Genomic DNA, 56,374 nt, shown 5'->3' with positions numbered 1-56,374 from the left:
GGCTCACGCCTGGCTGAGCGTACGCGGCTTGGTGGGCTTGGCGAAAGTGCCTGTGGCGTCATACAACGCTGGTGGCTCGCCCCCGGTGAGGATTTTCAGCTGATTGGCCGTGGTGGCCTGCTGAATCTGGATCGACTGACCGTTTTTGACATTGGCCGCCTGGCACTGGGCAATCAGGTCTGTCAGTACGTCGCTCTGGGACAGCAACTGATCGCCAATGCTCGACTGGCTGGCCAGGTGCTCCAGGCCCTGACGATCGAGCGGCAAATTGAGGCTGGCGAGGATTTCGCTGCGCTTGCGGCCATGCTGTTCAAGCAGAATGATCAATGCCTGTTTGCGCGCCAGAATATCTTCGAGCAAGGGCATGTCGCGACCGTGCAAGGCGAGGGACTCGGTTTGCAATAACTCCAGCAATTGTTGAGCTGGAGCAAAGTCGTCGGTGATCAGTTGCAATAAATTAGTGTCGTGCATGGCTGGCCTTGGGTTCTAAGCGTCCAAAAGCCTGGCGCCGGCAAAAGCCTAGCGCTGGGCTTCGAAGTTGAGCAGTTTGCTGGCTACACGGTTGCTGTCGACTTTATAGCTGCCATCGGCAATCGCTGCTTTCAACTCGGCCACTCGGGCTTTGTCGACGGCAGGCTGATCGCGCAGCTTGTCAGTGACCTTCTGCAACTGTTGAGCCTCATTGCTGAGGTGTACCGATTCCCCGCTTTTTACGGTACTGGCCGTTTCGGCCGGGGTATTCAGCGGCGCGGAGGTGCCGGTATCGGCGGTTTCCTTGGCGTTGCTGGTACGTGTACTGCCCGTAAGTGACGAGGAGCTGTTCAAACGGCTGAAATCGATGACCATGTTAAAAACCTCTGGGAATTTGGACGCTTGCCATGTTCTCGGCCATCCCCTGGAAAACTTTAGGCTCATTTGCAATGAGCTGCATGCGTCGAAGCGTGTCCTGCTTCGGCACAGTTTAGGGAAGCGTCGAGGCCGGCGCCAGTTTTCTGCGTGAGCGTTTTACATGGCCACTTCCACTTGGCCCGGCGCGATGACCTGCGCCTTGATCACCCGGTTGGAGTTCAGGTTTTTCACCCGGATCTGTTCCTTCAGACCGCCATTGGCCAAGGCTTCGCCGGGCATGCGTACGGCGAGCGTACCGCTGCGGGCGATGATGACCACCTGATCGCCCTTGCGCACCACTTCAGCCTGTTCCAGATGCACCAGAGTAATGACCTGATCGGCGACCGTTGGTCGGGTTAATTTTTGCCCGATGGCTTCATCCACCGACGTCAGGAAACCCTGATTGATCTGGCTGACGTCGCGTTCACGCAAGGTCACGTCCTGCGGCTCGATAATCCCGGCGCGTTTGAGCGGTCGGGTGGTGGTGACAATCTCGCGAAACAGGCGGACTTGAGCGGGCACGAACACCGTCCAGGGCGAGCTTCCCTCGCAACGGACCTTGACCGTGACCCGGCCCAGCGGACGTGCCGGACTCTCCAGCGACGCTGTCAATTCCTTGTCGCACATAGGCATGCGCATACGTGGATCGAGCTGGTTGACCTCGATTTCGTAGCGGCCTTCGGTTTGACTGGTAGCCAGATAGTCTTCTACGGTGAACTCAAGAAAGCCCTGAGTGACGCCGATAAGCATGTCAGGCAAGGTAACCGTATCAGCACCGGCAGGGCTGCCAGCGAAAAACAAGCAGACGGCAGACGTCGCGCACAACGCTTTGCGGGTGCGGGAGGTCAGGCGTCGGAAAAATGTCGTTTGAGCGTTCATACGAGTTAAAAAGCAAGCGCCGTGCCGTTTAGCAATGAATGTGCGTCGCAACAACACTTGGCGTTGGTGTAGGAGTCTGGGCATGGCTGGTGTAATGGATTCGGTGAACCAGCGCACGCAACTGGTAGGGCAGAATCGCCTGGAGCTGTTGTTGTTCCGTCTCGACGGTCAACAGCTCTACGGAATCAACGTGTTCAAGGTGCGGGAAGTGCTGCAATGCCCGTCGCTGACGTTGATGCCCAAGTCCAGTCCTGTCGTGTGCGGGGTGGCGAATATCCGGGGGGCGACCATTCCGATCCTTGATCTGGCAATGGCGACCGGTTCCGGGGCGTTGAAAGACAAGAAAAATCCGTTCGTGATCATCACGGAGTACAACACCAAGACCCAGGGTTTCCTGGTCCGCTCGGTGGAGCGCATCGTCAACATGAACTGGGAAGAGATCCATCCGCCGCCCAAGGGCACGGGGCGCGATCATTACCTGACCGCTGTGACTCGAGTCGACAACCAGTTAGTCGAAATCATCGACGTCGAGAAGGTGCTGGCGGAAGTCGCGCCGACGCCGGAAGCGATTTCGGTCGGTGTGGTCGATGTCGAGACCCAGAGCAAGGCGTTGTCGCTGCGGGTGTTGACGGTCGACGACTCGTCGGTGGCGCGCAAGCAGGTCACGCGTTGCCTGCAGACGGTCGGTGTCGAAGTGGTGGCGCTGAACGACGGCAAGCAGGCGCTGGATTACCTGCGCAAGCTGGTCGATGAGGGCAAGAAGCCGGAAGAAGAGTTCCTGATGATGATTTCCGACATCGAGATGCCGGAGATGGACGGGTACACCCTGACGGCGGAGATCCGCAGCGACCCGCGCATGCAAAAGCTTCATATCATCCTGCATACTTCGTTGTCGGGGGTTTTCAATCAGGCGATGGTCAAGAAAGTCGGTGCCGATGACTTCCTGGCCAAATTCCGTCCTGATGACCTGGCATCCCGGGTAGTCGACCGGATCAAAGCAGCAGATATCAGCTAGGGGCCTTCTGCCCCTGGCGGTCAACACGATTTAAGAGGCGGCATCATTGTCTACGGGTAATTTGGATTTCGAACAGTTCCGGGTCTTCCTGGAAAAAGCCTGTGGCATTTTGCTCGGTGAAAACAAGCAGTACCTGGTCTCGAGCCGTCTCAACAAACTGATGGAGCAGCAAGGCATCAAGTCCCTGGGTGAGCTGGTACAGCGCATCCAGACCCAGCCGCGCAGCGGTTTGCGCGAGCAGGTGGTCGATGCCATGACGACCAACGAAACCCTGTGGTTTCGTGACACCTATCCGTTTGAAGTCTTGAAGAACAAGGTGCTGCCCGAGGCGATCAAGGCCAGTCCCAACCAGCGTCTGCGGATCTGGTCGGCGGCGTGCTCGTCCGGTCAGGAGCCGTATTCGCTGTCGATGTCGATCGATGAGTTCGAGCGCAGCAACCTCGGTCAGTTGAAGATGGGTGTGCAGATCGTTGCCACCGACCTGTCCGGCAGCATGCTGAACAACTGCAAGACCGGCGAGTACGACAGTCTGGCGATCGGTCGCGGTTTGTCCGCCGATCGTCTGCAGCGCTACTTCGACCCGAAAGGGCCGGGACGCTGGGCAGTCAAGGCGCCGATCAAGAATCGCGTGGAGTTCCGCTCGTTCAACCTGCTCGACAGCTATGCGAGTCTGGGCAAGTTCGACATCGTGTTTTGCCGCAACGTGCTGATCTACTTCTCCGCCGAGGTGAAGAAAGACATCCTGTTGCGCATTCACAGCACGCTGAAGCCGGGCGGGTATCTGTTCCTCGGTGCTTCCGAAGCGCTGAACGGTTTGCCGGATCATTACCAGATGGTCCAGTGCAGCCCAGGGATCATTTACCAGGCGAAGTGATTGCATCGGCAATACAAAAAACGGGAGGCCTCAGGGACTCCCGTTTTTTTGTGCCTGAATTATCTCCCTCACACACCACAAATCCCCTGTGGGAGCGGGCTTGCTCGCGAATGCGGGGTGTCAGAAAAACAGATATCGACTGACTCGACGCTTTCGCGAGCAAGCCCGCTCCCACAGTGGGTCTGTGGTGTAGGTGCGAGGGGAGGGCAAGCGGCAGAAAAGCGGCAGCCAGCGGAAGCCGTTTGCCGCTTTTCTGGCATTGCCGCTTTGCCAACGCCCCGCAAAGCCCCGGTTTTCGGGGGGTTCTCGCATTGGCACGCGGCTTGCTAAAGCTCAGGTACGAAAAACCGGTCACCCGAAGGTTCCCGACATGAGCATCAGCTTCGATAAAGCGCTCGGCATTCACGAAAAGGCATTGGGCTTCCGCGCCCAGCGCGCCGAAGTGTTGGCCAACAACATCGCCAACGCCGATACCCCGAACTACAAGGCTCGGGATCTGGACTTCTCCAAAGTGCTCGAAGCACAGAGCCAGAAGAACGCCAACGGCACCATCGCCCTGAACATGACCAACAGCCGTCACATCGAAGCTGAAGGCGTGGGCAATGGCGACGAGTCGCTGATGTATCGCACGCCGATGCAGCCTTCGATCGACCAGAACACCGTGGACGCTCAACTCGAGCAGTCGAATTACGCGGAAAACGCGGTCGGCTTCCAGGCCAGCTTCACTCTGCTCAACAGCAAATTCAAAGGGCTGGTGTCAGCCCTGCGCGGAGAGTAATCCATGTCCCTGTCCAGCGTTTTCAACATTGCCGGCAGCGGCATGAGCGCACAAACCACGCGTCTGAACACCGTGGCTTCGAACATCGCCAACGCCGAAACCGTCTCGTCGAGCATCGACCAGACCTACCGCGCCCGTCACCCGGTGTTCGCCACCATGTTCCAGGGCGGCCAGAACAGCGGCAGCAACTCGCTGTTCCAGAGCCAGGACGCCGCAGGGCAGGGCGTACAGGTGCTTGGCGTGGTCGAAGACCAGAGCAACCTCGAAGCGCGCTACGAGCCGAACCATCCGGCCGCTGACGCCAAGGGCTACGTCTACTACCCGAACGTCAACGTGGTGGAAGAAATGGCTGACATGATTTCCGCGAGCCGGTCGTTCCAGACCAACGCCGAAATGATGAACACCGCCAAAACCATGATGCAGAAGGTGCTGACCCTCGGTCAGTAATAAGGGGCGACTGCCATGAGTGTTTCCGATACCACCAGCAGCTTGAGCATGAATGACATCCTGGCGAACTCGTCGAAGAAGACCAGTTCGACCGCCGATGGCATTGCTTCTGCGACTAACAGTTCCACCGGCGGCCAGGCGCTGGGCAAGGATGCGTTCCTGCAATTGCTGGTCACCCAGCTGAAAAACCAGAACCCGCTCGACCCGCAGGACAACAGCGCGTTCGTTGCGCAGTTGGCGCAGTTCAGCAGTCTGGAAGGCATCACCACGCTTAACAGCACCGTCAGCTCGCTGGCCGGCAACTACAACTCCTCGCAGGCCCTTCAGGCGTCGTCGCTGGTGGGCCGCAACGTGATCGTGCAGACCAACACCGTTCAATTGGACGACCCGAGCAAAGGCATGACCGGTTCGGTCACCGTTCCGTCGTCGATTGCCGGCGGCACCGTCAGCATTACCGACAGCAGCGGCACGGTCGTTCGCACCATCGATCTGGGCAGTCGCGCCGCAGGCAGCGCGAGCTTCACCTGGGACGGCAAGGACAAGGACGGCAATCTGGTCAAGACCGGTACCTACACCGTCAAGGCCAACGCATCGATCAATGGCACCTCGACCGATATGGCGACCTATCTGCCAGCCACGGTCAACAGTGTGACCATCAGCCAGACCGGTGGCGAGCTGATGCTCAACCTGTCCGGCAAGGGCACCGTCGCCCTGTCCAAAGTACAAACCATTGGTATATAGAGCCGACTAACCGGCACAAAGGAGTGGAATATGTCTTTCAATATCGGCCTTAGCGGTCTCTATGCAGCCAACAAACAACTGGACGTGACCGGCAACAACATCGCCAACGTCGCGACCGCCGGTTTCAAATCGTCCCGTGCAGAATTCGAAGACGTCTACTCGGCCACTCGTCTGGGTAGCGGCAGCAAGGTCATCGGCAACGGTGTGCGCCTGGCCAACGTGTCCCAGCAGTTCACCCAGGGTGACATCAACAACACCGGTAACGTGCTGGACATGGGTATCAACGGTTCCGGTTTCTTCACCATGAGCAACAACGGCGCGATCACCTACACCCGTGCCGGTACGTTCAAGGTCGATAATAACGGCTTCATCACCAACACCGACTACACCTCGCGCCTGCAAGGTTATGGTGTGGATGCCAACGGCAAGATCATCAACGGCGTGTTGACCGACCTGAAGATCGACACCTCGAACCTGGCGCCGAAATCGACTTCGCTGGTGACTTCGAGCATCAACCTGAACTCGTCGGCCCCAGTGATCGACGACACAGTGGCGGCAGGCAAGTTCGACCCGGCAAAACTCGAAACCTACACCAAGTCGTTCAGCACACCGATCTATGACTCTCAGGGCAACTCGCACGTCATGGATCAGTACATGGTGAAAACCGGCCAAAACACCTGGAAGGTCTACACCCTGGTGGACGGGCGCAATCCGGATGCAACCGGCAGCGATCCAACCAAGACCGCCCCGACTGCTTCGACACTGACGTTCGACAGTTCGGGCAATCTCACTCAGGTCAGCACGCCTAACCCGGCGGATGCGACCAAGCCGATCATCAGCAGCGACTTGAAGCTGACCGGCTGGGTACCGGGTACCGTGACCAACGGCACCTTCACGCCAAACGGCGCGTCTGCCAACACCAATGGCGTGACCATTTCCATGGCCAAGACCACTCAGTTCAACGCTGATACCGCGCGTTCGATCCCGACTCAGGACGGTTACGCCACTGGCCAGATCACCAACCTGACCATCGACGGTACCGGTACGCTGTTCGCCAACTTCAGCAACAACCAGAGCAAGGCCATCGGCCAGGTTGCGCTGGCCAGCTTCACCAACGAACAAGGCCTGCAGGCAGTCGGCGGTACCAGTTGGAAAGAGACGTTCGCCTCGGGTATCCCGGGCTACGATGCGCCGGAAACCGGTACGCTGGGTTCGATCGCGTCCAACTCGCTGGAAGAGTCCAACGTTAACCTGACCAACGAGCTGGTGGATCTGATCAAGGGCCAGAGCAACTATCAGGCGAACGCCAAGACCATTTCGACCCAGAGCACTATCATGCAGACCATCATTCAGATGACCTGATTGCGGTTTCTGGTTGTGCAAGAGCCCCTCTTTTTGAGGGGCTTTTTTGTGGGCGGCTATTGGGTGGCAGCTGTTTTGATTGAGTGAATATCCGTTGCTTCGGGTGCTGCGGCTGGCGGTTTCGCCCTTACGGCGAGTCACTTTTTCAGACGCCAAAAAGTAACCAAAAGGCTTGGCCCCAGCGTTCGGCCCTCGCTTAGGCTCGGGTTCCTTCGCTGCGGAATTCATCCGGGGGCATCGCCTACGGTTTGCTTCGCTGCACCTCCTCTCGATGTGTTTGGCTTCGCCAAACGGTCGCTTCGCTCCCACCCCCGGATAAACCCCTCCACTCAGCCTGCCGACGGGGCCGGTACGGCAAGATCAAAAGCTTTCGGCGAGCTGACACTCGGCCATTGAGTGGTGAAAAGCATGCGCTTGGCTTTTGCTCTTCTGTGGAAGCCAGCCTGCTGGCGATGGCGGCCCGCGAGCCAACTAATCTCCGTCAGATTCATGTAATCACTGTAGGAGCTGCCGAAGGCTGCGATCTTTTGATCTATGGCAGCAGCACTGAAGATCAAAAGATCGCAGCCTCGTTGCTCTCGACAGCTCCTACAGGTAAATGGCGGGCAAAAGAAAACCCCCGACAAACCAGAAGTCTGTCGGGGGTTTCTTTTGCCTGGAGAGATCAGGCGCCTCGCGACGCCTGACTCAGCTCAGCTTATTGGCAAGCTTCGCAATCCGGCTCGTCGATCGCGCAAGCCTTTGGCACTGGAGCCGGACCTGCCGGAGCGGCCAGAACCGAATCGTCGCCGTGGTTGCCGCCGCTGGAAACAGCGTTCAGCTTGCCGGTGTTGATGGTCGACTTCTCGGTGCTGGTCGCGGCCAGGGCACGGAGGTAGTAAGTGGTTTTCAGACCACGGTACCAGGCCATGCGGTAGGTCACGTCGAGCTTCTTGCCCGAGGCGCCGGCGATGTACAGGTTCAGCGACTGGGCCTGGTCGATCCACTTCTGACGACGGCTGGCGGCGTCAACGATCCACTTGGTGTCCACTTCGAACGCGGTCGCGTAGAGCTCTTTGAGTTCTTGCGGGATGCGCTCGATCTGCTGCACCGAACCGTCGTAGTACTTCAGGTCGTTGATCATGACCGAGTCCCACAGACCGCGAGCCTTGAGGTCGCGAACCAGGTACGGGTTGATCACGGTGAATTCGCCCGACAGGTTCGATTTCACATACAGGTTCTGGTAGGTCGGTTCGATCGACTGCGATACGCCGGTGATGTTGGCGATGGTCGCGGTCGGTGCGATGGCCATGATGTTGGAGTTACGAATGCCTTTCTGTACACGGGCGCGAACCGGTGCCCAGTCGAGGGTTTCGTTCAGGTCAACGTCGATGTACTTCTGGCCACGTTGCTCGATCAGGATCTGTTGCGAATCCAGTGGCAGGATGCCTTTGGACCACAGCGAACCGTTGAAGGTCTCGTAAGCACCACGCTCGTCTGCCAGGTCGCAGGACGCCTGGATCGCGTAGTAGCTGACCGCTTCCATCGACTTGTCGGCGAACTCGACGGCAGCGTCGGAACCGTAAGGGATGTGCTGCAGGTACAGCGCGTCCTGGAAGCCCATGATGCCCAGACCGACCGGACGGTGGCGGAAGTTGGAGTTCTTCGCTTGCGGCACCGAGTAGTAGTTGATGTCGATCACGTTGTCGAGCATGCGCACGGCAGTGTTCACGGTGCGTTGCAGCTTGGCGGTGTCCAGCTTGCCGTCGACGATGTGGTTCGGCAGGTTGATCGAGCCCAGGTTGCAAACGGCGATCTCGTCCTTGTTGGTGTTCAAGGTGATCTCGGTGCACAGGTTCGAGCTGTGAACCACGCCGACGTGCTGCTGCGGGCTACGCAGGTTGCACGGGTCTTTGAACGTCAGCCATGGGTGGCCGGTTTCGAACAGCATGGACAGCATCTTGCGCCACAGGTCTTTGGCCTGGATGGTCTTGAACAGCTTGACCTTGCCCGGGTACTCGGTCAGGGCTTCGTAGTACTCGTAGCGCTCTTCGAAGGCTTTACCGGTCAGGTCGTGCAGGTCCGGAACTTCGGATGGCGAGAACAGGGTCCACTTGCCGTCATCGAAGACGCGCTTCATGAACAGGTCAGGGATCCAGTTGGCGGTGTTCATGTCGTGGGTACGACGACGATCATCACCGGTGTTCTTGCGCAGCTCGATGAACTCTTCGATGTCCATGTGCCAGGTTTCCAGGTAGGCACACACAGCGCCTTTGCGCTTGCCACCCTGGTTGACGGCTACAGCGGTGTCGTTCACCACTTTCAGGAACGGCACCACGCCTTGCGACTTGCCGTTGGTGCCTTTGATGTACGAACCCAGTGCACGAACCGGGGTCCAGTCGTTGCCCAGGCCGCCAGCGAATTTCGACAGCATGGCGTTGTCGTGGATCGCGTGGTAGATGCCCGACAGGTCGTCCGGAACGGTGGTCAGGTAGCAGCTCGACAGCTGTGGACGCAGGGTACCGGCGTTGAACAGGGTCGGAGTCGACGCCATGTAGTCGAAGGACGACAACAGGTTGTAGAACTCGATCGCACGGTCTTCTTTCTGCTTCTCTTCGATTGCCAGGCCCATGGCCACGCGCATGAAGAAGATCTGCGGCAGTTCGAAACGCACGCCATCCTTGTGGATGAAGTAACGGTCGTACAGGGTCTGCAGGCCCAGGTAGGTGAATTGCTGATCACGCTCGTGGTTGATCGCCTTGCCCAGTTTTTCCAGGTCGAAGGTGGCCAGCACAGGGTTCAGCAGTTCGAACTCGATACCTTTGGCAACGTAGGCCGGCAGCGCCTTGGCGTACAGCTCGGCCATTTCGTGGTGAGTGGCGCTTTCGGCCACACCCAGGAAGCCCAGGCCTTCGGCACGCAGGGTGTCCATCAGCAGGCGCGCGGTCACGAACGAGTAGTTCGGCTCACGTTCAACCAGGGTACGCGCGGTCATTACCAGTGCGGTGTTGACGTCGTTCAGGGCCACGCCGTCGTAAAGGTTCTTCAGGGTTTCGCGCTGGATCAGGTCGCCATCGACTTCAGCCAGGCCTTCGCAAGCCTCGGTAACGATGGTGTTCAGGCGGCCCATGTCCAGCGGCGCAAGGCTGCCGTCGGCGCGGGTGATACGGATCGACGGGTGCGCGTCGACCGCAGCTTCGACCGGAGCGTGGGCAGCGCGTTCTTTCGAACGGCCGTCACGGTAGATCACGTAGTCACGAGCGACTTTCTGCTCGCCGGCACGCATCAGGGCCAGTTCGACCTGGTCCTGGATTTCTTCGATGTGGATGGTGCCGCCCGACGGCATGCGACGCTTGAAGGTCGCGGTGACTTGTTCGGTCAGACGGGCAACGGTGTCGTGGATTCGCGACGAAGCGGCAGCGGTGCCGCCCTCAACTGCGAGAAACGCTTTGGTGATAGCGACGGTGATCTTGTCATCGGTGTAAGGAACGACAGTGCCATTACGCTTGATCACGCGCAGTTGACCAGGCGCGGTGGCAGCCAGATCCGAATTCGAATCGGCGGCCTGCGGCAAGGTGCCCTGCGGGTTCTCGCGAGTTGTGTCGGTTTGCATGGGGGGTGATCTCCACATTCTCTATGTTTGTTTGGGCACCATCATGGTGCTCACCGTTCTGGTCCGAAGCACTACAACCGACGGGCGTCGGGCATAACAACTTCGGACCAGTAGGAAAAAGGCTAATGACGCCGCATCCTTGCCGAAGTTTTTGGCTGCGAGCCAGGGCTCGAGCCGGATTCCTTCCAGGGTGACAGTCATGACTGCAACACCCGTACCGTTCCGGTTGTTTCCAACCAAAAAAACGGTGCCATCCGCAAGTGCGGTTTGGGCTTTGAAAAACTTGCTTGGTTCAACCGGAAACCGGCAATAAAGCGCTTGAGTTTCAGGTCCGAAATGTGGTTGGGCGTTTGAGCGGAAAACCCTATATGTAGGGTCTCTCCTTGCGCCGTGCTACAAGATAATGCGTTTCGAGGGGGCTTGCAACGTACTAGCTGTGGATAAGCCTGTGCGTAAATTGTGTAAGAAACCAGGAATTCCCGTGTAGGCCGCGAACCTGCTGAGCTAGACCGTTTGTCACTGTTTTTCACTCGGGAAAAACGCTTCAGCGGATTTTTAAGGGCGCGAACCCTATCACAAAAAACCGGGTTGTCCGAACGCATTTGGCGACTTGTGTTCTGGTTGTACGCCGTTTATACAATCGGGCAGTGTTTACCCATTCTTATCCTCCCGAAAGATGACAAAAAGACGGGAGAAATGTGGGAGCGGGCTTGCTCGCGAAAGCGGTGGGTCAGGCAATATCCATGTTGACCGTGCCGCCGTCTTCGCGAGCAAGCCCGCTCCCACAGGGGAATTGAGTCAGGCCGAGCATTCTTCCTTATTAATAAAAACAGCAAGCAGAGGTCACCGGTGGAGCAAGAAGCCTGGCAGGTATTGATAGTCGAGGACGACCAGCGTCTGGCCGAACTCACCCGCGAATACCTGCAAGCCAATGGATTGCAGGTGGAGATTGAAGGTAACGGCGCGCTGGCGGCGGCGCGGATCATCAAGGAGCAGCCGGATCTGGTGATCCTCGACCTGATGCTGCCCGGTGAAGACGGTCTGAGCATCTGCCGCAAGGTGCGCGACCGTTATGACGGGCCGATCCTGATGCTCACCGCGCGCACCGACGATGCCGACCAGATCCAGGGCCTCGACCTCGGCGCCGACGATTACGTGTGCAAACCGGTGCGTCCACGGCTGTTGCTGGCGCGGATTCAGGCCTTGCTGCGACGCAGTGACACAGCCGAACCCGTCGCGGAGAAAAGCCGTCGCCTGCAATTCGGCCCGCTGGTGGTGGACAACGCCTTGCGCGAAGCCTGGCTCAGCGACAGCGGCATCGAACTGACCAGCGCTGAATTCGACCTGCTCTGGCTGCTGGTGTCGAATGCCGGGCGAATCCTCTCTCGCGAAGAGATCTTTACTGCGCTGCGGGGCATCGGTTACGACGGCCAGGACCGCTCGATCGATGTGCGTATCTCGCGCATTCGCCCGAAAATCGGCGACGACCCCGACCACCCGCGCCTGATCAAGACCATCCGCAGCAAAGGCTATCTGTTCGTCCCTGAAGCCTGTGTGGATCTGGTGCTGTGAACTCGATCTTCCTGCGCATCTACGGCGGCATGTGCGCGGCGCTGATTCTGGTGGCGGTGCTCGGCGTGCTGGCGTTGCATCTGCTCAATCAGGTGCGCAGCGAGCAGTACCGCGAGCGCCTCGCCCACGGCACGTTTTCGCTGATGGCCGACAACCTGCAACCGATGAACGAAACCGAGCGCCATCGGGCGCTGTTGGTGTGGGAGCGGCTGCTGGGGATTCCGCTGGCGCTGAAGAAGTTTTCCGAGACTGATCTGGACTTGTCACAGCGCACCCGGGTGCAACGCGGTCAAGCGTTGGTGGAGCAGACCGGCCCGCATGCGGCGCGGGTCTATCGACTGGTCAGCGACAAGGAGCAGTTGCTGCTCACCGGCGACGTGCAACAGATCAGCGAACAACTGGCCCGTGCGACCATTTATCTGCTGGCCGATGAGCTGGTGCGTTTTCCGGTGGGCGAACAACCCAAGCGGCTGGCGCAGTTAAAGGAAGAGAAGGGCTTCGGTTTTGATCTGCGACTGGTCACGGTCAACGAGGCCGACATGGACGAAGACCAGAGCCGTCGCGTGTCAGAGGGCGACACGGTGATGGCGCTGGGCAAGGGTGGTGACTCGATCCGGGTGTTTGCCGGCATGGTCGGCACGCCGTGGGTGCTGGAAATCGGCCCGCTGTATCAGATGAATCCGTACCCGCCGCAATGGCTGGTGCTGATCGCCGTGCTCGGCCTGAGTCTGATCGGCCTGATCGTTTACCTGTTGGTGCGCCAGCTCGAACGGCGTTTGCGCGGCCTCGAGGCCGCGGCCACGCGCATCGCCAAGGGCAGCCTGGAAACCCGCGTGCCGGCCCGCGGCGCTGACTCGGTAGGACGGCTGGCGGCGGCGTTCAACGGCATGGCCGAGCACTTGCAGCAGTTGCTGGCGATCCAGCGCGAACTGGTGCGCGCGGTGTCCCACGAATTGCGTACGCCGGTGGCGCGCCTGCGTTTCGGCCTGGAGATGATCGGCTCGGCCACCACCCCGCAGGCGCTGGAAAAGTACCGCGAGGGCATGGATCACGACATCGAGGATCTCGATAAGCTGGTGGACGAGATGCTCACCTACGCGCGACTGGAGCAGGGCTCGCCGGCGCTGACCTTTCAACGCATCGACCTCGATGCGTTGGTCAATCAGGTGATCGAAGAGCTGGCGCCGTTGCGCGCCGGGGTCACGGTACAGCGTGGTATGTGCCTGTCATCCACCGATAACGACGGCGCCTGGGTCGAGGCCGAACCGCGCTTCCTGCACCGGGCGTTGCAGAATCTGGTGAGCAACGCGATGCGCCATGCGCGCTCGAAAGTCACGGTGAGTTATCAGGTCGGGCAGTTGCGCTGCCGGGTCGATGTCGAGGATGACGGGCCGGGCGTGCCGGAGGTAGCGTGGGAGCGCATCTTCACGCCGTTTCTGCGTCTGGATGACAGCCGTACGCGGGCGTCGGGCGGGCATGGGCTGGGGCTGTCGATTGTGCGGCGGATCATCCATTGGCATGACGGCCGGGCGCTGATCAACAAGAGCAAGAGTCTGGGCGGGGCCTGCTTCAGTCTGAGTTGGCCGCGGAATCAGGAGCGCCGCTGAGTTTTGTGGGGGCAGGGATGATGCCTTCGCGAGCAAGCCCCCTCCCACAGGGGAATGCATTTCAAGGGTGGGAGCGGGCTTGCTCGCGAAGGCGGCGGAACAGGCTGAAAAATCTTCAGGCAGGAATGCTGACCAGGCTCAACAACTGCCCATCCTGCACCCCAAACTGCGCCTCCAGCTCGGTGCCATTACGCCATTCAGCAGACAGGTCAGTCAGCAAACGCAACCGAACCTGCCCTTGCTCTGTCCACTCCAGCACCTCGGCGTGCTCGAAATAAAAGCGCTTCTGCACAATCGGGTACAACGCCTTGAACAGGCTTTCTTTCACCGAAAACGTCAGCGTCACCAGCAACGCCAGTTGTTCCCTCGAACCGGCGGCCATGCGCTGCAGTTCCGCAGGCGTCAGGATCTCCCCGGCCAGGCGTTCGGCGCGGTCGGTGTCGAGCAGGTTTTCCAGGTCCATGCCCAAGCCACGCCAATGCTGCTTGTTGGCGACAATCGCCGCCGCACGCCCGGTGCTGTGGGTGATCGAGCCGCAGATGTGCGCCGGCCACACTGGTGCACGGTCTTCGCCAATCGCCGGAATCACGCTTGAGCCTTCCAGTTGCTGCAACGCCGCCCGGGCGCAAATCCGCCCGGCAAGAAACTCTGCCTGGCGCTTGGCAACCGAACGCTGAATGCTCGGCGGCGGCTCGATGGCGCTGCGCTGGAAGTCGTCGCCGAGCAATTGTTTCGGGTCGAAACGGGTGCTCAGCAGGACGGTCTCGGGCAGCAGCCGGGGCAACGGCCAGTGAGCGTCGAGCGCGGTGCAGCAGGTGGGGAGGATCGGGCTGGAATTCATGGCGGGCATTTTGCCGGTTGAAGCCGCGACTGGGTAGAGGCTGCACACTTTTGTGGCGAGGGAGCTTGCTCCCGCTGGGGGCAAAGCCCCCCAAAACTGTGGACGAGGTCTGTCAGGTAAACCGCATCGGCAGGTTTTTGCGACGGCTTTGCCGCCGAGCGGGAGCAAGCTCCCTCGCCACAGGGGCAATGTCAGCCAAAGATTTTCTGGAAGAACGCTTTCATGTCCGCCCAGGATTTTTCATCGGCCGCTTTGTTGTAGCCGATATCCGGGCCACCGTGTTCACCGTGGCTCAAACGATCGGCATCGGGATTGGTGAAGCCATGCTTGGCGCCGTCGAGGCTGACGAATGTGTAGTCGGCGCCGGCCTTGTCCATCTCGGATTTGAATGTGGTGACGTTGGCCGGGGTGACCATGCTGTCCAGCGCACCATGCTCGACCAGAACTTTCGCCTTCACACTGCCGGGCGTCGCCGGGGTGGTGGTCGCCAGTGCACCGTGGAAACTCACCACGCCCGCCAGCGGCTCGCCCTGACGCGCCGCGTTGAGCACCACGCCGCCGCCGAAGCAGTAACCGATGGCGGCGATTTTATTCACGTCGGTCTGTGGCTGCTTTTTCAGCAGGTTCAGCCCGGCCTCGAAGCGCTTGCTGGAGGCAGCGGCATCCTGGGTCGCGGCCTGCATGAATGCCATCGCATCCTTGGGGTGCTCGGTGTTCTTGCCTTCGCCGTACATATCGATCGCCAGAGCGCTGTAGCCCAACTCAGCGAGGTCGCGGGCGCGGCGTTTGGCGTAGTCGTTCAGCCCCCACCATTCATGCACCACGACGATCCCCGGGCGCTTGCCCTTGATCGCGTCGTCGTAGGCGTAGTAGCCGATCAGTCTGGTGCCGTCGGCACTCTGGTAGGGAATCTCCTGGGTCTTGATCGCGGCGTTGGCCAGGCTGCTGGCGGCGAGCAGGGCGAGGGCGAGGAACAGGCGCATGGTCGGTCTCCTTATCGAAAGTGGTCAGGACAGCCTAGTCGATTTGATTCAGTGCAGGTTCAACGAGCGTTCAGGGCAGGTACAGGGGCGGCTTGCTAACCTTGCATCCAGTCGAACAGCAATGAGAAAGTTGTCGCCCGTGCCGTCGCCTTCGCGAGCAGACTCGCTCTCACAGGTATGCTGTTGAAGTTGGAGCTTTTGATTTACCCGGGAGAGCGTTATGAAACTGTTGGTCGTCGAAGATGAAGCGCTGTTGCGCCATCACCTGCAAACCCGCCTGACGGAGAGCGGTCATGTGGTCGAGTCCGTGGCCAATGCCGAAGAGGCGCTGTACCAGACCGGGCAGTTCAACTTCGATCTGGCGGTCATCGACCTCGGTCTGCCGGGCATGGGCGGTCTGGACTTGATCCGACAGTTGCGCTCGACCGGCAAGACGTTTCCGGTGCTGATCCTCACTGCGCGCGGCAACTGGCAGGACAAGGTCGAAGGCCTGGCCGCCGGTGCCGACGATTACGTGGTCAAGCCGTTCCAGTTCGAAGAACTCGATGCACGACTCAACGCCTTGCTGCGTCGCTCCAGCGGATTCACCCAGTCGACCATCGTCGCCGGACCGCTGTTGCTGGACCTCAATCGCAAGCAGGCATCGCTGGATGAAGAGCCGCTGGCGCTGACTGCCTACGAATACCGCATCCTCGAATACCTGATGCGCCACCACCAGCAAGTGGTGCCCAAGGATCGCCTGATGGAGCAGCTCTATCCGGACGACGACGAGCGCGATCCGAACGTGATCGAAGTGCTGGTCGGCCGCCTGCGTCGCAAGCTCGAAGGCACGCGCGGGTTCAAGCCGATCGATACCGTGCGCGGTCTCGGCTATCTGTTCAATGAGCCTTGCACTTGATTCGTTCTCTTCGCGTTCGCTTGATGCTCGCCGCCACCACGTTGGCGGTGTTGTTCATGCTCGGCTTGCTCCCCGCCATGCAGGGCGCGTTCAGCCTGGCGTTGCAGGACTCGATCGAGCAGCGGCTGGCCTCGGACGCCACCACGCTGATCTCTGCCGCCCGCATCGAGAACGGCCGCCTGATGATGCCGTCGCAGTTGCCCGATGAGCGTTTCAACCTCACCGACAACCGCTTGCTCGGCTACATCTACGACCGCGAAGGCAAACTGGTCTGGCGCTCGAAAGGCACGCAGGAAGAGCAGATCAACTACAAGCCGCGTTACGACGGCATGGGTAACGAGTTCGCGCGGATCCGCGAGAGCGACGGTCAGGAGTTCTTCGTCTACGACGTCGAAGTCAAACTGCTTGGCGGTAAAAGTGCCGCATTCAGTATCGTTGCCCTGCAACCGGTGCGTGAATACGAAAATACCCTCGAAGGCCTGCGCGAAAATCTCTATCTGGGCTTCGGTGCCGCATTGCTGGTGTTGCTGGCGCTGTTGTGGATCGGCCTGACCTGGGGCCTCAAGGCGCTGCGCCAGCTCAGCCAGGAACTCGACGAAATCGAAAGCGGCACCCGCGAAAGCCTCACCGAGCAGCACCCGCGCGAACTGCTGCGCCTGACCGGCTCGCTCAACCGTTTGCTGCTCAGCGAACGCCAGCAGCGCAGCCGCTACCGCGACTCCCTCGATGATCTGGCGCACAGCCTGAAAACCCCTCTGGCGGTGTTACAAGGGGTCAGCGAAGACATGGCGAAACGTCCCGAAGATCGTGATCAAGCCTGGGTGCTGCAAACCCAGATCGAGCGCATGAGTCAGCAGATCAGCTACCAACTGCAACGTGCCAGCCTGCGCAAAAGCGGGCTGGTGCGCCACCAGGTCCGTCTGCAGCCGGTGCTCAAAAGCCTGTGCGACACACTGGACAAGGTCTACCGCGACAAACGTGTGCGGGTGGCCTTCGATCTGCCGGAGCACTGCTATGTGCCGATCGAGCAGGGCGCTTTGCTGGAGATGATGGGCAACCTGCTGGAGAACGCCTATCGCCTGTGTCTGGGCGAAGTGCGCATCAGCGTTCGCGAGAGTCTGGCCGGGACCGAGTTGTGCATCGAAGATGACGGCCCGGGCGTACCGCCGAATCAACGGGCGCGGATTCTGGAGCGTGGCGAGCGTCTGGATCGCCAGCACCCCGGGCAGGGCATCGGGCTGGCGGTGGTCAAGGACATTATCGAGAGCTACAACGCCAAACTGATGCTCGGGGATTCGCCGATGGGCGGGGCGGCGTTCAGGATTCAGTTTCCTGCGGTTTAGTCGGCACCTTTCGGGCCTCTTCGCGAGCAAGCTCGCTCCCACATTGAATCGGCGGCGCTCGCCATTCCCCTGTGGGAGCGAGCTTGCTCGCGAAGGGGCCTGCCGCCTCGGCGTAAAACTCTGCGGAGGCTTACTGCTCCTGCGCCCGATAAGCCCCCGGTGTCAGCCCCGTCCATTTCTTGAACGCCCGGTGAAACGCCGACGGCTCGGAAAACCCCAGCTGCTCGGCAATCTGTTGCAACGACAGATCCGCCCGTCCCAGATGATAAATGGCGATGTCGCGGCGCAACTGATCCTTCAATTCCTGAAAACTGGTGCCTTCCTCACGCAAATGCCGACGCAGGGTTTGCGGGCTGATGTGCAGGTGCGCGGCCACCGCTTCCAGATCCGGCCAGTGTGCGCTGTCGCGACTGAGCAAGCGGCGCAGGCGGCTGCTGAGACTGTCGCCGTCGTCCGGGCGTGACAGCAGGTCGGCGGGGGAGCGTTCAAGGAAGTGCTTGAGGGTGCGTTCGTCCTGCAACAGCGGCATGTGCAGGTAGCGGCTGTGAAACAGCAGGCTGCTTTGGCCCTCGGCAAACACCAGCGGGCAGGGGAACAGCAGGTCGTACTCGGCACCATGCGCCGGTTTCGGGTAACTGAAAGTGGCCTGCTCCAGACGAATCCGCTGGCCGATCAGCCAGCTGCCGAGGCGATGCCAGATCACCAGCAGGCTCTCGCTGAGAAAGTGATCCGGGTCCCATAGCTGCGAATCATCGAGGCTCAGGCGCACCCATTCGTCTTCGCGGCTCAGGTCCAGGCGCGGGGCCCCCGGGAATAGGCTATAAAACAATAAACCGCGTTGCAGTGCCTTCTCCAGGTTGCGGCAGTGGATCAGGGCGTGGCACATCATCGCGAAGCTGCCGGGTTTGCTCGGTACGTTGCCGAAGCCCAGGTACTCATCATCCAGCGCCAGCCACAGGCTCTGGATCAGTTGGGTGAATTGCTCCGGTGCAATTCGCGCCCGCGGCTCATCCAGCAACTCGGGACTGATGCCCAGTCGCTGCAGCAGTGGCGAATAGTCGAAGCCCGAACGGCGTGCGCCACCGAGGGCGGCACGGGCGAAATGGCTGGCGATGGTGCGTTCGCGCATAAGCGGCAGATCCTTCCTCTGGCGCCGGATGGTAGCCGGGGCATGCGCAGGGCAACAAGGCGGATTTCCGCCAAATTGTAGGACGAGAACCAACGAGTTGGCGGAAATCCGCCACACTTACGTCACCGGGCAGTGACAAAAATTACCCTGCACTCCCTGATATCAAAAGGCTTGTAGCGAATTGCACCAATGTGGCACGGCGTTTGCGATAAGAGCGACAGAAGTGTGCGTCTATCCCGCCGGAGAAGCGCCGCTCGACACAACAAATCCCTCCAGTGCAGGAGGGTTCGCAATTCAGGTTTTGCGCTCAACAGATGGATGTTGCCCGCAGGACGCTTGAGGAAACTTGCAATGACGACTCGTCAGCCACTCTACAAATCCCTGTATTTCCAGGTGATCGTCGCAATCATCATCGGTATTGCACTCGGTCACTACTACCCGCAGTTCGGTGTCGCGGTAAAGCCGCTGGGTGACGGGTTCATCAAACTGATCAAGATGATCATTGCCCCGATCATCTTCTGCACCGTGGTCAGCGGCATCGCCGGCATGCAAAGCATGAAATCGGTCGGCAAGACCGGTGGTTACGCACTCCTGTACTTCGAAATCGTTTCGACCATCGCGCTGCTGGTCGGCCTGATCGTGGTCAACATCGTGCAGCCGGGCAACGGCATGCACATCGACGTCAGCACGCTGGACGCTTCGAAAGTTGCAACCTACGTGGCTCAAGGTGCTGATCAGAGCGTTGTCGGCTTCCTGCTCAACGTGATCCCGACCACCATCGTCGGCGCGTTCGCCACCGGTGACATCCTGCAAGTGCTGATGTTCTCGGTGATCTTCGGTTTCGCCCTGCATCGCCTGGGTGACTACGGCCGTCCGATCCTCGACTTCATCGATCGCTTCGCCCACGTGATGTTCAACATCATCAACATGATCATGAAGCTCGCGCCAATCGGTGCCTTCGGTGCGATGGCATTCACCATCGGTGCCTACGGTGTCGGCTCGCTGGTGCAACTGGGTCAACTGATGGCCTGCTTCTACATCACTTGCGTGCTGTTCATCCTGATCGTGCTGGGTGCCATCGCCCGCATGCACGGCTTCAGCGTGCTGAAGATGATTCGCTACATCCGTGAAGAGCTGCTGATCGTACTGGGTACTTCTTCGTCGGAATCGGTACTGCCACGCATGCTGATCAAGATGGAGCGTCTGGGCGCGAAGAAATCGGTAGTGGGTCTGGTGATCCCGACCGGTTACTCGTTCAACCTCGACGGTACCGCGATCTACCTGACCATGGCCGCAGTGTTCATTGCTCAGGCCACCGACACGCACATGGACATCACGCACCAGATCACCCTGCTGGTGGTGTTGCTGCTGTCCTCCAAAGGCGCAGCCGGTGTGACCGGTTCGGGCTTCATCGTGCTGGCAGCCACCCTGTCGGCGGTCGGTCACCTGCCGGTGGCCGGTCTGGCGCTGATTCTGGGTATCGACCGTTTCATGTCCGAAGCCCGCGCCCTGACCAACCTGGTCGGCAACGCCGTGGCAACCATCGTGGTCGCCAAGTGGGTCAAAGAGCTGGACACCGACGTACTGCAATCCGAGCTGGCCTCGGGCGGTCGCGGTATCGTTGATACCCGTCCGGAAGATGATCTGGGTGTGGCTGAAGGCGTGGCTCCGAGCAACGTCAAGTAACTGCAATTTGGTACTACCTTGTGGCGAGGGAGCAAGCTCCCTCGCCACACAGGCACTGAAGAACCTGCCTCGGCAGGTTTTTTATTGCCGGCGATTTGAGCATTACGGTCACTGCCGCTGATGCATCCGGTGATTGCCGTGCGCGGCAGCGCTGCCTAGGCTGGGTGTATCGCCCAAGGAGATCGCCCATGTCTGCGCCGCTGGCCTCACTGAAAATTCTGGATTTCTCGACCCTGCTGCCGGGGCCGTTCGCCTCGCTGTTGCTGGCGGACATGGGCGCCGAGGTGCTGCGCATTGAATCACCGACGCGCATGGATCTGCTGCGGGTGTTGCCGCCGCACGATCAGGGCATGTCGGCCAGCCACGCTTACCTGAACCGCAACAAGCGCAGTCTGGCGCTGGATCTCAAACAGCCGGAGGCGCTGGAGGTGGTCCGGCAGTTGCTGACTGAATACGACATCGTCCTCGAGCAGTTTCGTCCCGGTGTGATGGAGCGTCTGGGCCTGGGTTACGAGGCACTGAAGGCGATCAACCCGAAGCTGATTTACGTGTCGATCACCGGCTATGGCCAGACCGGCCCGTACAAGGACCGCGCCGGGCATGACATCAATTACCTCGCACTGGCCGGGCTTGCCAGCTACACCGGCCGCGCCGACAGCGGGCCGTTGCCGCTGGGCATGCAGGTGGCGGATGTGGCTGGCGGGTCGCTGCATGGCGTGATCGGCTTGCTGGCGGCGGTTATCGCCCGGCAGCAGACAGGGCAGGGCACGCACCTGGACGTGAGCATGACCGATTGCGCCTTCAGCCTGAACGCCATGGCCGGCGCCGGGTATCTGGCCTGTGGCGAGGAACCGCATTGGGAAGAGCAGATGCTCAATGGCGGCAGCTTCTATGACTACTACCGCTCGCGCGACGGGCGCTGGCTGTCAGTGGGCAGTCTGGAACCTGCGTTCATGCAGCAACTGTGCACGGCGCTGGGCCGGCCGGAGCTGGCGGCGCAGGGCTTGTCGCCGAAACCCGAGCAGCAGCGGTTATTGAAGGACGCGCTGAAAGTTGAATTCGAGAAGCACGACTTTGCCGAGCTGTGCGAGTTGTTTGCCGGAGTTGATGCCTGTGTCGAGCCGGTATTGAACCTGAGCGAGGCGGTGCAACATCCGCAGTTGCAGGCGCGTGAATTGGTGACCCAGGTGCCGCGGGGAGACGGTACGACCCAGGCGCAGATGGCCTGTCCGCTGAAGTTCTCCGAGGCGCTGCCGGCGCCGTGGCATGTTGGTGCGGGGTTGGGGCAGCATACGGAGCAGGTGTTGGGGGAGTTGGGGTTTAGTGCTGAGCGGATTGCCGAGTTGCGGCGTGCCAAGGTGATTCTCTAGCGTCTGTGCCGCCCCTTTCGCGAGCAAGCCCGCTCCCACATTTTGAAATGCGTTCCCCCTGTGGGAGCGAGCTTGCTCGCGAAGGCGTCGGCGGCGACAACACCAAACCGGCTACTCCACCCGCATCTCACCACTGAACACCAAGGTGTTGCGACAGCGCCGGCACAAATACCGTCGCCCCTGCCGTACCAGACTATGGCGCTGCGCCGAAAACGGGAAATCACTGTCGGCGCACGGGCATTTGTAGATGTAGCGGGTCACGCTGCGGCGTTTGATTGCATAAGTGTGGCAGCGATCCGGCGGCAGTTCGTAAACCCCGCGCATGATCAGTTGCCACTCCTCGCCGTGCGGCTGGATGCGGTCGCCGAACAGTTGATGGGCGATCAGGTGCGCGACTTCGTGGGCCACGGTCTGCTTGAGGAAGTGTTCGGTGTTTTCCCGGTACAGCTGCGGGTTGAAGCGCAGCAGGTTCTCGTGCAGATGCGCGACACCGGCTTTTTGCCCGCGCAGCTTGAGGCTGACGACCGGGCGTTGGAAATGACGTTTGAAAAAGGCTTCAGCGAGTTGGTAACAGTCTTCGACGCGGGTATTGAGTTGCTCGGGCATGCTTGATGGATCTCCAGAGGCGTCGAGTATGCCGCAACCTCCCGGACTTGCGAATCGCTGACCTGCCGAATGGTCATCCGCCATACGAGAAGGCCGCCTTGCGGCGGCCTGTATTGGCAGATCTTGTTGTTCTCGGGGGTGAATCATGTCAGTTGGTATACACCGGCCCCACGCCGAGGCCCCAGACAATCACGGTGAACGCCATGATGGCCACCAGTACCACCAGGCCCACCGCCAGCACCGAGCTGGAAAACAGGAAGCCTTCGTCCGACGGAATGTTCATGAACGTCGGCAACCCTACATAAAGCAGATAAACCGTGTAGCAGATGGCCGCCGTGCCGACGATCATCCCCAGCCACATATGCGGATACAGTGCCGCCAGCCCGCCGACGAACAGCGGTGTCGCGGTGTAGGTGGCGAAGGCCACGCAACGGGCCAGGCTCGGGTTGGCGTCATAGGTGCGGGCCATCCAGTGCACGAACGCGCCCATCACCGCGACGCCGCCAAGCATCGCCAGGTACGACATCACCGTCATCCAGATCGCGCTTTCCACGGTGAGCATCACCGGCGCGCGGCTGCCGATCACCCAGCCGACCTGAGTGGTGCCGATAAACGCCGAAACGGCCGGAATCGCCGCCAGGATCAGCGTGTGCGTCAGGTACATGTGGCTGATGCTTTCCTCTTGGTCGCCACGGATTTCCTTCCATTCCTGATCGGGGTGGGTAAACAGTCCCACTACGTGATGGATCATGCCAGTCACTCCTCTTGTTATTGCCATCGCCCCCCAGCGGAGCGCCTACGGGCCAAGGTGGCCGAGCAAATACAGGTCTTCAGATGTGTGCGACCTTATGTCGCAGTATAGAAAGGACTTAACCGCACAGGTGATAGGGGCTTAGAGCAAATCGCGCTGTAAACACGGGGTGTAATCGCGGCAGGGTCTTGCACGGTTGAGGCCGGATCACCTCTGTGGCGAGGGAGCTTGCTCCCGCTCGGCTGCGCAGCAGTCGCCAATCCTTCCGGTTCGGTGCGTCAGGAAAATAGCGGCTGCAGGTTTGGGGGCGCTTCGCACCCCAGCGGGAGCAAGCTCCCTCGCCACAGGGGATCGGGTGATAGGGACAGACCCACGGCCCTTCGCCCCCAGCGGGTTTTTTGCGTAAAATGCCCGCCTTTCGTCACACCTCACGGATTTCGCGTCATGGGCACTCTTACGGTCAACCAGAACAAACTGCAAAAGCGCCTGCGCCGCCTGGCCGGCGAAGCGGTCGCCGATTTCAACATGATCGAAGACGGCGACAAGGTCATGGTCTGCCTGTCCGGGGGCAAGGACAGCTACACCATGCTCGACGTGCTGATGCACCTGCAGAAGGTTGCACCGATCAAGTTCGAGATCGTCGCGGTGAACATGGATCAGAAGCAGCCGGGCTTTCCCGAGCACGTGCTGCCGGCCTATCTGAAAGAGCTGGGCGTCGAGTACCACATCGTCGAGAAGGACACCTACTCGGTGGTCAAGGAACTGGTGCCGGAAGGCAAGACCACCTGCTCGCTGTGCTCGCGCCTGCGTCGCGGCACGCTGTACACCTTCGCCGACGAAATCGGCGCGACCAAAATGGCCCTCGGTCACCATCGCGATGACATCGTCGAGACGTTCTTCCTCAACATGTTCTTCAACGGCACCCTCAAGGCGATGCCGCCGAAGCTGCGCGCCGACGACGGCCGTAACGTGGTGATCCGCCCGCTGGCGTACTGCAACGAGAAAGACATCCAGGCCTACTCGGACTTCAAGGAATTCCCGATCATCCCGTGCAACCTCTGCGGTTCGCAGGAAAACCTGCAGCGTCAGGTGGTCAAGGAAATGCTTCAGGACTGGGAGCGCAAGACTCCGGGCCGAACTGAAAGCATCTTCCGCAGTCTGCAGAACGTGGTGCCGTCGCAACTGGCCGACCGCAACCTGTTCGACTTCACCAGCCTGAAGATCGACGAGACAGCGGCTTCGCGCTTCGTCAACGTGGTCAATCTGTAAACCCATTCCAGGTGGGAGCGGGCTTGCTCGCGAAGGCGGTGTATCAGTCGCTATATGCGTCGACTGACACTCAGTCTTCGCGAGCAAGCCCGCTCCCACATGGGTTTCTTCGTTTCATTCAATAGGAGAGGGCATGCGCGATTACAAGTGGCTGCACGAATACTGTCTGAACCGCTTCGGTTCGGCGGCTGAACTGGAAGCCCATCTGCCCGTTCCCAAGACTCCCGCGCAATTGCGCAAGATCAGCGACGATCGTTACCTCTCGACCATGGCCCTGCGGGTATTCCGCGCCGGGCTCAAGCACAGCCTGGTGGACGCCAAGTGGCCGGCCTTCGAAGAAGTGTTCTTCAAGTTCGACCCGGAAAAGGTCGTGCTGATGAGCGCCGAGCACCTCGAACGCCTGATGCAGGACGCGCGAATCATCCGCCACCTGGGCAAGCTCAAGAGCGTGCCGCGCAATGCGCAGTTCATTCTTGATGTGGAGAAAGAGAAGGGCAGTTTCGGCGCACTGATCGCCGACTGGCCGGTGACCGATATCGTCGGTCTGTGGACCTACCTGAAAAAGCACGGCCATCAGTTGGGCGGGCTGTCGGCGCCACGCTTCTTGCGCATGGTTGGCAAGGACACCTTTGTGCCGAGCTATGACGTGGTCGCGGCGCTGAATGCGCAGAAGATCGTCGACAAGGTGCCGACCAGTCTGCGCGATCTGGCGATTGTGCAGAACGCGTTCAACCAGTGGCATGAACAGAGTGGTGGACGGCCGATGAGCCAGATTTCGATGATGCTGGCTTACACCGTCAATCATTAAGAACGCGTCGCCCCATTCGCGAGCAAGCCCGCTCCCACAGGATCCTTGTTGAAACACAATATTGTGATCGACACAAAAACTGTGGGAGCGGGCTTGCTCGCGAAGGCGTCAGCTCAGGCGACGGAAATCTCGCCCTCGCCAGCCAGCTTGCGATTCAACTGATACCGCCACCGCACATACAGCAACGCCGAGCAGAACAACGCCAGGCTCGCGACCATCTCCAATACGCCAAACAGCTGCCGGTTCGGGTCATACGCCGCCAGTGCGCCTTTGATGAAATACAGATTCACCACAAAACACATCCACGAATGCCCACGGGCGCTGCCCATGATCATTGCCGGGGCGAGAACGATCCACGGGATCAGCTCGACCAGCAAAATCACCCACGGTCGGGCGCCATGCAGGTCGGCCAATACCAGGTAGTAAGCGGCGAGCAGCCCGGCGAGGCCGAAGAAGCACAGCAGGCTGAGGGCCCGCATCGCCTTGACGCGGGGTTCGAGCCACTCCACCGAGGGCAGGATTTTCGCCTTCTTCGCCACCCTCAGCCCTCCAGTTTTTGCGCGGTTTTCGCCAGGCGTGCGCCGAGTGCACGACACAGCGCCATCTCGTGCTGATCCAGACCTTTCTTGCCATCGGCCCCAGCGTGATGACTGGCGCCATATGGCGTGCCGCCGCCCTGGGTTTCCAGCAGCGCCGACTCGCTGTACGGCAGGCCGGTGATCAGCATGCCGTGGTGCAACAGTGGCAGCATCATCGACAGCAGGGTGGTTTCCTGGCCGCCGTGCAGGCTCGCGGTTGAGGTGAACACGCCGGCCGGTTTGCCGACCAGCGCGCCGGTCAGCCACAGGTTGCTGGTGCCGTCGAGGAAGTACTTGAGCGGTGCGGCCATGTTGCCGAAACGCGTCGGGCTGCCGAGTGCGAGGCCAGCGCAGTTCTTCAGATCGTCGAGGGTGGCGTAGAGCGCACCTTCTTCCGGGATCTGTGGGGCGACCGCCTCACATTCGGTGGAAATCGCCGGCACGGTACGCAGGCGCGCTTCGAGGCCGGCCTGCTCGACACCGCGGGCGATCTGCCGGGCCATCTCGTTGGTCGAACCGTTGCGGCTGTAATACAGAACCAGAATGTATGGCGCGCTCACGGCAACAGCTCCAGGATCTGCTCCGGAGGACGGCCGATCACGGCCTTGTCGCCGACTTCGAGAATTGGCCGTTCCATCAGTTTCGGGTGTTCGGCGATGGCGGCGATCAGTTGCGCCTCGCTGAGGCTCGTGTCCGCCAGCTGAAGCATTTTGTATTCATCTTCTCCCGTGCGCAGCAGTTGCCGTGCGCTGATGCCGAGCTTGCCGAGCAAGGCCTTGATTTGCGCGGCGTCCAGCGGCGTTTCCAGGTAACGCACCACGTTCGGGGTCAGGCCACGGGCCTCGAGAAGTTCCAGTGCGCCGCGGGATTTCGAGCAGCGCGGATTGTGATAAAGCGTCAGATCGGTCATGGCGGGTCGCTTCTGGCGTAAAGTGGCAGCTATTCTAACTGTGCAGCGCGCAATCCAGAACCTTCAGAGGCGATGGGTCGCAGGCGCATCCAATTTTTGACCAGGGAACACGACATGACACGGCGATTGGCAGCGGCATTGACGATAATCGGGGCGTTGATGCTGGGGGGCTGCGGCAACGATTACGGCATTGACCAGAATGGTCAGAAGGTGGCGTCCGAGCGTCTGGATAAACAATGGGTAGTTATCAATTACTGGGCCGAATGGTGTGGCCCGTGCCGCACGGAAATTCCTGAACTCAATCATTTGGCTGACGAACTCAAGAGCAAGAATATTGGGGTGTTCGGGGTCAACTTCGACAACGTGCAGGGTGAAGACCTGAAGAGCGCCAGCGAGAAGCTGGGCATCAAGTTCACCGTACTGGCGCAGGATCCGGCGGACCTGTTCGACCTGCCGCGCAGTGAGGCCTTGCCGGTGACCTACATCATCGACAACAAGGGCAAGGTGCGTGAGCAACTGATGGGCGAGCAGACGGCGGCGGGGGTGATGGCCAAGCTGGAGGCGTTGCAGGCTGCCAAGTGAGTTGAATGGGCTTTTGTGGCGAGGGAGCTTGCTCCCGCTGGGCCGCGAAGCGGCCCCAAACCCTGCTGACTCGGTGTCTCCGGCAACGCGCGGTTAACGGTTTTGCGACTGCTGCGCAGCCGAGCGGGAGCAAGCTCCCTCGCCACAGTAACCTCAGTGTGCGTCTAAGGGGGTTAACCCTCTTCCAGCCACCAGCGCAACGGCTTGCCTTCCGCCGGCCAGAAGCGCATCTGCTCGATCGGCGAGATGTCCCAGCGTTCCACGCCTTGCAGCGCCTGCAGGAAGCGTTGTTCCTGCTCCATCAGCGCCGGGGCGCAGAGTTTGCGGGTCTTGCCGATCGGGCCGAAGCTCAGCTTGTCACCCTCGAGGGTGTACGGTGCGAACCAGTGGTTGCAGCCGCCATTGCCATACGCGCGGCCATCGTCACCGAGGGTCACGGTCAGGTGGCTGTAATCCATCAATGGCCGCTCGCCGATCCACTCCAGAATGTAGCTGCGGTTCTGTTGCAACTGCACTGGCTCTGCGGCGCAGCCCACCAGACCGGCACCGACCAACAGGGGCAGGGCAAGGCGTTTCATCACGCAGGCTCCTGGCATTTCGGGCACAGGTGTTTGTCGCCGACGGCTTTCCAGCCCAGCTCGGCGATGCGCGCCGTGGCGGCCGGTTTCTCGGCAGTCTTGCCCAGCTTGGCATCCACCGCGAACTCGAAATTCAGTTCTTTGGCGCAGCTGTCGCAGTTGACCTGCCAGGTGTGGATTGCCAGTTCGCCGAATACCGGGCCCGTGGTCATCGCGGTCCATTGGCCCGGCGGATTGATCAGGTGGCGCACGGAGTCGACGGTCAGGCGCATGGACAAATCCTTGCTGCCTTTGAGGGTGACCAACAGGACGTCACCGTTACGGATCGAGCCACCGTTGCCGGTGACCTGATAGCGGCCCGGTACGAGGGCGCGGCATTCGGTGAGGGTGTGTTGCGGGTTCATCAGGGTGTAGCGGAAATCGTGTTCGACCATGGGTCCTCCAAATCTGCGCGACATGCTAGCACGGGCTGGATTGCAGGATGGCGTACGTGTGCGACCTTCGATCCGGTTCAAATTGCTCGGCGCTCATGGCAAACTGCCGCCCTTCAATCTGAGGGAACGGAACATGGCGCTGATCGAATGTTATGAATGCAAGCGGAGCATCAGCTCTGAAGTCAAGGCGTGCATTCATTGTGGTGCTCCGATGGCGCAGCAACACGGGCACAATCCGCAGCAGCCGACGGTCGCCGCTGCCGCGACGACGATTTCATTTGGCAGTCTGCCGCGCAACAAGTCGGTGCCTGAAGCCTTCGTCCCGCCGCCAGCCCCGGAGCCCGCCCCGAAAGTGACACCGGCAGCAGTCGGTCGCCGTCGTCGGCAGCTCGAGCCAACCCCTCAACTTCAGCCCAACGCCGACGGTTCGCGTCCGGTGGAAGGCTGGTTGAAGATCATGGTGTTTCTGTTGCCGATGGTCTTTGTCTGGTTCCTGCTGCGTAACGGTCATTCGATGAAGCAGCGTTTTTTCGGTTTTGGCTGGCTGGCCCTGCTGATCCTGGCCTCGTCGCTGTCGCCGAAATAAGCCGGTAGTCCTCAGCCCTCGACCTGGTTCTGCGGCGCGCCTGCAGCCCAGGTCGCGATGTTGTGCAGGGTGGTCGCGGCAATCGCGCCCAGCGCCTCGTGGGTCAGAAACGCCTGATGCGCGGTGATGATCACATTCGGGAAGGTCAGCAGCCGCGCCAGCACATCATCCTGCAACGGCAAGTCGCTGCGATCCTCGAAAAACAGCTGCGCCTCTTCCTCATACACATCCAGTCCCAGATAGCCCAACTGGCCGTCCTTCAAGGCGTCGATCAGCGCGGGTGTGTCCACCAGACCGCCGCGTCCGGTGTTGATCAGCATCGCCCCCGGTTGCAAATGTGCCAGTGACTCACGGTTGATCAAGTGTTTGCTCTGCGCGTTGAGCGGGCAGTGCAGGCTGATGATCCGCGACTGCGCGAGCAATTCCGGCAGGCTCAGATAACGCGCGCCCAAGGCCACAACCTCGGGGTTTGGATACGGGTCGTACGCCAGCAACTCACAACCGAAGCCGTGCATGATTTTCGCGAAGGTCGCGCCGATCTGCCCGGTGCCGACGATGCCGACGGTCTTGCCCACCAGATCGAAACCGGTCAGGCCGTGCAGCGTGAAGTCGCCTTCGCGGGTACGGTTGTAGGCACGGTGCAGGCGCCGGTTGAGCGCGAGAATCAACGCCACCGCATGTTCGGCCACCGCATGCGGCGAGTAGGCTGGAACCCGCACCACGGCCAGCCCGAGGCGTTTCGCCGCGACCAGATCGACATGGTTGTAGCCCGCCGAGCGCAGCGCGATCAGCCGCGTGCCGCCGGCCGCCAGCCGCTCCAGCACCGGCGCGCTGAGATCGTCATTGATGAAGGCGCAGACCACCTCGTGCTGTTCGGCCAGGGCGGCGGTGTCGAGACTGAGCCGGGCCGGCTGAAAGTGCAGTTCTATTCCGGCCGGGCAATCGACGGCGAGGAAACTGTCGCGGTCGTAGGTCTGGCTGCTGAAGACGATCGTGCGCATCAATTCCTCCTGGAACGGGGTAGCGAGTCAGCGTTGACTGCCACCACTTTAACGGCGAATTCCGCTGCCGGCATTGCCGTGGATCAGGCGCTGATCCTGGCCTGAGTCGCGAGGCGATTGATCGCCCGCTCCAGCTCTTCCAGCGCCGCCACGGCTTTGGGATCGCCCTGTTTGAGCAGGGTTTCACTGCGCTGACAGGCCGCGCGCAATTGCGGCACGCCACAATATCGGGTCGCACCGTGCAGGCGATGCACGCGCTCAATCAATGCGTTCTGATCACGGGCTTCGCTGGCGGCACGAATCGCTTCGCGGTCGGCTTCCAGCGAGGCGAGCAGCATTGCCAGCATGTCGGCGGCAAGGTCCGCTTTGCCGGCGGCCAGGCGCAGGCCTTCCTCATGGTCGAGCACCGGCAGCTCATTGCTGCCTGCTGCGCTGTCGCTGGCGCGCTCCGGGCCTTGATTACGCAAGGCCAGACCGGTCCATTTCAGCACCACTTGCGCCAGTTGCCGCTCGCTGATCGGTTTGGTCAGGTAGTCATCCATGCCGCTTTGCAGCAAGGCGCGTTTTTCGTTGGCCATGGCGTGGGCGGTGAGGGCCACGATCGGCAACGGCGTGCAATGCCGTTCGCTTTCCCACTGGCGGATGGTTTCGGTGGTCTGGCGTCCGTCCATCCCCGGCATCTGCACGTCCATCAGCACCAGATCGAAGGATTCGCTCTGCACCGCTTTGACCGCCGCGTAGCCGCTTTCTACGGCCAGAACCTTGGCGCCCATGTCTTCGAGCAAGGTCTGCACCAGCAACAGGTTGGCCGGGTTGTCGTCGACGCACAGGACTTTCGGCGCGCGACTCGACAGCGGTTCGCCCGGTTCACTGCGTGGTTGGCGCGGGTTGGCCAGATCCGCCAGCGCCCGGCGCAGTTTGCGCGTGCAGGCCGGTTTGGCCTGCAACTGGCTATGTGGGTTCGGTACCGAGAGATGGAACAGCGTCTGTTCGGTGGTCGGGCACAACACCAGCACCTTGCAACCAAGATGCTCCAGATCCCAGATGTGCTGGTTCAGACGCTCCGGGAGCATGTCGTTGCTGGTGATGCCGAGCACCGCAAGATCGATGGCCTGATCGGTCTGGTGCGCGCCGGTGACGCCGTTGGTCAGGCTCTCCAGCGTATTGAACGGTGTGACGTCGAGGCCACAGTCTTCCAGTTGATGCTGCAAGGCCTGGCGCGCCAGTTCGTGATTTTCCAGTACGGCCACGCGGCGTCCGAGCAGTGGCGGGGCCGGCAGGTCTTCGGTGTCGTCGCGGGCTTTGGGCAGGCTCAGGCTGATCCAGAATTCCGAGCCTTCGCCGGGGGTGCTGTCGACGCCGATTTCGCCGCCCATCTGTTCGATCAGACGCTTGGAAATCACCAGACCCAGACCGGTACCGCCAGGCTGGCGCGACAACGAGTTGTCGGCCTGACTGAACGCCTGGAACAACGCGCGCACATCCTGACTCGACAGACCGATGCCGGTGTCCTGAATGCTGATGCGTAGCTGCACGCTGTCTTCGTGCTCTTCTTCGAGCATGGCGCGGGCGACGATAGTGCCTTCGCGGGTGAACTTGATCGCATTGCTGACCAGGTTGGTGAGGATCTGCTTCAGGCGCAGCGGGTCACCGACCAGCGACAGCGGTGTGTCGCGATAGACCAGACTGACCAGCTCCAATTGCTTGGCGTGGGCTGCCGGCGCCAGGATGGTCAGGGTGTCCTGCAACAGGTCGCGAAGGTTGAATGGAATATGGTCGAGCACCAGTTTGCCGGCCTCGATCTTCGAGAAATCGAGGATCTCGTTGATGATCCCGAGCAGGCTGTCGGCGGACTTTTCGATGGTGCCCAGATAGTCGAGCTGGCGCGGGGTCAGCTCGCTTTTCTGCAGTAGATGCGTGAAGCCGAGAATGCCATTGAGCGGGGTGCGGATCTCGTGACTCATGTTGGCAAGGAACTCGGATTTGATCCGGCTCGCCTCCAGCGCCTCTTTGCGTGCCAGATCCAGTTCGATGTTCTGGATCTCGATGGTTTCCAGATTCTGGCGCACGTCTTCGGTGGCCTGATCGACGCTGTGCTGCAGTTCTTCGCGAGCGTTCTGCAGCGTGCCGGCCATGCGGTTGATGCCCGAGGCGAGCTCGTCCAGTTCCTGACTGCCGAGCGGTGGCAGGCGGGTTTCCAGATGACCGTCCTTGAGCTGGGCGACCGCGTGTTTGATCTGGCTCAGCGGGCGGTTGATGGTGCGACCCATGCGCAATGCGAGCAGGGCGGCACCGGCAAGGCCAGCGGCAATCAACAGCAGGCTGGCAAACAGGCTGCGATAACCGCGCAGCAGCATGCCGTTGTGCGACAGCTCCAGTTCGACCCAGCCGAGCAGACGGTCGGACTCTTGCGGAATCACGTCGCCGGCAAGATTGCGATGCTTGCCGAACACCGGCATCAGGTAACGGGTGGCGTCATTGCCGCTGCGCCGTTGCAGTTGCGCACTGTCGCCGCTGGGCGCCTGATTGAGCATGGTCGGACCGGCGTGCGCCAGCGGTGTGCGGTCGGGGGCGAGGAAGGTGACGGCACGCACGTCGGGTTGTTCGAGAGACTGGGTGGCGATGCGTTCCAGCAGATCGGTGTTGCCGTGGCCCATGGCGGGCGCCACCAGCGGCGCCAGTTGCTCGGCGATCATCTCGCCGCGCTGCATCAATTGGGTCTGCAGGTCGGACTGTTGCATCCAGGTGAAATAACCACCGAGAACCAATGCCATCAGGCTGGTCGGCAACAGGGTCAGCAACAATACGCGACCTTTGATTCCCAGTTTCTTGAGCACACCCATCTCCTGCATCCCGCTGAACTGTTGACTCTTACGTGCATCCGGCACGCGACATTGGCGCAGTGTAGCGATTTGCAGGCAGGCAATCTCCGGAAAAATGATGTCGTCATCGGTCGACAGCGCATGGCGCGTTTGTCCGCCAGGTCAACCTTGGGTTGCCCGATAGCGGGCAATCTTGAATAATCGGCCAACTGAGAATTATTTGCAGATACTCATGACGCTTGCCTCCAACGATTTCCCACGCATTCTTGCCATCGAGGACGACCCGGTTCTGGGCGCCTATGTTCACGAACATCTGGGGCGCAGCGGCTTTAAGGTGACCTGGTGCCAGAACGGTCAGGAAGGGCTGAACATCGCGCGTCGCCAGCCGTTCGATGTGGTGCTGATGGACATACTGTTGCCGGGGCTCGATGGCCTGAATGTGCTGACCCAATTGCGCCAGAGCCATTCGACGCCGGTGCTGCTGATGTCCGCCCTGGGTGCCGAGGCCGATCGCATCAGTGGCTTTCGCCTGGGGGCCGATGATTATCTGCCAAAGCCGTTCAGCATGGCCGAGCTGCACGTGCGCATCGAGGCGATTCTGCGGCGGGTGGCCCTTGATCGGCGCCCGGCGGCAGTTACTCCGGCGATGGCCAGTGGCACGCTGCGCTTTGACGATGAACAGTGCGAGGTTTTCTATAACGCGCAAGCCGCCGGCCTGACTCGCAGCGAATACCGCCTGCTGGAAACCCTCAATCGCAACGATGAAGAAGTGTTGAGCAAGGCCTTCCTTTATCAGCATGTTCTGCAGCGCGGTTACGCGGCCCACGACCGCAGCCTCGACATGCACATCAGCCAGATCCGCCGCAAACTCAAGGCCATCGGTTACCTTGAGCGTGAAGTGCGCACGGTGTGGGGCAAGGGCTACGTGCTGAGTGCGCCTGATGAAAATCTCTGACCTGCCGGGGCGGCATTCGCTGTTCTGGAAACTGGCGTGCCTGCTGGTGGCGTTCTGTCTGCTGATGATCTGGCTGAGCTGGTCCTGGGGCCGCTACATGGAGGAGCGCAACCAGTTTCTCTCCGACGAGGCGCGCGGCACGCTGAGCCGTTATGCCGCTGAAGCCGAACGTTCCTGGCAGCGCGGTGAGCGTGACGGGGTCGATAACTGGTTGCAGAGCATGGAGCTGCGCGAGGCGGGTTGGGTCGGGGTAATCGACCGTAATTTGCAGTCGTTGAGCAGTGATCCGCTGAATGAACAGGAAATCCAGCACCTGACCTTTTTGCGCGGGCTCGACTGGCCGATCCACAAGCAGGGCCGGCCGTGGCTGCGGGTGCCGTTTCCCCAGGATCCATCTGCCGGCAGTCTGGTGATCGAGTTGCCCGAGCGTTTCCTGCCGGGTAAATACCGGGTGTTCTGGAGGGTGATCACCAACGGGGTGATTCCGGGGCTGTTCACCTTGCTGCTGTGCGTCGGCCTGTATCGCTTGCTGGTGGTGCCGCTGAACAACCTGCGCGAGCAGGCCAACGCCTGGCGCGCCGATCAACTGAATGTGCGCCTGTCGAGCGGCATTACCGAGCGCCCGGACGAACTCGGCGAGCTGGCACGGGCTTTCGACTCGATGTCCGAGCGCCTGCAGTCCACCGTTGCCCTGCAACAGCAACTGCTGCGGGATCTGTCCCACGAACTGCGCACGCCGCTGAGTCGATTGCGGGTGGCCAGTGAAAGCGAACAGGATCTGCGGCAACTGCGCGAGCGCATCGGCCGTGAGGTCGACGGCATGCAACGGCTGGTCGAGGACACCCTGCAACTGGCCTGGCTCGACACCGAGCGTGCACCGCTGCCGGACGAGGCGATCCAGATTCAGGCGCTGTGGGAAATGCTCACCGACAACGCCTGTTATGAAAGCGGCTGGCCGAGCCTGCAATTGCAGTGCGCGGTGCCGTCGTCGTGCTGGGTGCGCGGTAATCTCAATAGTTTGGCGCAGGCGCTGGAGAACATTCTGCGCAACGCCATTCGTCATTCGCCCGAGGGCGGCATCGTGCGCCTCGATGGACGGCGTGACGGCGATTACTGGCATCTGTGGCTGGAAGATCAGGGCGGCGGTGTGGCTGAAGCGGATCTGGAACGGATCTTCTCGCCGTTCACCCGCCTCGACGGCTCGCGCCCGGGGGATGGCGGGTTTGGGCTGGGGTTGAGCATTGCGAGGAATGCGGTGCAAAGGCAGGGCGGGATGTTGTGGGCGGAGAATGGTGGGGCGGGGTTCCGCTTGAATTTTCGGCTGATTGCCGATGACGGCGGCGTGACAGCTGACGCCTTCGCGAGCAAGCCCGCTCCCACAGTGGATGTGGGGCGTCCGCAGATTGTATAACCAACACCGTCACCCTCCTGTGGGAGCGGGCTTGCTCGCGAAGGGCCCCTTCGATTCACCACTGAACTCAAAAGTCGCACCACCGGTGCGACATTCATCTGCTTATTCCCAGAAACCATAAGCACCGCACTTTGCGTGATATGGCCTGCGAACGTTTGCCGGTATGATAGGCGCCCCCGCACGTCTGGATTGCGAATACGCCATGACCCTGCAGTACCCAACCATCGCCGATTGCGTCGGCAACACTCCGCTGGTGCGTTTGCAGCGCCTGCCCGGTGCCACCAGCAACACCCTATTGCTCAAGCTCGAAGGGAACAACCCGGCGGGTTCGGTCAAGGATCGTCCGGCGCTGTCGATGATCACCCGTGCCGAACTGCGCGGGCAGATCCACGCGGGTGACACGCTGATCGAAGCGACCTCGGGCAACACCGGGATCGCCCTGGCCATGGCCGCCGCGATCAAGGGTTACAAGATGATCCTGATCATGCCGGACAACTCCAGCGCCGAGCGCAAGGCGGCGATGACCGCGTACGGTGCCGAGCTGATTCTGGTCAGTCAGGAAGAGGGCATGGAAGGCGCTCGCGATCTCGCCCAGCGCATGGAAGCCGAAGGCCGTGGCAAGGTGCTCGATCAGTTCGCCAACGGCGATAACCCCGAGGCGCACTACACCACCACCGGCCCGGAAATCTGGCGTCAGACCCAGGGCACCATCACCCATTTCGTCAGTTCGATGGGCACCACCGGCACCATCATGGGCGTGTCGCGCTACTTGAAAGAGCAGAGCGACAGCGTGCAGATCATCGGCCTGCAACCGATGGAAGGCTCGGCCATTCCCGGCATCCGCCGCTGGCCGCAGGAATACCTGCCGAAGATCTATCAGGCCGACCGCGTCGACCGTATTGTCGACATGGCGCAAAGCGAGGCCGAAGACGTCACCCGGCGTCTGGCCCGCGAAGAAGGCATCTTCTGTGGCGTGTCCTCGGGCGGTGCGGTGGCAGCGATGCTGCGCCTGTCCAAAGAAGTTGAAAACGCGGTCATCGTCGCGATCATCTGCGACCGTGGCGACCGTTATCTGTCGACCGGCATTTTCGACGCGCCCAACTGATGGCCAAGCACGAGAGAGGCCTGCGCTTCCAGCCCACCGGCGGCAGCAAGGCCGCGCAAATCCCGACCGGCAAAAAACAGCGCTTGAACATCGAGCGCCTGGCTAATGACGGTCGCGGCATCGCGTTTTTCGAAGGTCGCACCTGGTTCGTCCTCGGCGCCCTCGCGGGTGAAGAAGTCGAGGCGCGGGTGCTCGGCACCCACGGCAAAGTGGTCGAGGCGCGCACCGAACGCGTGTTCAAGGCCAGCGAGTTGCGTCGCCCGGCAGCGTGTCAGCATGCCGGTCGCTGCGGCGGTTGCAGTGTTCAACACTTGCCCCACGCCGAACAGCTTGCCCTGAAACAGCGCATGCTCGCCGAGCAGCTGTCGAAGGTCGCCGGGGTCGAGCCTGAAGAATGGGCGGCGCCGTTGACCGGCCCGGAGTTCGGCTATCGCCGCCGCGCGCGGATCGCCGTGCGTTGGGACATGAAGGCGAAGAAACTCGAAGTGGGTTTCCGCGCCGCCGGTAGCCAGGACATCGTCGCCATCAACGAATGCCCGGTGCTGGTACAGCCCTTGCAGCCGATCATGACCCGTTTGCCGGAGATGCTTCGTCGTTTGAGCAAACCGCAGGCGTTGGGGCATGTCGAGTTGTTCAGTGGTTCATCGCTGGCGGTATTGCTGCGACACATGGCGCCACTGTCCGAAGCCGACCTGACGATCCTCAAGGATTTCTGCCAGTTCCATGCAGCGCAACTGTGGTTGCATGGCGAAGGCGAGCCACAACCGGTGGATGCCACGCAGTCGCTGGGCTATCGCCTGGAGCAGTGGGATCTGGATCTGGCCTGGCGGCCGGGGGATTTCATCCAGGTCAACGCCGGGGTCAATGAGGCGATGGTCGCGCAGGCGCTGGACTGGCTGAAGCCGACCGGTGACGAGCGCGTGCTCGACCTGTTCTGCGGTCTGGGCAACTTCGCCTTGCCACTGGCCAAAAGCGTGCGTGAAGTGGTGGCGGTGGAGGGCGTGCAGACTATGGTCGACCGTGCCGCTGCGAACGCCGCTAGTAACAATTTGCATAACACAAAGTTTTTTCAAGCCGATTTATCCCAGCCTTTGACCGATGCTCAGTGGATCGGAAACGGCTTTTCTGCGGTACTCTTGGACCCACCGCGTGACGGTGCTTTCGAGGTGGTGCGCAAGCTCGCGACCCTGGGTGCCAAACGGTTGGTGTATGTGTCGTGCAACCCTGCAACTCTGGCGCGCGACACGGTCGAATTGATCAAGCAGGGCTACCGGTTAAAACGTGCCGGGATTCTCGATATGTTTCCTCAGACGGCGCATGTCGAGGCCATGGCGTTATTTGAAGCGAGCCAGGATGGCTCGTCTGAATCCGTCTGACCTGTCCGGGCGGCGCTCGCTTTAGCCCCGCGAGCGCATCCGGGCATTGGGGGTCAGCGATTTGACGCATTGAATCTGCGTCGTAGGGAAGGTAAAGCAGCATGGTACAGGTGAGAGCACACCAGCCGATCAACACTGACGGCAGTATCAATCTCGAGGCTTGGCTCGATCACGCGGTCAGTGTCGACATGGCGCTGGATCGCGAAGCCTTGAAAGAAGCCTGCGAGTTCGCTCGCGAGGCCGAACAGCAGTCCAACGCCGCGAAGAATCTGTGGGCTGAGGGCAGCGGCAGTTTCAGTACGGGACTTGAGATCGCCGAGATCCTCGCCGACCTCAAGCTCGACCAGGACTCGCTGGTCGCGGCGGTGCTGTATCGCGGCGTCCGCGAAGGCCAGATCGAACTCGCGGCGGTCAGCCAGCGCTTCGGTCCCGTTGTGGCCAAACTGATCGACGGCGTGCAGCGCATGGCGGCAATCAGTGCCAGCCTTAGCCCGCGCCAGTCGATGGTGATGGGTACCCAGGGCCAGGTAGAAAACCTGCGCAAGATGCTGGTGGCGATGGTCGACGACGTTCGCGTCGCGCTGATCAAACTGGCCGAACGTACCTGCGCAATCCGCGCGGTGAAAACCGCTGACGACGAAAAGCGCAACCGCGTCGCCCGGGAAGTCTTCGACATCTATGCGCCGCTCGCGCACCGACTCGGCATCGGTCATATCAAGTGGGAACTGGAGGACTTGTCCTTCCGTTACCTGGAACCCGATCAATACAAACAGATCGCCAAGCTGCTCCACGAGCGGCGGCTGGACCGTGAGCGGTTCATCGCCGACGTGATGACCCAGCTCAAGGACGAATTGCAGGCCACCGGCGTCGACGCCGACATCAGCGGCCGCGCCAAGCACATCTATTCGATCTGGCGCAAAATGCAGCGCAAGGGACTGGAATTCAGCCAGATCTACGACGTGCGCGCCGTGCGCGTGCTGGTGCCGGAAATGCGCGACTGCTACACCGCGCTCGGCATCGTCCACACCCTGTGGCGGCACATCCCGAAAGAATTCGACGACTACATCGCCAACCCGAAAGAGAACGGCTACCGCTCGCTGCACACGGCGGTAATCGGCCCGGAAGGCAAGGTCCTCGAAGTGCAGATCCGTACGCACTCGATGCACGAAGAGGCCGAGCTCGGCGTCTGCGCGCACTGGCGCTACAAGGGCACTGACGTCAAGTCCGGTTCCAACCACTACGAAGAGAAAATCTCCTGGCTGCGGCAGGTGCTCGAGTGGCACGAGGAGCTGGGCGATATCGGTGGTCTGGCCGAACAGCTGCGGGTCGATATCGAACCGGACCGGGTGTACATCTTCACCCCCGACGGCCACGCCATCGATTTGCCGAAAGGCGCGACGCCGCTGGACTTCGCCTACCGCGTGCACACCGAAATCGGTCACAACTGCCGTGGCGCGAAGATCAATGGGCGGATCGTGCCGCTCAACTACAGCCTGCAGACCGGTGAGCAGGTCGAGATCATCACCAGCAAGCACGGTACGCCGAGCCGCGACTGGCTGAACCCGAACCTGGGCTACGTCACCACCTCGCGGGCGCGGGCGAAGATCGTTCACTGGTTCAAGTTGCAGGCCCGTGACCAGAACGTTGCGGCCGGTAAAACCCTGATCGAACGCGAACTCAATCGCCTCGGTCTGCCGGCGGTGGATTTCGACAAGCTGGCCGAAAAGGCCAACATGAAAACCGCCGAAGACATGTTCGCCGCCCTCGGTGCCGGCGACCTGCGTCTGGCGCAACTGGTCAACCTGGCGCAGCAACTGGTCGAGCCGGAACGCGGCAACGAACAGCTGGAGCTGATCCCGCGCAAGGCCACCGGTTACAAACCGGGCAAGCGCGGCGACATTCAGATCCAGGGTGTCGGCAACCTGATGACGCAGATGGCTGGCTGCTGCCAGCCACTGCCGGGCGACGCGATCGTCGGCTACATCACTCAGGGCCGCGGCGTGAGTATTCACCGTCAGGACTGTGCCTCGGTGCTGCAACTGGCCGGGCGCGAGCCGGAGCGGATCATCCAGGTCAGCTGGGGCCCGGTTCCGGTGCTCACCTATCCGGTGGATATCGTCATCCGCGCCTACGACCGTTCCGGTCTGCTGCGGGACGTCTCGCAGGTGCTGCTCAACGAGCGGATCAACGTGCTGGCGGTCAACACCCGCTCGAACAAGGAAGACAACACCGCGCTGATGTCGCTGACCATCGAGATTCCCGGGCTGGATGCGCTCGGGCGCTTGCTGGGGCGGATTTCGCAGTTGCCGAACATCATCGAGACGCGGCGTAACCGTACTCCGTGAAGATGGCTTTGTTCGAATGTGGGAGCGGGCTTGCTCGCGAAGAGGGCGTGTCAGTCGATATTTACGCTGAATGACACACCGCATTCGCGAGCAAGCCCGCTCCCACATTGGTTTTGTGTAGAGGCATGACAGATGTATTCACTTGAAGACCTGCTCCACCTGATGAACCGCCTGCGCGACCCGCAGTTCGGTTGCCCGTGGGACATCAAGCAAACCTACGCGACCATCGTCCCGCATACCCTCGAAGAAGCCTATGAAGTGGCTGACGCCATTGAACGCGGCGACTTCGATCACTTGCAGGGCGAGCTGGGTGATCTGTTGTTTCAGGTGGTCTATTACAGCCAGTTGGCCCGGGAAGAAGGGCGCTTCGAATTTGCCGGAGTGATCGACAGCATCACCCGTAAGCTGATCCGCCGTCATCCGCACGTGTTTCCCACCGGCGATCTGTACGCGCCGCTGGATGTGCCACGGCTGAATGAAGAACAGGTCAAGCAGCGCTGGGAAGAGATCAAGGCCGAAGAACGCGCCGAGAAATCCGCCGCGCCCGAGCAGCTGTCACTGCTCGATGACGTGCCTGCCGCGTTGCCGGCACTGTCGCGTTCGGCCAAGTTGCAAAAGCGTGCCGGGCAGGTCGGCTTCGACTGGCCGGATGCACTGCCGGTGCTGGACAAGGTGCGCGAAGAGCTCGATGAAGTGCTCGAAGCCATGTCCGAAAACGATCCCGACGCGGTGGCTGACGAGATCGGCGATCTGCTGTTTTCCGTGGTCAATCTGGCCCGGCATCTCAAGGTCGATCCGGAAACCGCACTGCGTGGCGCCAACGCCAAGTTCGAACGACGTTTCCGATTTATCGAACAGGCATTGCGCGACACCCGTCGTCCCATGGAAGATTGCACCCTCGAAGAGTTGGACGCCCTGTGGGGTGAAGCCAAACGCCAGGAAAAGAATGTGCCCAGCTGCGGCTGAGCCGTTGCCCAAGTGAGTAAGCATTAATGAGCCTTTCCCTTCGCGACCAGTTGCTCAAAGCAGGCCTGGTCAACCAAAAGCAGGCCAAGCAGGTCAGCAAAGACAAGCAGAAGCAACAGCGTCTGGCCCACAAGGGGCAGGCCGAGCTGGATGATTCGCAGCAGCGCGCCGCTCAGGAAGCCATGGCCGAGAAGGTCAAGCGCGACCAGGAGCTGAACCGTCAGCAGCAGGAGAAGGCCGAGGCCAAGGCCCGTGCCGCGCAGGTCAAGCAGTTGATCGAAGTGACGCGTCTGCCGAAGCTCAACACCGAGGACTACTACAACTTCGTTGACGACAAGAAGGTCAAGCGCATTTGCGTCAACACGCTGATGCGCAACAAGCTCAGCAATGGTTCGCTGGCGATCGTGCACCATGCCGGCGGCTACGAAGTGATCCCCCGTGAAGCGGCCCTGAAGATCCAGGAGCGTGATCCGCAGCGCATTGTGCAGCTCAACGTGCAGACCGAAGAGGTCGCAGCCGAGGATGATCCGTACGCGGCCTACCAGATCCCTGATGATCTGATGTGGTAAACCGATAAAGCTGTAACAACCCAAACTGTGGCGAGGGAGCAAGCTCCCTCGCCACAGGTTCAATATTCGCCTAAGCGGATTTCAGATCCCGTTGCTGTTCCTGCAGTTCGAGTTCGGCCTTGTAGTTGTGGGCGTCGATCTCGTTGTGGAACATGCCGACCAGCAAGTCTTGTTGATGCACATCCCAGATCCGTACACCGGCGGCTACGCCTTCATGGGACATGTGTGAATCGTCGCGTTCAGTTACTTTTACAGTCATCTGCTAGCTCCAAATCTCAAGTTATCTGCAGCAAGGCGTGTGCAGGACTCTTTTATATGATTTGTTAGCTTGCTAAGTAAACGCTTGATTTGTGCAAGGTGTTGTTGCGGTTTTTGCAACAGTGCTACAGCCCGCTAAATCCGCGACATTCGGTCGCAGGGCGGGAAGTTGCATGACAGAAGTTTCATTTTCAGGCGCACTGACATCCTTTGTGGGAGCGGGCTTGCTCGCGAAAGCGTCGTGTCAGACAGACTGATGTCGACTGACACGACGCTTTCGCGAGCAAGCCCGCTCCCACAGGGTTTTGCGCTGTGGCTGCTGGTTTCAAACCGGCCAAAAAAAACGCCCCGAACCAGTCGGGGCGTTTTCATGTGGAGCTCAGCAGCGGGGAATTACTTGCCTTCCCAGCGCTTCAGCACCAGCGTGGCGTTGGTGCCGCCGAAGCCGAAGCTGTTGCTCATCACGGTGTTGATGGTGGCGTTCTCGCGGGTCTTGGTCAGCACCGGCAGATCGGCCACTTCAGGGTCCAGCTCGTCGATGTTGGCGGAACCGGCGATGAAGTTGCCTTCCATCATCAGCATGCAGTAGATCGCTTCGTGAACGCCGGCGGCGCCCAGGGAGTGACCGGACAGGCTCTTGGTCGAGCTGATCGCTGGCGCCTTGTCGCCGAACACTTCACGCACACCTTTCATTTCCGCGACGTCGCCGACCGGAGTCGAGGTGCCGTGGGTGTTCAGGTAGTCGATCGGGGTGTCGACGGTGGACATTGCCATCTGCATGCAGCGGATCGCGCCTTCGCCACTTGGGGCAACCATGTCGTAGCCGTCGGACGTTGCGCCGTAGCCAACGATTTCGGCGTAGATCTTGGCGCCACGGGCCAGCGCGTGTTCCAGCTCTTCAACCACGACCATACCGCCACCGCCAGCGATGACGAAACCGTCACGGTCGGCGTCGTAGGCGCGGGAAGCTTGTTCCGGGGTGTCGTTGCGCTTGCTGGACAGGGCGCCCATCGCGTCGAACAGGAAAGACTGGCTCCAGTGCTCTTCTTCACCGCCACCGGCGAAGACGATGTCCTGCTTGCCCATCTGGATCTGTTCCATGGCGGTACCGATGCAGTGAGCACTGGTGGCGCAGGCAGAGGCGATGGAGTAGTTCAGGCCCTTGATCTTGAACGGTGTGGCCAGGCACGCGGAAACGGTGCTGCTCATGGTCCGCGTTACACGGTATGGGCCGACGCGCTTCACGCCTTTCTCGCGCAGGATGTCCAGCGCTTCCATCTGGTTCAGGGTCGACGCGCCGCCGGAGCCGGCGATCAGGCCGGTACGCGGGTTGGACACTTGCTCTTCGGTCAGGCCGGAGTCAGTGATGGCGTCTTTCATGGCCAGGTAGGCGTAAGCCGCTGCGTGGCCGACGAAACGATAGATCTTGCGATCGATCAGTTCTTCAAGGTTGAGGTCGATGGAGCCGGAAACCTGGCTACGCAGACCCATTTCAGCATATTCCGGGTTGAACCGGATGCCAGGGCGGCTTGCACGCAGGTTAGCGGAGACGGTCTCTTTGTCATTGCCCAGGCACGAAACAATGCCCAGACCAGTGATAACGACGCGGCGCATGCGAATAACCCTTAGAAGTTGTCAGTGGAGGTGAAAACGCCGACGCGAAGGCCTTCGGCGGTGTAGATTTCGCGACCGTCGACAGTCACCGAACCATCGGCGATGGCCAGGTTCAGCTTGCCCTTGAGGACGCGTTTGATATGGATGTTGTAGGTGACTTTCTTGGCGGTCGGCAGGACCTGGCCGAAGAATTTCACTTCGCCCGAACCCAGCGCACGACCACGGCCCGGCAGGCCTTGCCAGCCGAGGAAGAAGCCGACCAGTTGCCACATGGCGTCCAGACCCAGGCAGCCCGGCATCACCGGATCGCCCTCGAAGTGGCATGCGAAGAACCACAGGTCAGGGTTGATATCCAGCTCGGCGACCAATTCACCTTTGCCGTACTTGCCGCCTTCTTCGCTGATCAGGGTGATGCGATCGACCATCAGCATGTTCGGGGCGGGCAGTTGCGCGTTACCTGGGCCGAACAGCTCACCGCGACTGCAGCGCAGCAGGTCTTCCCGAGTAAAGGCGTTTTGTTTGGTCATGCGAGCTCCTCAATAATCCCATGCGGCAGGTGGGGCAAATCTTCCCGGCCGATCGACGCGTTCATGCCTCGTACCGGCAGCCTACTCATAGACTATTGCGTTGTGGTGAAAGTCACAGCACCAAGGACATGAATGTACACTTGTGCACTGAAATTTTTATTCAAGCCTCTTTTGAGGCTCGTTCGGGTGCCTAAGACTGCCGCACTTTCGCTTTTCACGCCAGTCGCAGATGGTCGAAAAACCGTCACTACTGCACCCAGCGCTGCAGAATCTGTTGTAGGTCATTGCGTTTGAACGGCTTGGCCAGATAATCGTTCATGCCCGCCGAAAGGCAAGTTTCGCGGTCGCCCTGCAACGCGTTGGCGGTCAGCGCGATGATCGGCACCTCGCGGCGTCCGGGCAGTTGGCGGATCTGCCGGGTCGCCTCGTAGCCGTCGATGATCGGCAGCCGGCAATCCATCAGAATCACTTCGAAATCATTGCCTTCAGCACTGCGCACCGCTTGCGCGCCATCGGTGGCGACGCTGACGGTAAAGCCCAGGCTGCGCAGCATCGCTTCGATGACGGTCTGGTTGACCGGATTGTCCTCCACCAGCAACACATTGCGCCCCTCGCCATGCCCGTTGCCATTGGCCGCGCGCGGCGCCGCCAGTGTCGGCAGCGTCTGCTTATATAGCGCCAGCGGGATTTCCAGGGTGAACACCGAACCCAGGCCTTCTTCGCTCTGCGCCCGCAACGTGCCGCCCATGCGTTCGGCCAGGGTGCGGGCGATCGGCAAACCGAGACCGGTGCCGCCATAGCGCCGGGAAATCGAACTGTCGGCCTGCTGGAAGGCGTTGAACATCAATTCCAGACTCTCAGACGAAATGCCGATGCCGCTGTCGCGCACCGAACAGGTGAACCACAGCAACTCGTGATCCAGCGACTGCCACTGCGCCTCGATGCTGACCCGGCCACGCTCGGTGAACTTCAAGGCGTTGCCCACCAGATTGACCAGAATCTGCCGGATCCGCGTCGGGTCGCCCTGCACCTGCAAGTCGCGCATGTCCTCGGGAATCTGCAGGTTCAGGGCGAGGCCACGCTGCACCGCGCTGTGCTGGAAGGATTGGGCGCAAGCACCGATCAGGTCGGCGAGGTTGAACGGAATGTGCTCAAGCTCCAGCTCCGAGCGTTCGATCCGCGAGAAATCGAGAATGTCGTTGATGACTTTCAGCAGGTGTTCGGTGGACTCGGAAGCGAGCGCCGCGTACTCGATCTGCTCCTCGGTCATGTCGGTGGTTTCCAGCAACTGCAACATGCCCAGCACGCCGTTCATGGGGGTGCGCAGTTCATGGCTCATCATCGCCAGAAAATCGGATTTGGCGTTGTTGGCCTTTTCCGCTTCTTCACGGGTCTGGATCAGTTGCGCCATCGCCTGATGCTGTTCGCGGCTGGCCTGTTCCAGTGCCTGGGCGAGGTTGTTGATGTGCTGCGACAGGGCGCCCAACTCGGTGTCATCGACGATCGGCAGCGGGGTCTTGTAATCGCCTTGCTGAATCGCCTTGACCGCGTTGCCGATATCGCGGATCGGCGCCGACAGACTGCCGGCCAGACGCCGCGCCAGAACAAAGGTGAAGAGCAGGGCGAACAACGCCAGAATCCCGGCCTTGAGCAGAATTTCCTGTTGGCGCTGACTGAAGGCATCGTTGGACAGACCGACGATCACCCGGCCCAGGTAATCCTCGCTGGTCACGTTGTTGCTGGCTTTGGCGTCGTGGAAAAAATCGCTGTTGAGGGCGATCCGTTGCAGGCGCACCGGGGCCTGGAACACCTCGACCTGATGCGGGCGGTTGTGCGCGTCGGCGGCTTGTTCAACGTAGGCCAGAATCCGGTTGGCGCTGTCCTGCACTTCCAGAAAGCGTACGTTCGGTGTTGCGAGAGTCGCCTTGAGCAGGCTTTCCAGCACTTCGTTGTTGCCGGAAATCACCCCGTACTCGGTCGCGGGCGCCAGTTGATTGGCGATCAGTTGCCCGGTGTGATTGAGCTCCTGACGCAAATCCTGAATCCGCACGAAGGTAAAGAAACTGATCAGCAGCAGCGTGAGCAGCAGGGCCGGGCCGAGGCTGATCAATTGCGTGCGGGTGTTGATGTCCCAGCGGCGACGCAGATTCATGGGTGGCTTTCTCCTTCAGCCAACTGGCGGGCAACAGACGCTTCATCGATTGGCTCGATACCGAGGGAACGAGCGACCTGCACATTACTTGAGACTTTGAAACGATCGGGGTAGAGCGAGCGCGGCCACGTCGCCGGGGGGCGATCCAGCAACCGGTCAAGGATCGCCAGCCAGTCGGGCTGATCGCTGTAAGTGCTGGCGAGGCTGCCGGCACGCACGAACGCCGCGTTCGGCCCGATCAGCGCCACTTGCCGGGAGTAGCTGCTGAGCAGCAGGTTTTTCGCGGTTTTCGGGTTGTACAGATCGGGATCGTCGAGGCCCAGCAACACGTCACTGTTTCTCAGCACGGTTTGCAACGGGCGACTGTCCTGGGTGTTGTCCCAACGCTGGCTGACGATTTGCAGGTTCAGCGGCGCAGCAGCCTGGTGCAGCTCCTTGAGCAGAAATTCGCTGTGCTGGTCGAACAGCACGCCGACCCGCCGCACCTGCGGCAGAATTCGCCGAATCAGTTGCAGTTGCCTCCCCAGCGGCGGGTCGCTCCACAGCAGACTCAAGTGCGGCGGTTGTGCGCCACCCAGGCGTTGCCGCGCTTGCAATCGGCTGATGCGCAACACCAGCGTCGCCGGCCCCTGAGACTCTTTAAGGCGCCAGTCGAGGCTGGGCAGGTCGAGCAGTATCATCCGCAGATTGGCCGGCAACTTGCCCGGTGCCGGCAGGCTGGCCAGTGGCTGGAAACGTACGTTGTCGGTGGGGCGCAGCTCGCTCAACGCCTGGACGAAGGCCTGTACACCGGGACTTTCTTCGGCACCGGTCAACAGAATGTCGGCGGCCTGCACCGCCATGCCGTGCAGCCACGCGGTCAAAAACAGACACGCACCGGCCAGCCAGTGGCCCAGGGTTGGTGTCTTGTTTGCCGTGCCGAAGCGCACCCTAGAACTCCAGCTCGGCGCTGAAGTACAGCACCCGGCGTTCGTCGTAATTGTTGTCGACGAAAGTGGTCGGTTCGTTGTCGAGCCGTTGTTGCAGCACGCCGGCCAGTTGCAGTTGCGCCTTGCCCAGCGGGAGGCGTTTGGCGATGCGCGTGTCGACCCGTTCGAAGCGGTAGCCATTGAGCGCGTTGTCGCCGTAATAGAACAGGGCGCTGTTCCAGCCATGGCCCCAGTCGCGCAGCCAGCCGGCAGAGCCGCTGTTGCGCGAGGTGAATTGCTGATCCAGCGGATTGCTCGCTTCGGCGTCGACGAAGGCGTAGGTGAAGCGCAGGCGATCGATCATGCTCAGGCGCCAGTCGAGCTGGGTTTCGGTGCCGCGAAAGCGTGAGCTGTTGGCGTTGCTGGCGATGTATTGGTTGTTGCGCAACGGCTCGCTGATCATCCCGGTGATTTCGTCGTAGAACAGCTTCACGTCCACGGCCAGCCCCAGCTCGGCGAAATAGCCGTTGTAGCCCAGTTCGCGCGAGCGCATGTGTTCCTGATCGAGATCGCCCGGGCCACGGGTCTTGACGAAGTAGCGCGCCGAGGACTGGCCGTAGGCCGAGGGCCGCAGGTTGCTCACCTGATAGCTCCAGTTGACGTTGTTCTCGAACATGTCCGGCGAACGGATCGCCTCCGAGTACACCGCGCGCAGGCCATGGCGCGGGTTGATCAGATAGTTGACCGCAAATCTGGGCGTCAGCGAACTGCCGATCAGTTGGGTGTTTTCGAACATTGCGCCGCCCTGCAACAGCCAATGTTCGCTGGCGCGCCACTCCAGTTGGCCGAACGCGCGCCAGGTGGTGTCGTCCAGTGTGCCGTTGAAGTAGGTTTCGGAATCGGCCCGGTCATAACGATAGTTCATGCCGCTGACCAGCCGCAGGCTGTCGGACAGGCTGAGGGTGTCCTGCAATTCCAGATCGTAGCGCGACTCGCGGGCGCTTTGATCGATGTCGCCACACAGGGTCTGGCTGGCACCGTTGCGCCATTGGTCGAGCACCTGATTGGCCAGGGCCATTTCCTGTGGCGTTCCGGCTTCCGGGCCGGGGCCGGTGAAACGGGTGATGTTGCGCGCCAGGCGTTCGGTGTAGTTCGGGTTGAGTTGCCACAGCTGCGTCAGCTGCGGGCTGAACGACACTTCGGCATCACAGGCGCGCCACACCTGCTGGCGATCCCAGTGCTGGGCCGAACCTTGTATATAAAGGCTATGCTCGGGATTGATGTCGAGATTCCAGCGCACCGAACCGGCGTAGTCCTTGGCGATCACGTCGGAATTGTTCCCGGCAGCGGTAATCCCCGAGAACACCGGGCGGTAGGTATAGGGCCGCTGATTGCTGCCGTCCTTCGCGTTGATCTGCCAGTCGAGGCTCTGGTTGTCGCTCAGGGTCTGGCTGACGGCGAGGCTGAAGCGGTTCAAGCGGCGGCTGTCACGGTAATCGGCGCCGGTGCGGTCGCTGTCGAAGCCATCGTCTTCCTGGCCGGACAGCGACAGACGCAGGTCGCCGCCATTCCACCCCGTGCCCTGGCTGGCATAGAAGTCGTTGATGCCGCGCTGGCCACGGGTGACCTTCAGGCGCGTGCCGTGGCTGTCCGCCGGGTTGCGGGTGATGATGTTGACCACCGCCATCAGCGCATTGGCGCCGTAGCTGACGGTGTTCGGCCCACGGAAAACCTCGATGCGTTCGATGTCTTCCATGGCCACCGGAATATCGCTCCAGTCCACCGTGGCCAGGCCTGCGCGGTACACCGAGCGGCCGTCGATCAGCACCTGCATGCGCCGCGCTTCGCTGGCGTTGGTCCCGTGATAGTTGACCGCCGCCTGATTGCCGCTGATGTTGCCGACCATCATCCCCGGCACCAGCCGCAGCAACTCGCTGATGTCCCGCGCGCCACTGGCACTGATCAGCTCACTGTCGATGACGGTCATGCTCCCCGGCACTTCCGCCGGCGTCTGTTTCAGGCGCGTGGCCGTCAGCACCTGCGGCAGCGTTTCGCTGTCGACAAACAGGTCGTCCGCCTGCAACACCGGGCTGAACAACAGCGCCAGCAACAGCGACGAACGCGAGGGGGCAGAGGCAAAAGACACAACACAGCCTTGATCACAAAGAATTGGCGCGCATGTTAACCGAGGACAGTGACTTTTCCAGTCACGATGCGGGCATTTTCCTCGGTTTTATTGGTCTTCTTCCTACAAGTGCCGGTAATTGACGCAGGGGCTGGCCGCGCTTCGGTCGCCCCGTATAATGCCGGCATCGCCACTGGTATGGATTAACGGATTGCATATGACTGAACAGCGCCCGATTGCGGTCCTGGGAGGCGGAAGTTTTGGTACCGCCGTGGCTAATCTCTTGGCCGAGAACGGCCATCAAGTCCGGCAGTGGATGCGTGACCCCGAGCAGGCCGAGGCCATCCGGGTCAACCGCGAGAACCCGCGTTACCTCAAGGGCATCAAGATTCTGCCGGGGGTGACGGCCGTCACTGATCTGCAGGAAACCCTCGACGCCTGCGAGCTGTGCTTCGTTGCGCTGCCCTCGAGCGCATTGCGCACGGTGCTGGCCGCCCACGCCGAGCGCCTGAGCGGCAAGATGCTGGTCAGCCTGACCAAGGGCATCGAAGCTCACACCTTCAAACTGATGAGCCAGATCCTCGAAGAAATCGCCCCGCAGGCGCGCATTGGCGTGCTGTCCGGGCCGAACCTGGCGCGAGAGATCGCCGAGCACGCGCTGACCGCCACCGTGGTCGCCAGCGAGGACGAAGATTTGTGCAAACAGGTGCAGGCGGCGCTGCACGGTCGCACCTTCCGTGTTTACGCCAGTGCTGACCGATTCGGCGTCGAGCTGGGCGGCGCACTGAAAAACGTCTACGCAATCATCGCCGGCTTGGCGGTGGCGCTGGAGATGGGCGAGAACACCAAGAGCATGCTGATCACCCGCGCACTGGCCGAGATGACTCGGTTCGCGGTGAATCAGGGCGCCAACCCGATGACCTTCCTCGGTCTGGCCGGGGTAGGGGATTTGATCGTGACCTGCTCGTCGCCGAAGAGCCGCAACTATCAGGTCGGGTTTGCCCTCGGTCAGGGTTTGAGCCTTGACGAAGCAGTGTCGCGCCTGGGCGAAGTGGCCGAAGGCGTGAACACCCTGAAGGTGCTCAAGGCCAAATCCCAGGAGGTGGGCGTGTACATGCCGCTGGTCGCCGGGCTGCATGCGATCCTGTTTGAGGGACGCACGCTGGAGCAGGTGATCGGTCTACTGATGCGGGCCGAGCCGAAAACCGACGTCGACTTTATTTCCACCAGCGGTTTCAACTGATTCAACAGGAAGCGAGCCATGAACGATCCGAAAACCGAAGCCAAGTACGAATCCATCCTCCTGCGGGTGCTGTGGATGATCGTCTATGTGCTGGTCTGGCAAGTGGCGCAGTTCATCCTCGGCGCCGTGGTGCTGGTGCAGCTGATCTATCGTTTGATTTATGGCGCGCCGAGCGCAAGCCTGATGAATTTCGGCGACAGCCTGAGCCAGTTTTTGGCGCAGATCGGCCGTTTCGGCAGCTTTCACAGCGACCAGAAACCCTGGCCGTTCGCCGACTGGCCAACCCCGCGTACTCCTGAAGGCGAAGCACCGCACGCCGTGCCGCCAGCGCCGCATCCGGCCCGTGATGAGGAACCCAAGCTATGAAACTCTGGGTGTTGCGTCACGGTGAGGCGGTGCCTTATGGCTCGTGCCCTGACTCCGAGCGGGAACTGACCGGGCACGGTCGTCAAGAAGCCTTGAAGAGTGCGGCCCGGCTGATTGGTCAGCCGCTGACGGCGATCTACGCCAGTCCTTACCTGCGTGCGCAACAGACCGCACAGATTGTCCGCGAAGCCCTGGGATTCGAGCCGGAGATTCGCACGGTCGGCTGGCTGACGCCGGAGAACGATCCGGACAAGGTGGCGGATCAACTGGTGTCGGTGAGTGATGTGCTGCTGGTCAGTCACAACCCGTTGGTGGGCAATCTGCTGAGCTATCTGCAGCATGGCGCCGGGTATCCGCCGGAGAAGGTCGGCACTGCCGGTCTGGCTGAGCTGGAAAGCCCTGAACTGCTGATCGGCTCGATGACCCTCAACAGCCTCAAGCACCCCTGACACCATTCCCTTGTAGGAGTGAGCCTGCTCGCGATGAGGCCCTGTCAGCCGAAATGGAGGTTGACTGATACACCGCTATCGCGAGCAGGCTCACTCCTACAGGTTCTTCATGCGGCTGAAATTATTTGTTGGAATTTTCCAACCAAGCACTTGCTTGGTTGACTACGCTTGCTCCAGACCAAAAAAACAGGAGCGAGTCGCATGTCTGCCGCATTCCGTTTGCCGCTGGACGTGTTTTACGAGCGTGAGGCCCGGCACCCGCGCCAGCGTTTTCTCGTGCAGCCCATCGGCGGCGGGCAGGTCGAGACCCTGACCTGGGCCGATGTCGGTCATCAGGCCCGTTGCGCCGCGCACTGGCTGCGCGCGCGGGAACTGCCGCAAGGCAGCCACATCGCGCTGATCTCGAAAAACTGCGCGCACTGGATCATCGCCGATCTGGCGATCTGGATGGCCGGGCACGTCTCGGTGCCGCTGTATCCCAACCTCACGGCAGACTCGGTGAATCAGGTCCTGACGCATTCGGAAAGTGTGCTGGCGTTCATCGGCAAACTCGATGACTGGCCGGGCATGTCGGTCGGTGTACCGGCGGATTTGCCAACCATCAGTCTGCCGCTGCATCCGCCGGGCGAGTTCGCTTTCAGTTGGGACGACCTGCAACGCAGCTCGCCGATCCAGGACGATCCGCGCCCGGCTGCCGAGCAACTGGCGACGATCATTTACACCTCCGGCACCACCGGCCAGCCCAAAGGCGTGATGCATAGCTTCGCCAATCTCGGTTTCGCCACGACCCACGGCACCCGGTTGTTCGGGCTCAATGAGCATGACCGGCTGCTGTCCTACCTGCCGCTGTGTCATGTCGCCGAACGGATGTTCGTCGAGCTGGCGTCGATCTACACCGGGCAAACCGTGTTCTTTGCCGAAAGTCTCGACACCTTTATCACCGACCTCAAGCGAGCACGACCTACCGCGATGTTCGGCGTGCCGAGAATCTGGACCAAATTCCAGATGGGGGTGTACGGCAATATCCCGGCTAAACGCCTGGATTTGCTCCTTGGTCTGCCATTCATTGGCAAACGGGTCGGGCGCAAGGTGTTGGCGGGGCTGGGGCTGGATGCCTTGCGCGTGGCGCTGTCCGGCGCGGCACCGGTGCCACAGACCCTGCTCGACTGGTATCAGAAACTCGGCCTCGATGTGCTGGAGGTCTACGGCATGACCGAGAGTTGCGGCTACTCGCACATCTGCCTGCCGGGCCAGTACAAACAGGGTTGGATCGGCAAGCCATGCCCGGAGGTCGAGGTGCGGATCGACGAGTCCGGAGAGGTGCAGGTGCGTAGTCAGGCAAACATGCTCGGCTATTTCAAGGAACCGCAGAAAACTGCCGAAACCCTGACCGAGGACGGCTTTCTGCGTACCGGCGACAAGGGCGAACAGGATGCCGAGGGGCGCTTGCGCCTGACCGGACGACTCAAGGAAATCTTCAAGACCAGCAAAGGCAAATATGTGGCCCCGGCGCCAATTGAAAACCGTTTGGCGGTGCATTCGCGAATCGAGCAGGTCTGCGTGGTTGGCGATGGTCTGAGTGCACCGCTGGGCTTGTGTGTACTGTCGGTGGTCAATCAGGAGGAAGCGCGGGGCAGTCTGCATTCGAGTCTGGAAAAACTGCTGGAAGAGGTCAACGCCGGGCTCGACAAGCACGAGCGTCTGCGGCGGCTGGTGGTGGTCAAGGACAGCTGGGCGGTGGAGAACGGCTTTCTTACACCGACGTTGAAGATCAAGCGCAACGTCATCGAAGACACCTACGGTGCGCGGTTTGAGGAATGGAGCGCGCGCAGCGAGGCGGTGCTGTGGCAGGATTGAGCGACGATCAAAACAACAAAGGAAGCCTGCGATGACCTTGTGGCGCACCACTCCGAACATCGAGCAGTTGAATGCAATCCAGAAAAACACCATCGGCGAAGTGCTGGATATCCGTTTTGAAGCCTTCGACGAAGCTTCGCTGACAGCGAGCATGGTCATCGACCACCGCACCCACCAACCCTACGGTCTGCTGCATGGCGGCGCCTCGGTGGTGCTGGCGGAAACCGTTGGCTCGATGGCCAGTTACCTGTGCATCGATGCCAGCAAGTTCTACTGCGTGGGGCTGGAGATCAATGCCAACCATTTGCGCGGCTTGCGCAGCGGGCGGGTGACTGCAGTGGCCAGGCCAATTCACATCGGTCGCACCACCCACGTCTGGGATATCCGCCTGACCAGTGATGAAGGCAAGGCCAGTTGTGTGTCGCGCCTGACCATGGCGGTGGTGCCACTGGGCGAGCAGCCGCCGGCGCGCTGAGGTTCGATGTGCCCATAGCCATGACCGGACTGTCATCATTCCTGGCAGTTACGGTCATTGCTGCGGGGCGCGGTCTTGCGGACAATCAGCGGCATGTTTTCCGCTCATGGATTTACCGGCATGTCGCAACCGATCTTTTTCGCCCACGCCAACGGGTTTCCCTCGGGCACCTATGGCAAGTTGTTCGCGGCGCTGGCGCCCGAGTACCGGGTCGCGCATCTGGAGCAGCATGCCCATGACCCGCGTTTCCCGGCGGACGACAACTGGTACAACCTGGTCGACGAACTGATCCACCATTTACAGCAGCAGGATCAACCGGTGTGGGGCGTCGGCCATTCGTTTGGTGGTGTGTTGCACCTGCACGCGGCGTTGCGCTGCCCTGAGTTGTATCGCGGTGTGGTCATGCTCGACTCGCCGGTACTGACCCGCACCGATCAGTGGGTGATCCGCGCTGCCAAGCGTTTCGGCTTCATCGACAAACTGACCCCGGCCGGACGTACGTTGGGCCGGCGTGAAGAATTCGCCGATCTCGACAGTGCGCGCAGCTATTTTGCAGGCAAGACGCTGTTTCGCGGTTTCGATCCGGAATGTTTCGATGCCTACCTGCAACACGGGCTGCATGCGGTCGGCGACAAGCTGCGTCTGCGCTTCGACCCCGCCACCGAAATCAGTATCTATCGCGGCGTGCCGCACACCAGTCCGGGCCGCACGCGCCAATTGCAGGTGCCGCTGGCCGTGGTGCGTGGCCACAAGAGCCGCGTGGTCATGCGTCATCACACCCGATTCGTCGGGCGCCTGCCGCAGGGTGAAGCGCTGAGCATGCCCGGCGGGCACATGTTCCCGCTCGAGCGTCCGCAAGACACGGCGCGCCTGCTCAAAGAGCTGTTTACGCGCTGGGAGCGCCGCCAACAGAAGGATTGCGCATGAACCCGACCTTCGAAGAAGTGCGCCTGAGCCTGCCGCATATCGAACTGGCGGCGCACTTGTTCGGTCCCGAGGACGGTCTGCCGGTGATTGCCCTGCATGGCTGGCTCGACAACGCCAACAGCTTTGCGCGCCTGGCGCCCAAGCTCCACGGCTTGCGCATCATCGCGCTGGACATGGCCGGGCACGGGCATTCCGGGCATCGGCCGAATGGCGCTGGTTATGCGCTGTGGGATTACGCCCACGACGTGTTGCAGGTCGCCGAGCAACTGGGCTGGAAACGTTTCGGCCTGCTCGGGCATTCGATGGGGGCGATCGTTTCGCTGGTGCTGGCCGGTTCGTTGCCGGAGCGCATCACTCACCTGGCGTTGATCGACGGGGTGATTCCTCCTACGGACAAAGGCGAAAATGCCGCCGAACGCATGGGCATGGCCCTGCAAGCGCAGCTGGATCTGCGCGAGAAGCGCAAGCCGGTCTACCACACCCTCGATCGTGCCATCGACGCGCGGATGAAGGGGCTGGTGGCGGTCAGTCGCGAAGCCGCCGAACTGTTGGCACAACGCGGCCTGATGCCGGTGCCCGGCGGTTATACCTGGCGCACCGACAATCGCCTGACCCTGCCATCACCGCTGCGCCTGACTCAGGAGCAGGCAATGGCCTTCGTCCAGCGCATCACTTGCCCGGCGCAACTGGTGGTCGCCGCCGACGGCATGCTGGCCAAACATCCGGAGTTGCTGGAGCGTCTACCCTTTAGCCAGGAACAGCTGGCGGGCGGGCACCATTTGCACCTGAACGAGGAGTCCGGTGCCGACCTTGTCGCAGACTGTTTCAATCGCTTCTTCGCCATTCCTTGACTTGCACCGGGCAACTGTCGAGGCTGGGCGGGTTGAAATGGGAGACAACCACGATGGATTTCTATACCGCTGCGAACCCGACCCGCCAAGCCATGCCGATCCGATGAGCCTGACTATGCGGTCACTCAGTCTGTTGGCGCTGTGCTGCTTCAGTTCCGTTTCGTTCGCCGCCGACGTGCCCGGCAGCCAGGATCTGCAGATCGTGCCGCGTCTGGCCGACGCGCAGATCGTCGACTATCGCCCTCCCGTGGAGCTTGAACGGATCTATCCGCTGGGCTCGATCCGCAAGATCAGCGGCCAGTTACGCTTTGACGGCCAGGTCACGGCGCGTGGCCAGACCACCTCGGTCACCTATGAGTTACCCCCGGAGCATTCCGCCACCGAAGCCTTCACCGCCGCTCGCGAAGCCCTGCAAAAGCAGGACGCCGAGTTGTTGTTCTGGTGTCAGGCCCGCGACTGCGGCGAAAGCAGCCTGTGGGCCAATGAAGTGTTCGGCAATTCCAAGCTGTACGGCGCCGATGAGCAACAGGCCTATCTGCTGTTACGTCTGGCCGCGCCGAAGGACAACACCCTGGTGGCGCTCTACAGCATCACCCGCGGCAATCGCAAAGCCTACCTGCATGTCGAACAGTTTGAAGCGGGCGCACCGTTGGGCGAGTTGCTGCCAACGTCGGCCACGTTGCTGCGACAGCTCAAAAGCACCGGTGAGCTGGACTTTCCCAAGCTGACCGGCGATCCGGATGACACCTGGCTACGGCTGATTTCCCGTGGCTTGAACCTCGACACCACCCAGCGCGTGACGATTGCCGGACCCAAGGCCGAGGCCTGGCGTCAGGCGCTGATCGGCCAGGGTGTGCGCGCGGCGCGGATGGAGGCGGGGAGCGCCGACGGCTCTGGCCTGCGCATCGATCTGTTGCGATAAGCTGCACCGGGCGTGCGCGCGTGGCGTGTTCGCCTACTCTTTG

General features: G+C 61.1%; 54 protein-coding genes. 32 read left to right on the top strand and 22 right to left on the bottom strand.

The window, feature by feature from the left end; genetic code table 11:
- Positions 1–3 precede the first annotated feature (3 nt).
- From ACVHNU_RS17650 to flgA, 3 genes are all read right to left on the bottom strand, one after another.
- Positions 4–471 carry a flagella synthesis protein FlgN gene (locus ACVHNU_RS17650; RefSeq protein ID WP_473017956.1) on the bottom strand — a complete coding sequence of 156 codons (468 nt, stop codon included), beginning with the start codon at positions 469–471 and terminating at the stop codon, positions 4–6.
- 48 nt (positions 472–519) lie between these two features.
- Positions 520–846 (bottom strand): flagellar biosynthesis anti-sigma factor FlgM, encoded by a 327-nt coding sequence (gene flgM, locus ACVHNU_RS17645; protein WP_003227226.1) that lies wholly within the window; start codon positions 844–846, stop codon positions 520–522.
- A gap of 159 nt (positions 847–1,005) precedes the next feature.
- Positions 1,006–1,767, bottom strand: a complete 762-nt coding sequence (gene flgA / locus ACVHNU_RS17640; protein ID WP_080593261.1) for a flagellar basal body P-ring formation chaperone FlgA — start codon at positions 1,765–1,767, stop codon at positions 1,006–1,008.
- Between the two features lie 82 nt (positions 1,768–1,849).
- Here flgA and ACVHNU_RS17635 point away from each other — a divergent pair, with 82 nt between their 5' ends.
- The 7 genes from ACVHNU_RS17635 (at position 1,850) to ACVHNU_RS17605 (ending at position 7,670) form a co-directional block, all read left to right on the top strand.
- Positions 1,850–2,782 carry a chemotaxis protein CheV gene (locus ACVHNU_RS17635; protein WP_003227223.1) on the top strand — a complete coding sequence of 311 codons (933 nt, stop codon included), beginning with the start codon at positions 1,850–1,852 and terminating at the stop codon, positions 2,780–2,782.
- Positions 2,783–2,828: 46 nt separating this feature from the next.
- Positions 2,829–3,656, top strand: a complete 828-nt coding sequence (cheR, locus tag ACVHNU_RS17630) for a protein-glutamate O-methyltransferase CheR (protein WP_003227220.1) — start codon at positions 2,829–2,831, stop codon at positions 3,654–3,656.
- Between the two features lie 370 nt (positions 3,657–4,026).
- On the top strand, positions 4,027–4,434 hold the full coding sequence (gene flgB / locus ACVHNU_RS17625; RefSeq protein WP_003227219.1) for a flagellar basal body rod protein FlgB: 408 nt from the start codon (positions 4,027–4,029) through the stop codon (positions 4,432–4,434).
- Positions 4,435–4,437: 3 nt separating this feature from the next.
- Positions 4,438–4,881, top strand: coding sequence for a flagellar basal body rod protein FlgC (flgC, locus tag ACVHNU_RS17620; protein WP_003227217.1), 444 nt, complete (start codon positions 4,438–4,440; stop codon positions 4,879–4,881).
- A gap of 15 nt (positions 4,882–4,896) precedes the next feature.
- Positions 4,897–5,622, top strand: a complete 726-nt coding sequence (flgD, locus tag ACVHNU_RS17615; protein WP_003227214.1) for a flagellar hook assembly protein FlgD — start codon at positions 4,897–4,899, stop codon at positions 5,620–5,622.
- 30 nt (positions 5,623–5,652) lie between these two features.
- Positions 5,653–6,984 (top strand): flagellar hook protein FlgE, encoded by a 1,332-nt coding sequence (gene flgE, locus ACVHNU_RS17610; protein WP_201136845.1) that lies wholly within the window; start codon positions 5,653–5,655, stop codon positions 6,982–6,984.
- Positions 6,985–7,376: 392 nt separating this feature from the next.
- Positions 7,377–7,670, top strand: coding sequence for a hypothetical protein (locus ACVHNU_RS17605; RefSeq protein ID WP_473017953.1), 294 nt, complete (start codon positions 7,377–7,379; stop codon positions 7,668–7,670).
- Between the two features lie 11 nt (positions 7,671–7,681).
- Here the strand turns inward: ACVHNU_RS17605 and ACVHNU_RS17600 are convergent, their stop codons facing one another.
- The gene (locus ACVHNU_RS17600; protein ID WP_003227212.1) at positions 7,682–10,576 is read right to left on the bottom strand and encodes a ribonucleoside-diphosphate reductase subunit alpha; all 2,895 of its coding nucleotides are present in this window, start codon (positions 10,574–10,576) and stop codon (positions 7,682–7,684) included.
- An 849-nt stretch (positions 10,577–11,425) separates the two neighbouring features.
- Between ACVHNU_RS17600 and ACVHNU_RS17595 the strand changes: the two genes are divergently transcribed.
- On the top strand, positions 11,426–12,148 hold the full coding sequence (locus tag ACVHNU_RS17595) for a response regulator (protein WP_003227210.1): 723 nt from the start codon (positions 11,426–11,428) through the stop codon (positions 12,146–12,148).
- A complete protein-coding gene (locus ACVHNU_RS17590) occupies positions 12,145–13,755 on the top strand; it encodes an ATP-binding protein (protein WP_003227208.1) in 1,611 nt (536 codons plus the stop codon). Before ACVHNU_RS17595 ends, ACVHNU_RS17590 begins: the two co-directional genes overlap by 4 nt.
- A gap of 115 nt (positions 13,756–13,870) precedes the next feature.
- Here the strand turns inward: ACVHNU_RS17590 and ACVHNU_RS17585 are convergent, their stop codons facing one another.
- Both ACVHNU_RS17585 and ACVHNU_RS17580 read right to left on the bottom strand, forming a co-directional pair.
- Positions 13,871–14,596, bottom strand: coding sequence for a 4'-phosphopantetheinyl transferase family protein (locus ACVHNU_RS17585; RefSeq protein ID WP_473017952.1), 726 nt, complete (start codon positions 14,594–14,596; stop codon positions 13,871–13,873).
- Between the two features lie 191 nt (positions 14,597–14,787).
- Positions 14,788–15,579, bottom strand: a complete 792-nt coding sequence (locus ACVHNU_RS17580; protein WP_473017951.1) for a dienelactone hydrolase family protein — start codon at positions 15,577–15,579, stop codon at positions 14,788–14,790.
- Positions 15,580–15,799: 220 nt separating this feature from the next.
- Between ACVHNU_RS17580 and ACVHNU_RS17575 the strand changes: the two genes are divergently transcribed.
- Both ACVHNU_RS17575 and ACVHNU_RS17570 read left to right on the top strand, forming a co-directional pair.
- Complete coding sequence (locus tag ACVHNU_RS17575; RefSeq protein ID WP_103485452.1) at positions 15,800–16,477, top strand: response regulator transcription factor; 678 nt, start codon at positions 15,800–15,802, stop codon at positions 16,475–16,477.
- Positions 16,474–17,820, top strand: a complete 1,347-nt coding sequence (locus tag ACVHNU_RS17570; RefSeq protein ID WP_201136848.1) for an ATP-binding protein — start codon at positions 16,474–16,476, stop codon at positions 17,818–17,820. Before ACVHNU_RS17575 ends, ACVHNU_RS17570 begins: the two co-directional genes overlap by 4 nt.
- Positions 17,821–17,950: 130 nt before the next feature.
- On the opposite strand, the gene ACVHNU_RS17565 is transcribed toward ACVHNU_RS17570, so the two are convergent.
- Positions 17,951–18,949, bottom strand: coding sequence for an AraC family transcriptional regulator (locus ACVHNU_RS17565; protein WP_103485453.1), 999 nt, complete (start codon positions 18,947–18,949; stop codon positions 17,951–17,953).
- A gap of 351 nt (positions 18,950–19,300) precedes the next feature.
- Between ACVHNU_RS17565 and ACVHNU_RS17560 the strand changes: the two genes are divergently transcribed.
- Positions 19,301–20,635 carry a dicarboxylate/amino acid:cation symporter gene (locus ACVHNU_RS17560; RefSeq protein ID WP_003227196.1) on the top strand — a complete coding sequence of 445 codons (1,335 nt, stop codon included), beginning with the start codon at positions 19,301–19,303 and terminating at the stop codon, positions 20,633–20,635.
- Between the two features lie 188 nt (positions 20,636–20,823).
- Positions 20,824–22,005 carry a CaiB/BaiF CoA transferase family protein gene (locus ACVHNU_RS17555; protein WP_473017950.1) on the top strand — a complete coding sequence of 394 codons (1,182 nt, stop codon included), beginning with the start codon at positions 20,824–20,826 and terminating at the stop codon, positions 22,003–22,005.
- Between the two features lie 111 nt (positions 22,006–22,116).
- Here the strand turns inward: ACVHNU_RS17555 and ACVHNU_RS17550 are convergent, their stop codons facing one another.
- Positions 22,117–22,611: a SprT family zinc-dependent metalloprotease gene (locus tag ACVHNU_RS17550; protein ID WP_003227192.1), complete on the bottom strand. Its 495-nt coding sequence runs from the start codon at positions 22,609–22,611 to the stop codon at positions 22,117–22,119.
- Positions 22,612–22,759: 148 nt separating this feature from the next.
- On the bottom strand, positions 22,760–23,362 hold the full coding sequence (locus ACVHNU_RS17545; RefSeq protein ID WP_003227189.1) for a Yip1 family protein: 603 nt from the start codon (positions 23,360–23,362) through the stop codon (positions 22,760–22,762).
- Between the two features lie 444 nt (positions 23,363–23,806).
- Between ACVHNU_RS17545 and ttcA the strand changes: the two genes are divergently transcribed.
- Complete coding sequence (ttcA, locus tag ACVHNU_RS17540; RefSeq protein ID WP_003227187.1) at positions 23,807–24,631, top strand: tRNA 2-thiocytidine(32) synthetase TtcA; 825 nt, start codon at positions 23,807–23,809, stop codon at positions 24,629–24,631.
- A gap of 133 nt (positions 24,632–24,764) precedes the next feature.
- A complete protein-coding gene (locus ACVHNU_RS17535; protein ID WP_003227185.1) occupies positions 24,765–25,439 on the top strand; it encodes a DNA-3-methyladenine glycosylase I in 675 nt (224 codons plus the stop codon).
- 113 nt (positions 25,440–25,552) lie between these two features.
- On the opposite strand, the gene ACVHNU_RS17530 is transcribed toward ACVHNU_RS17535, so the two are convergent.
- Genes ACVHNU_RS17530 through arsC form a run of 3 tightly spaced genes read right to left on the bottom strand, consistent with a single transcriptional unit; the run spans position 25,553 to position 26,927 of the window.
- Positions 25,553–25,978 carry a DUF2069 domain-containing protein gene (locus ACVHNU_RS17530; protein ID WP_473017948.1) on the bottom strand — a complete coding sequence of 142 codons (426 nt, stop codon included), beginning with the start codon at positions 25,976–25,978 and terminating at the stop codon, positions 25,553–25,555.
- Between the two features lie 2 nt (positions 25,979–25,980).
- Positions 25,981–26,577, bottom strand: a complete 597-nt coding sequence (gene wrbA, locus ACVHNU_RS17525) for an NAD(P)H:quinone oxidoreductase (RefSeq protein ID WP_003227181.1) — start codon at positions 26,575–26,577, stop codon at positions 25,981–25,983.
- Positions 26,574–26,927 (bottom strand): arsenate reductase (glutaredoxin), encoded by a 354-nt coding sequence (arsC, locus tag ACVHNU_RS17520; RefSeq protein ID WP_201136851.1) that lies wholly within the window; start codon positions 26,925–26,927, stop codon positions 26,574–26,576. The genes wrbA and arsC overlap by 4 nt, the downstream gene beginning before the upstream one ends.
- Before the next feature lie 114 nt (positions 26,928–27,041).
- On the opposite strand from arsC, the gene ACVHNU_RS17515 reads away from it, so the two are divergent.
- On the top strand, positions 27,042–27,509 hold the full coding sequence (locus ACVHNU_RS17515; protein WP_473017946.1) for a TlpA disulfide reductase family protein: 468 nt from the start codon (positions 27,042–27,044) through the stop codon (positions 27,507–27,509).
- Positions 27,510–27,682: 173 nt separating this feature from the next.
- On the opposite strand, the gene ACVHNU_RS17510 is transcribed toward ACVHNU_RS17515, so the two are convergent.
- Positions 27,683–28,087 carry an META domain-containing protein gene (locus ACVHNU_RS17510; RefSeq protein ID WP_003227175.1) on the bottom strand — a complete coding sequence of 135 codons (405 nt, stop codon included), beginning with the start codon at positions 28,085–28,087 and terminating at the stop codon, positions 27,683–27,685.
- The gene (locus ACVHNU_RS17505) at positions 28,087–28,521 is read right to left on the bottom strand and encodes a hypothetical protein (RefSeq protein ID WP_003227173.1); all 435 of its coding nucleotides are present in this window, start codon (positions 28,519–28,521) and stop codon (positions 28,087–28,089) included. The genes ACVHNU_RS17510 and ACVHNU_RS17505 overlap by 1 nt, the downstream gene beginning before the upstream one ends.
- Positions 28,522–28,654: 133 nt before the next feature.
- Between ACVHNU_RS17505 and ACVHNU_RS17500 the strand changes: the two genes are divergently transcribed.
- Positions 28,655–29,107 (top strand): hypothetical protein, encoded by a 453-nt coding sequence (locus ACVHNU_RS17500; RefSeq protein WP_473017945.1) that lies wholly within the window; start codon positions 28,655–28,657, stop codon positions 29,105–29,107.
- Positions 29,108–29,118: 11 nt separating this feature from the next.
- Here the strand turns inward: ACVHNU_RS17500 and ACVHNU_RS17495 are convergent, their stop codons facing one another.
- Positions 29,119–30,108 (bottom strand): 2-hydroxyacid dehydrogenase, encoded by a 990-nt coding sequence (locus ACVHNU_RS17495; protein ID WP_400509407.1) that lies wholly within the window; start codon positions 30,106–30,108, stop codon positions 29,119–29,121.
- A gap of 83 nt (positions 30,109–30,191) precedes the next feature.
- Positions 30,192–32,945, bottom strand: coding sequence for a response regulator (locus ACVHNU_RS17490; RefSeq protein ID WP_003227166.1), 2,754 nt, complete (start codon positions 32,943–32,945; stop codon positions 30,192–30,194).
- Between the two features lie 217 nt (positions 32,946–33,162).
- On the opposite strand from ACVHNU_RS17490, the gene ACVHNU_RS17485 reads away from it, so the two are divergent.
- The 7 genes from ACVHNU_RS17485 (at position 33,163) to ACVHNU_RS17455 (ending at position 41,657) form a co-directional block, all read left to right on the top strand.
- Positions 33,163–33,885, top strand: a complete 723-nt coding sequence (locus ACVHNU_RS17485) for a response regulator transcription factor (RefSeq protein ID WP_003227164.1) — start codon at positions 33,163–33,165, stop codon at positions 33,883–33,885.
- The gene (locus tag ACVHNU_RS17480; RefSeq protein WP_473017943.1) at positions 33,872–35,296 is read left to right on the top strand and encodes a histidine kinase sensor domain-containing protein; all 1,425 of its coding nucleotides are present in this window, start codon (positions 33,872–33,874) and stop codon (positions 35,294–35,296) included. Before ACVHNU_RS17485 ends, ACVHNU_RS17480 begins: the two co-directional genes overlap by 14 nt.
- A 202-nt stretch (positions 35,297–35,498) precedes the next feature.
- Positions 35,499–36,401, top strand: a complete 903-nt coding sequence (cysM, locus tag ACVHNU_RS17475) for a cysteine synthase CysM (protein WP_027612303.1) — start codon at positions 35,499–35,501, stop codon at positions 36,399–36,401.
- Positions 36,401–37,777 (top strand): 23S rRNA (uracil(1939)-C(5))-methyltransferase RlmD, encoded by a 1,377-nt coding sequence (rlmD, locus tag ACVHNU_RS17470; protein WP_338802717.1) that lies wholly within the window; start codon positions 36,401–36,403, stop codon positions 37,775–37,777. Before cysM ends, rlmD begins: the two co-directional genes overlap by 1 nt.
- Before the next feature lie 101 nt (positions 37,778–37,878).
- The gene (gene relA / locus ACVHNU_RS17465) at positions 37,879–40,122 is read left to right on the top strand and encodes a GTP diphosphokinase (protein ID WP_003227159.1); all 2,244 of its coding nucleotides are present in this window, start codon (positions 37,879–37,881) and stop codon (positions 40,120–40,122) included.
- A 132-nt stretch (positions 40,123–40,254) separates the two neighbouring features.
- Positions 40,255–41,088 (top strand): nucleoside triphosphate pyrophosphohydrolase, encoded by an 834-nt coding sequence (mazG, locus tag ACVHNU_RS17460; protein ID WP_262141626.1) that lies wholly within the window; start codon positions 40,255–40,257, stop codon positions 41,086–41,088.
- Positions 41,089–41,114: 26 nt separating this feature from the next.
- Positions 41,115–41,657 (top strand): DUF2058 domain-containing protein, encoded by a 543-nt coding sequence (locus ACVHNU_RS17455; protein WP_003227155.1) that lies wholly within the window; start codon positions 41,115–41,117, stop codon positions 41,655–41,657.
- Between the two features lie 70 nt (positions 41,658–41,727).
- Here ACVHNU_RS17455 and ACVHNU_RS17450 read toward each other — a convergent pair whose 3' ends face one another.
- From ACVHNU_RS17450 to ACVHNU_RS17425, 6 genes are all read right to left on the bottom strand, one after another.
- Positions 41,728–41,916, bottom strand: a complete 189-nt coding sequence (locus tag ACVHNU_RS17450; protein WP_003227153.1) for a hypothetical protein — start codon at positions 41,914–41,916, stop codon at positions 41,728–41,730.
- A 392-nt stretch (positions 41,917–42,308) separates the two neighbouring features.
- Positions 42,309–43,529 carry a beta-ketoacyl-ACP synthase I gene (fabB, locus tag ACVHNU_RS17445; RefSeq protein WP_007968959.1) on the bottom strand — a complete coding sequence of 407 codons (1,221 nt, stop codon included), beginning with the start codon at positions 43,527–43,529 and terminating at the stop codon, positions 42,309–42,311.
- An 11-nt stretch (positions 43,530–43,540) separates the two neighbouring features.
- Positions 43,541–44,056, bottom strand: a complete 516-nt coding sequence (fabA, locus tag ACVHNU_RS17440; RefSeq protein WP_003227150.1) for a 3-hydroxyacyl-[acyl-carrier-protein] dehydratase FabA — start codon at positions 44,054–44,056, stop codon at positions 43,541–43,543.
- A gap of 247 nt (positions 44,057–44,303) precedes the next feature.
- The gene (locus ACVHNU_RS17435) at positions 44,304–46,208 is read right to left on the bottom strand and encodes a response regulator (RefSeq protein ID WP_003227145.1); all 1,905 of its coding nucleotides are present in this window, start codon (positions 46,206–46,208) and stop codon (positions 44,304–44,306) included.
- Positions 46,205–47,137 carry an ABC transporter substrate-binding protein gene (locus tag ACVHNU_RS17430; RefSeq protein ID WP_473017942.1) on the bottom strand — a complete coding sequence of 311 codons (933 nt, stop codon included), beginning with the start codon at positions 47,135–47,137 and terminating at the stop codon, positions 46,205–46,207. Before ACVHNU_RS17430 ends, ACVHNU_RS17435 begins: the two co-directional genes overlap by 4 nt.
- Before the next feature lies 1 nt (position 47,138).
- Positions 47,139–49,262 carry a TonB-dependent receptor plug domain-containing protein gene (locus tag ACVHNU_RS17425; RefSeq protein ID WP_473017941.1) on the bottom strand — a complete coding sequence of 708 codons (2,124 nt, stop codon included), beginning with the start codon at positions 49,260–49,262 and terminating at the stop codon, positions 47,139–47,141.
- A gap of 196 nt (positions 49,263–49,458) precedes the next feature.
- Here ACVHNU_RS17425 and ACVHNU_RS17420 point away from each other — a divergent pair, with 196 nt between their 5' ends.
- The 8 genes from ACVHNU_RS17420 to ACVHNU_RS17385 all read left to right on the top strand — a co-directional run bounded on the left by ACVHNU_RS17420 (position 49,459) and on the right by ACVHNU_RS17385 (position 56,331).
- Entirely contained in the window at positions 49,459–50,484 is a 1,026-nt protein-coding gene (locus ACVHNU_RS17420) for an NAD(P)H-dependent glycerol-3-phosphate dehydrogenase (RefSeq protein WP_473017940.1), read from the top strand.
- An 18-nt stretch (positions 50,485–50,502) separates the two neighbouring features.
- Positions 50,503–50,850: a DUF4389 domain-containing protein gene (locus tag ACVHNU_RS17415; RefSeq protein ID WP_095137170.1), complete on the top strand. Its 348-nt coding sequence runs from the start codon at positions 50,503–50,505 to the stop codon at positions 50,848–50,850.
- Positions 50,847–51,299 (top strand): phosphohistidine phosphatase SixA, encoded by a 453-nt coding sequence (gene sixA / locus ACVHNU_RS17410; protein ID WP_473017939.1) that lies wholly within the window; start codon positions 50,847–50,849, stop codon positions 51,297–51,299. The genes ACVHNU_RS17415 and sixA overlap by 4 nt, the downstream gene beginning before the upstream one ends.
- A gap of 201 nt (positions 51,300–51,500) precedes the next feature.
- Positions 51,501–53,156, top strand: a complete 1,656-nt coding sequence (locus tag ACVHNU_RS17405; RefSeq protein WP_473017938.1) for an AMP-binding protein — start codon at positions 51,501–51,503, stop codon at positions 53,154–53,156.
- 31 nt (positions 53,157–53,187) lie between these two features.
- Positions 53,188–53,631 carry a hotdog fold thioesterase gene (locus ACVHNU_RS17400; protein ID WP_103522001.1) on the top strand — a complete coding sequence of 148 codons (444 nt, stop codon included), beginning with the start codon at positions 53,188–53,190 and terminating at the stop codon, positions 53,629–53,631.
- Between the two features lie 120 nt (positions 53,632–53,751).
- On the top strand, positions 53,752–54,558 hold the full coding sequence (locus ACVHNU_RS17395; protein WP_003227131.1) for an alpha/beta fold hydrolase: 807 nt from the start codon (positions 53,752–53,754) through the stop codon (positions 54,556–54,558).
- Positions 54,555–55,409, top strand: coding sequence for an alpha/beta hydrolase (locus ACVHNU_RS17390; RefSeq protein ID WP_473017937.1), 855 nt, complete (start codon positions 54,555–54,557; stop codon positions 55,407–55,409). The genes ACVHNU_RS17395 and ACVHNU_RS17390 overlap by 4 nt, the downstream gene beginning before the upstream one ends.
- Before the next feature lie 115 nt (positions 55,410–55,524).
- Complete coding sequence (locus ACVHNU_RS17385; RefSeq protein ID WP_103485472.1) at positions 55,525–56,331, top strand: DUF4892 domain-containing protein; 807 nt, start codon at positions 55,525–55,527, stop codon at positions 56,329–56,331.
- The last annotated feature ends 43 nt before the right edge of the window (positions 56,332–56,374 follow it).

This window comes from Pseudomonas sp. Ors-4-3C (assembly GCF_055755035.1).
This window is presented reverse-complemented; position numbering and strand designations above follow the sequence as displayed.

Coding starts and splice junctions, on each gene's coding strand:
- ACVHNU_RS17650 (WP_473017956.1), bottom strand. CDS start 471: ATGCACGACACTAATTTATTGCAACTGATCACCGACGACTTTGCTCCA.
- flgM (WP_003227226.1), bottom strand. CDS start 846: ATGGTCATCGATTTCAGCCGTTTGAACAGCTCCTCGTCACTTACGGGC.
- flgA (WP_080593261.1), bottom strand. CDS start 1,767: ATGAACGCTCAAACGACATTTTTCCGACGCCTGACCTCCCGCACCCGC.
- ACVHNU_RS17635 (WP_003227223.1), top strand. CDS start 1,850: ATGGCTGGTGTAATGGATTCGGTGAACCAGCGCACGCAACTGGTAGGG.
- flgB (WP_003227219.1), top strand. CDS start 4,027: ATGAGCATCAGCTTCGATAAAGCGCTCGGCATTCACGAAAAGGCATTG.
- flgC (WP_003227217.1), top strand. CDS start 4,438: ATGTCCCTGTCCAGCGTTTTCAACATTGCCGGCAGCGGCATGAGCGCA.
- flgD (WP_003227214.1), top strand. CDS start 4,897: ATGAGTGTTTCCGATACCACCAGCAGCTTGAGCATGAATGACATCCTG.
- flgE (WP_201136845.1), top strand. CDS start 5,653: ATGTCTTTCAATATCGGCCTTAGCGGTCTCTATGCAGCCAACAAACAA.
- ACVHNU_RS17600 (WP_003227212.1), bottom strand. CDS start 10,576: ATGCAAACCGACACAACTCGCGAGAACCCGCAGGGCACCTTGCCGCAG.
- ACVHNU_RS17585 (WP_473017952.1), bottom strand. CDS start 14,596: ATGAATTCCAGCCCGATCCTCCCCACCTGCTGCACCGCGCTCGACGCT.
- ACVHNU_RS17580 (WP_473017951.1), bottom strand. CDS start 15,579: ATGCGCCTGTTCCTCGCCCTCGCCCTGCTCGCCGCCAGCAGCCTGGCC.
- ACVHNU_RS17575 (WP_103485452.1), top strand. CDS start 15,800: ATGAAACTGTTGGTCGTCGAAGATGAAGCGCTGTTGCGCCATCACCTG.
- ACVHNU_RS17565 (WP_103485453.1), bottom strand. CDS start 18,949: ATGCGCGAACGCACCATCGCCAGCCATTTCGCCCGTGCCGCCCTCGGT.
- ACVHNU_RS17560 (WP_003227196.1), top strand. CDS start 19,301: ATGACGACTCGTCAGCCACTCTACAAATCCCTGTATTTCCAGGTGATC.
- ACVHNU_RS17555 (WP_473017950.1), top strand. CDS start 20,824: ATGTCTGCGCCGCTGGCCTCACTGAAAATTCTGGATTTCTCGACCCTG.
- ACVHNU_RS17550 (WP_003227192.1), bottom strand. CDS start 22,611: ATGCCCGAGCAACTCAATACCCGCGTCGAAGACTGTTACCAACTCGCT.
- ACVHNU_RS17545 (WP_003227189.1), bottom strand. CDS start 23,362: ATGATCCATCACGTAGTGGGACTGTTTACCCACCCCGATCAGGAATGG.
- ttcA (WP_003227187.1), top strand. CDS start 23,807: ATGGGCACTCTTACGGTCAACCAGAACAAACTGCAAAAGCGCCTGCGC.
- ACVHNU_RS17535 (WP_003227185.1), top strand. CDS start 24,765: ATGCGCGATTACAAGTGGCTGCACGAATACTGTCTGAACCGCTTCGGT.
- arsC (WP_201136851.1), bottom strand. CDS start 26,927: ATGACCGATCTGACGCTTTATCACAATCCGCGCTGCTCGAAATCCCGC.
- ACVHNU_RS17515 (WP_473017946.1), top strand. CDS start 27,042: ATGACACGGCGATTGGCAGCGGCATTGACGATAATCGGGGCGTTGATG.
- ACVHNU_RS17510 (WP_003227175.1), bottom strand. CDS start 28,087: ATGAAACGCCTTGCCCTGCCCCTGTTGGTCGGTGCCGGTCTGGTGGGC.
- ACVHNU_RS17505 (WP_003227173.1), bottom strand. CDS start 28,521: ATGGTCGAACACGATTTCCGCTACACCCTGATGAACCCGCAACACACC.
- ACVHNU_RS17500 (WP_473017945.1), top strand. CDS start 28,655: ATGGCGCTGATCGAATGTTATGAATGCAAGCGGAGCATCAGCTCTGAA.
- ACVHNU_RS17495 (WP_400509407.1), bottom strand. CDS start 30,108: ATGCGCACGATCGTCTTCAGCAGCCAGACCTACGACCGCGACAGTTTC.
- ACVHNU_RS17485 (WP_003227164.1), top strand. CDS start 33,163: ATGACGCTTGCCTCCAACGATTTCCCACGCATTCTTGCCATCGAGGAC.
- ACVHNU_RS17480 (WP_473017943.1), top strand. CDS start 33,872: ATGAAAATCTCTGACCTGCCGGGGCGGCATTCGCTGTTCTGGAAACTG.
- cysM (WP_027612303.1), top strand. CDS start 35,499: ATGACCCTGCAGTACCCAACCATCGCCGATTGCGTCGGCAACACTCCG.
- rlmD (WP_338802717.1), top strand. CDS start 36,401: ATGGCCAAGCACGAGAGAGGCCTGCGCTTCCAGCCCACCGGCGGCAGC.
- relA (WP_003227159.1), top strand. CDS start 37,879: ATGGTACAGGTGAGAGCACACCAGCCGATCAACACTGACGGCAGTATC.
- mazG (WP_262141626.1), top strand. CDS start 40,255: ATGTATTCACTTGAAGACCTGCTCCACCTGATGAACCGCCTGCGCGAC.
- ACVHNU_RS17455 (WP_003227155.1), top strand. CDS start 41,115: ATGAGCCTTTCCCTTCGCGACCAGTTGCTCAAAGCAGGCCTGGTCAAC.
- ACVHNU_RS17450 (WP_003227153.1), bottom strand. CDS start 41,916: ATGACTGTAAAAGTAACTGAACGCGACGATTCACACATGTCCCATGAA.
- fabB (WP_007968959.1), bottom strand. CDS start 43,529: ATGCGCCGCGTCGTTATCACTGGTCTGGGCATTGTTTCGTGCCTGGGC.
- fabA (WP_003227150.1), bottom strand. CDS start 44,056: ATGACCAAACAAAACGCCTTTACTCGGGAAGACCTGCTGCGCTGCAGT.
- ACVHNU_RS17435 (WP_003227145.1), bottom strand. CDS start 46,208: ATGAATCTGCGTCGCCGCTGGGACATCAACACCCGCACGCAATTGATC.
- ACVHNU_RS17420 (WP_473017940.1), top strand. CDS start 49,459: ATGACTGAACAGCGCCCGATTGCGGTCCTGGGAGGCGGAAGTTTTGGT.
- ACVHNU_RS17415 (WP_095137170.1), top strand. CDS start 50,503: ATGAACGATCCGAAAACCGAAGCCAAGTACGAATCCATCCTCCTGCGG.
- sixA (WP_473017939.1), top strand. CDS start 50,847: ATGAAACTCTGGGTGTTGCGTCACGGTGAGGCGGTGCCTTATGGCTCG.
- ACVHNU_RS17405 (WP_473017938.1), top strand. CDS start 51,501: ATGTCTGCCGCATTCCGTTTGCCGCTGGACGTGTTTTACGAGCGTGAG.
- ACVHNU_RS17400 (WP_103522001.1), top strand. CDS start 53,188: ATGACCTTGTGGCGCACCACTCCGAACATCGAGCAGTTGAATGCAATC.
- ACVHNU_RS17395 (WP_003227131.1), top strand. CDS start 53,752: ATGTCGCAACCGATCTTTTTCGCCCACGCCAACGGGTTTCCCTCGGGC.
- ACVHNU_RS17390 (WP_473017937.1), top strand. CDS start 54,555: ATGAACCCGACCTTCGAAGAAGTGCGCCTGAGCCTGCCGCATATCGAA.
- ACVHNU_RS17385 (WP_103485472.1), top strand. CDS start 55,525: ATGCGGTCACTCAGTCTGTTGGCGCTGTGCTGCTTCAGTTCCGTTTCG.